The organism is Rhodospirillales bacterium, assembly GCA_014323865.1.
GTDB lineage: Bacteria > Pseudomonadota > Alphaproteobacteria > SP197 > SP197 > SP197.
On the sequence record JACONG010000004.1, the window covers coordinates 1 to 56,611 of the forward strand.

Genomic DNA, 56,611 nt, shown 5'->3' on the forward strand with positions numbered 1-56,611 from the left:
CGTGGTGCCCGGGATCGCCGCCCTGATCGCTGCCGCCAACAGCCGTGCCGTCCCGGTCGTGATCGTGACAAACCAGTCGGGCGTGGGGCGCGGTCTCTACGGCTGGTCCGACTTCAACGCCGTCCAGTCTGAGATCGCAAGGCATCTCGCCAACATGCATGCGCGGTGGGATGCGGTCTTCGCATCGCCGTTCCCGCCCGGAAACTGGCCCATGCGCAAGCCACATCCCGGCATGCTGCTCGCCGGCGCCGAAGCCTTCGATCTCGACCTCGAGCGTTCGTGGATCCTGGGCGATCGCGCCACCGACATGGAAGCCGGACAGCGCGCCGGGATCGAGGGCGGTCTCTTCGTGGGCAACGGCTACGACGACGACGAAATCATGAACGCCCTGGCGCATGCAAGCGACAGCTATGCGGTGCGCCGCATCGCCAAACCCCATCAAGCCCTCATGCACCTGCCATTCCTGAAAAACGCTTGAACCAACTGCAACGCAGCGCTAAGCGGGCGCAACGTTCGGAGTGTTCATGGACCTTGCTCATTTTTACAAAGCCGAGTTCGACCAGCACGAGACAGCCGTCTCCGCAACGCGCGCCACGCTAAAGGAACCGTTCGCCCGGCTGGTCGACACCTGCGTCGCCAGCCTTCGTGCCGGCGGCAAAATCCTCTTCTTCGGCAATGGCGGCAGCGCCGGCGACGCGCAGCATCTCGCGACCGAACTGGCCGTGCGCTACGTCGGCGACCGTGCGGCGATCGCCGCGATCGCGCTGACCACCGATACCTCGCTGCTGACCGCGGCAGGCAACGATCTCGGTTTTGATCGCATCTTCGCGCGCCAGATCGAGGCTCTCGGGCGCGAAGGCGACGTTGCGATCGGTATCTCGACCTCCGGGAAGAGCCCCAATGTCCTGCTTGCCCTGGAGCAGGCGCGTTCGCAGGGCCTCGTCGCGGCGGCGCTTTCGGGTCGCGAGGGCGGAAGCCTCCCGGGTCTCGCCGATCCTCTGCTGATCGTCCCCAGTGCGATCACGGCGCGCATCCAGGAGATGCATATCACGCTCGGCCAGATGCTGTGCGGCGCGGTCGAGATCGAGCTCGGTCTGGTGCCGGAGCCTCAAGCTTGATCCTGGTCACCGGCGGGACGGGCTTCATCGGCTCGATCATCGTGCAGGCGCTGGTTGACCGCGGCGACGCGGTTGCCGTGTGCGACCGGCACTTCGACGACGAGCGCGCGGACAATCTTGCCGGCTATGACCTCGCGGCGCACGTTCATGCCGATGATCTGATGACGTGGATCGAAGCGCGCGATGACATTGAGGCCGTTGTCCACATGGGTGCGATTTCGGCGACGACCGAGACCGAGACCGATCTGATCATGCGGACCAACGTCTGGCTCTCGCTTGAACTCTGGGACTGGTGCGCGCGCCATCGCGTGCCGCTAATCTATGCCTCCTCGGCACAGGTCTACGGCGACGGCAGTAAGGGGTTCGACGATGATCCCACGCAGGACGCCATGGCCCGGCTGCGTGCGATCACGGCCTATGGCGCCAGCAAGCTCCTGTTCGATCGCCTGGTCGCGCGCGAGCGGGATGCGGGGCGTCCGATGCCGCCGCAGTGGGTCGGGCTTCGTTTCTTCAACGTCTATGGCCCGCACGAGGGGCACAAGGGCGACATGCGCAGTGTGATTGCCAAGACCTTTCCCGCGCTGCAGGCCGGCGAAGCCATGCGCCTGTTCCGCTCGGACCGGCCCGACTACGGCGACGGCGGGCAGATGCGCGACTTCATCTACGTCAAGGACTGTGCCGATGTGGTCTGCTGGCTGCTCGACAACCGAGACGTCAGCGGCATCTTCAATCTCGGAACCGGTGAGGCACGCACCTGGCTCGACCTGGCGCACGCCATGTTCGCGGCTCTCGAGCGCGCGCCCGAGGTCGAGTTCTTCGAGATGCCGGATGCCCTCAAGGGGCGCTACCAATACTTCACCGAAGCCCGCATGATGCGGCTGCGCGAGGCTGGCTACGATCAGCCCTTCACCACGCTGGAGGACGGCGTGGCCGACTACATCGGGAAGCATCTGCTGCGCTGAGGTGCGCGAGGGGAGCGAAGGTCATGGCACGACCGGCACCCGATCAGGTTGAACGCATCGCCTGTGTGGGCGGCGGCTACATCGGTGCCGGCTGGGCCGCGGTTTTCCTCGCAGCCGGCAAGGATGTGGTGATGTCCGATCCCGGACCCGATGCCGAAGCCAAGGCGCGTGTCATCATCGATCAGGCCTGGCCGCTGCTCGAGGAGCTCGGCCTCGCCGCCGGTGCCAGCACCGAGCGGTTCTCGTGCGCCGGATCGGTCGAGGAGGCGGTTTCCGAGGCTGACTTCGTGCAGGAGAGCTCACCCGACCGCGAGGACCTGAAGATCAATCTCTTCGCCCAGATGGATGCGGCAGCACCGGCCGCCACCGTGCTCGCCAGTTCGTCCTCGGCCTTCATTCCGAGCAACCTGCAGAGCGAGTGCAGCCATCCCGAGCGGGTGATCATCGGCCACCCCTTTGCGCCGAGCTACCTGATCCCGCTGGTCGAGGTCGTCGGCGGCAAGAAGACCGATCCCGAGGTGCTGACCTGGTCGCACGCGTTTTATGAAGCCGTCGGCAAGACGTCGATGACGCTCAAGAACGAGATTGAGGCCCATATCGCCAACCGCATCCAGAACGTGATGTTCGAGGAGGCCGCGAGTCTCGTGGCGCAGGGCATCTGCGACTACAAGGATATCGACACCGCCGTCACCTGCGGCCCGGGTTTGCGCTGGGCCTTTGCCGGCCCGGTGACCTGCTATCACCTGGGTGGCGGCAAGGGTGGTATCCGCCACATGATCGATCACTTCGGCTGGAAGCGGGACGAGGAAGCCAGAGACAAGATCATCGGCGAGGTCGACGAAATGTACGGCCACCTCGCCATGGAAGATCTTGAGCGCTGGCGCGACGAGAACCTTCTGGTCATGCTGAAGGGTCTCAAGAACGCACCGCTGAAGGAGTAGCACCATGGCACGGCTCGCACCCGAAGACGTGAAACGGATCGCCTGCGTTGGCGGTGGCCCGCTCGGCTCGGGATGGGCCGCTCGTTACCTCGCCGCCGGGGAAGGATGTTGTTCTCTACGACCCCGCGCCGGACGGTGAAGCGCACGCCCGACCGCTCGTGCTTCTCGTGCATCGCGTCACTCGCTGACGCCGTGGCCGATGTCGATCCGGTCCGGGAGAGCGTGCCCGACAATCATCGTCCACGGCGACAGCGCGCCGTTGCTCCACGTTACCCATGCCCTGATGCGCTTCGTTCCCGGCGTCCGGATCGAGGAACGGTTTGGCGCGCTGAACCCCGACGAGAGAGCCACCCTGGGCTGTGAGCTCTGCCGGACGCTCGCCGGAATACACGGTGTGACCTTCGAGCAGGCCGGTTTCCTGAACGAAGACCTCGCGGTCGTCACGCCTCTTCCGTCCTCCGCTCGGCGCCGCCGCCGATCTCCCGACGGCGTTGGCCGAGGGGTATCGATCGGTCGATCCTCGGCTGCCCGAGGATTGGGTCAACCTGTCCCGCGCCGTCGACCTTCTGGCCTGGGCCGACTTCCCCGGCCGGTCGCCCTTGACGATCACCTCGGTCGTGCCCGGTCGATGGCCGATTGGATTGTCCGGTTCTCAAACGAAAACGGGGCGCCCATGAGCGCCCCATCTCCACGACTATGTCTCTGATCGCTCAGAGCACGCTGTTGGGATCGACGAAGTCGTAGCCTAGCGCGTCGGCGACGGCCTTGTAGGTGACCTTGCCGTCGTGGACGTTGAGGCCCTCGAGCAGGTGGCGGTCGTCCTTGCAGGCTTGCTGCCAGCCCTTGTTGGCGAGATGAACGGTGAACGGCAGGGTCGTGTTGTTGAGCGCGAAGGTCGAGGTGCGCGCCACGCCGCCGGGCATGTTGGCGACGCAGTAGTGCACCACGCCATGTTCCCGGTAGGTCGGCTTGGCGTGCGTCGTGGCATGGCTGGTCTCGAAGCAGCCGCCCTGGTCGATCGCAACGTCGACCAGCACGGAACCGCGGTGCATCTTCTTGATCTGCGCTTCGGTCACGAGCTTCGGTGCCGCGGCGCCGGGGATCAGCACCGCGCCGATCACCGCATCGGCATCGAGCACATATTCTTCCAGCACGTCCACAGTGGAGTAAAGCACGCGGGCGCGCCCCTCGAAGAGCTCGTCGAGCTGGCGCAGGCGGGCGATCGAACGATCGAATATCGTGACCTCCGCGCCCAGGCCCACGGCCATCCGTGCGGCATGTGTGCCGACAACGCCGCCGCCGATCACGACGACCTTGCCCGGCGTTACGCCCGGTACGCCGCCGAGCAGCACACCCGAACCGCGCTGAGCCTTCTCGAGGCAGTGCGCGGCAGCCTGGATCGACATACGGCCGGCGACCTCGCTCATCGGGGCGAGCAGCGGCAGGCCGCCGTGGTTGTCGGTGACGGTCTCGTAGGCGATCGCCGTGCAGCCCGACTCCAACAGCAGGCGGGTCTGCTCGGGATCGGGCGCCAGATGGAGGTAGGTGAAGAGAAGCTGGCCCGTGCGCAGCATCTTGCATTCGTTCGGCTGCGGCTCCTTGACCTTCACGATCATGTCGGCCCTGGCAAAGATCTCTTCGGGTGTTTCGATGATCTCCGCACCGGCCTTGATGTACATCTTGTCGTCGAGACCGATGTCGTGGCCAGCACCCTTCTGCACGATGACCTTGTGGCCATGGTGGCAGACCTCGCGGACGGAAGCGGGCGTCATGCCCACGCGGTATTCGTGATTCTTGATCTCTTTCGGCACGCCCAGAAGCATCACCAACTCCACATCTGTTGAATCCGAATTTCGGGGCGGCACAAATGAAGCAGGAGATGCTCCCAGCGCCCGGAAGCGGGCTAGAAACCATGTTCAAAGATGGAAATCAACCGAACGGACTGGCGGAATTTGGACGGCTGCGATGCACTCGCAAGGAGGCTTGCGCTACTTTAACAGCTCCGGGCGCAGCATGCGGAAGGTGCCGCCAACGACCGCGTAGTTGGCATAGCCCAGACGCGCGATCACCTTCTGCGCTTCGGGATCGAAACGTTCGTCGACCAACGCGTCATCGCGGATATGGATGCCGATGACGGTGCCGAAGATCATCAGGTTGTCGAACTTGTCGCCGTCCTGCGGGATGGTCACGGTCTTGAGTGTCTTGCACTCGAATGACACCGGGCTTTCGGCCAGTCGGGGCGCATCGATTAGGTTGCACGGTGCCAGCTCCAGTCCGGCGAGTGCGGCCTCGTCGACGCCGGCGGGAACCTCTTCGGCGGTTGCGTTCATCTTCTCGCGCAGATCCCAAGTCACGAGATTGTGGCAGAACTCGCCGCGGTCGACGGCGTTGCGTGCCGAGTCCTTTTCGCGCACCGAGCTGGCCGACGAAAAGAAGATGGTCGGCGGGTTGTCGGCCACCGCGTTGAAGTAGCTGTAGGGCCCGACATTGACCGTGCCGTCGTCGTTCAGCGTAGTAAACCAGCCGATCGGGCGGGGCGCGACAAGCGCCTTGAACGGGTCACGCGGCAGGCCGTGGCCGTCTTTCGGCTCATAGAACATATCAGGGGCCTCCGGTCAGGCGGCGGAGCGGGCGTAACGTTCGATGTCGTACGCCTCGTCGTTCATCGTGCTCTTGGTCGACGGGCGCTCGGTCATCAGGGCGAACCAGACATGGGTGCGCTCGCAGCCCTCGGGAATGACGACGCCACGATAGTGCTTCAGCGCCACCATGCGTTCGAAGAAGAGGTAACAGGTCAGATCAACCAGCGAGGTGTCCGCCCCGAGCCAGTAGGGGCCATCCGACAGTTTCACCATGCCCTCGTTTTCCATGTAACGCAGGTTGGCGATCACTTTGTAGCACAGCGGCACCTGCTCGTCTTCGGTCTTGGCCGACAGAAGCGCGTAGTTGTCCTCGACGAAGCGGGGGTTGCAGGAAAGCCTAACCCAGGCTTTCGGCAACAAGAGTCCGCAGGTTGGCGCGTGGGCGGGCGCCGAGGTGGCTGATCACCTCCGCGGCGCAGATGCCGCCGATACGCGCAGCCCGGTCCAGGCTGGTGCCCTGGGTGTAGCCGTACAGAAACCCGGCAGCGTAGAGGTCGCCGGCGCCCGTGGTGTCGACCACCTTGGTGGTGACGGCATCCACTGCCTTGCGCTCACTGCCCGAGACGACGACCGAGCCCTTCTCGCTGCGCGTCAGGGCGGCGAGCTTGACGTCATCGGCCATGGCTTTGGCGGCGGTATCGAAGTCGTCGGCTTCATAGAGCGAAATCACCTCGGCCTCGTTGGCGAAGACGATATCGACATGGGACCGAATGAAACTGAGGAACTCGGCACGGTGGCGGTCGACGCAGAACGGGTCGCTGAGCGTCATGGTCACCTCGCGCCCTGCGGCGGCCGCGGCCTTGGCAGCAGCCTCGAAGAGCGCCGGTCCCTGCGGTGCGTCCCACAGATAACCTTCGAGATAGGTCACCTTGGCGTCGCCGACGTCGGTGGGGTCGAGATCGTCGATACCGAGGTCCACGGCAGCACCGAGAAAGGTGTTCATGGTGCGCTGGGCGTCAGGTGTGACCAGAACCATCGAGCGCGCGGTCAACGGTCCGTCGCTCGCGACCGGGGTTGTGAAGCTCACGCCCTGGGCGCGGATGTCGTGGGCGAAGACGTCGCCCAGCGGGTCGTCGTGCACCTTGCCGACGAAGCAGCTGTTGCCGCCGAGCGCCGCGATGCCGACAATCGTGTTCGCGGCCGAACCGCCGGAGATCTCGATGCCCGGCCCCATGCCGCTGTAGATACGGGTGGCCTCGTCCTCGTCGATCAGGCGCATCAATCCCTTGACCAGCTCATTGGCCTCCAGGAAGTCGTCGCCGGTCTCGGCAATGATGTCGACGATGGCGTTGCCGATGCCCAGTACATCGAAACGGGTTTCGGTCATGGTGGCGTCGCGCTCTCGGATGGGTCGGGGCCGTTCGCTGTTTCGTCCGGCGTTCGAAGGCGGCGCGAGTATAGGGGTTGGCGGACGACGGGCAAGCCTTGCTGGCGTGTCTGCGGTCACGCCATACTTGGCGCTCTCGCGCACCCGAAAGGACATGCCATGTCGGACCTCTGGAAGCTCAACGCGCTGGAGGCGGTCGAGCTGCTCGGAAAGGGGGAGATCTCGCCACTTGATATGATCGAGTCCTGTGCCGAACGCATCGAGGCGACCGACGACGGCCTCAACGTCATGCCCACCCGCTGCTTCGATCGCGCGCGTGACCATGCCCGACGGCTGATGGACGGCTCGGCGCCTGTGGCCGACGGCCCCGGAGCGCTGCACGGCCTTCCGTTTGCCGTGAAGGAGCTGGAGGATGTCGCGGGCGTCCGGACCACCTATGGCTCGCACCTCTTCGCTGACCATGTGCCGAAGCGCTCCGACATCATGGTCGAGACGCTCGAAGCGCGCGGCGGTATCGTCATGGGAAAGTCGAATGTGCCAGAGTATGGCGCAGGCGGGCAGAGCTTCAACGAGGTCCTCGGCGTCGCCCGCAACCCTTGGGACCGTGAGCGCTCGACCGGCGGCTCCTCAGGCGGTTCGGCCGGGGCGCTTGCCGCCGGTCAGGTGCCGATCGCGACGGGGTCGGACCTCGGCGGCAGCCTGCGTATCCCGGCGAGCTTCTGCGGCATCGTCGGCTTCCGGCCGACTCCGGGTGTTGTCGCGAAGGGACCGGATCCCGGGTGTTTCGCCGACATGCCGGTGGCAGGGCCCATGGCGCGCAACGTGCCCGACACGGCTCTCATGCTCGACGCGATGGCCGGCGTCGATGTCCGCGATCCCCTGTCGCGCGCCGAACCGGCCGTGCCCTATCTCGATCAGGTCAGGCAGGCACTCGATACCGGCACCTTTGCCGGTTGTATCGGCTATTCGCCCGACCTCAAGGTCACGCCGGTCGATGCCGAGATCGATGCCATCTGCCGTCAGGGTCTCGAACGCCTGACGCCGCTCGGTTGTGAGATCGTCGACACCGATCTCGATCTCTCCGACGGTGCGGAAGCCTTCCAGACGTTCCGCGCGCTTGGTTTTGCCGTGGGCCACGAACATGAACTCAAGGCCGATCCGGGGAAGCTGAAGCCCGAAAACCAGTGGAACATCCGCAAAGGCCTGGAGCTCTCGGTCGAGGACATCATCCGCGCCCACCGCATCCGCGGTGCGCTTTATCACCGGGTCGTCAACTTCTTCGGCAGCCACGACCTCCTGGCGTTGCCCTCGACGATCGTGACTGCGATCCCAACGACCGAGCGCTATCTGCGCGAACTCAACGGCCACTGGTTCGGCAACTATGTCGACTGGATCATCCTGACCTCGGTCGTGACGCTGACGGTCTGCCCCGCAATCTCGATTCCCTGCGGTTTCACAAAGGCGGGCATGCCGGTCGGCCTGCAACTCGTCGCGCGCAGCCATGCCGACGGCCAGCTCCTGGCCTGGTCGGCGGTGGCGGAGCGTGTTCTGGGGATCGCAGAGACCCTGCCGATCGATCCGCGTGGCGAGATCGGGGCTTATCCCGATCCGGAGCCTGAACCGCACGGCGATTGATTAGAGGGCCCGGCATCGCCATCTCTACCGCCAAAGCTTCGGAGTGTTCATGATCGGTGCCCTGAGCAAGGCGTTCGGCGACCTGCACGATCCCAAGCTGCGCAGGACTCTGTTTGCCATCGCACTATGGAGTATCGGCTTCTACGTCGCCCTCTTGATGCTGATGTTCGGCGGGCTGGGCGCGGCGAACCTCGACGATTGGGCCAACAGACAGGCCGAGTGGATGCCGGGCGGCCTGATCGAGGTCGGTTCCTTCGTGCTCGCCTTCTTCGTCTATCTCGGTTTGATCTGGTTCACCTTCATCGTCGTCACCCAGACGGTGGCGGCTTTCTATCTCGATGGCGTGGTCCGTCGGGTCGAGGAGCTCAACTACCCGCACCTGCCGCCCGCCAAGGGCACGACGGTGACCGAGGACGTGATCTCCACGATCAAGTTCACCGCCATGCTGCTGCTGGTGAACCTTGTCGCGCTGCCGTTCTACATTCTCGGGCTCTTTATCCCGTTCGTCAGCATCGGCATCTTCTATCTGGTGAACGGCTATCTGTTCGGCCGCGAGTATGCCGAGGTCGTGATCCTGCGCCGTCTGCCTGCCGACGAGGCAACGGCATGGCGCAAGGCCAACCGCAACCGGCTGTGGCTGACCGGTGCGGTTATTGCCTTCGGAATGACGATTCCGCTGCTGAACTTCTTGGGCCCCGTGGTTGCCGCGGCCTTCATGACGCATGTCTATCGTGGCGGTTCGCAGGGGCGTGGCGTACGTGGGAGCTGAGTCCGCCGGATTCCTCTTGCATCGATCCCTCCACCGTCGGAAGTAGCGAGGCCATTGCCGGAAGCGTTCCGTGACCGATAGTGTGCTTGGGGGGAGAGGGATGGCGATTGTGGGCCGTGTTGGTGCCCTGACATTGTCCTTGGTGCTGGTGGTCTGATCGGTAGGCACCGTGCCGACCGGCACCGGGAGCAGCGGTTCCGGTGGGGGTCTGGCGTTGGCCGAGGCGCCTGACGCTGTGCTGATCAGCACGTCTGAAAGCCTGTTCAATCTTGGCGAGTGCGACTTGCGCAAGGCAATGGGCCAACTCACCTTTGTCTGGTTCGAATCCGGCGCTACGACGCCCAGTCCTGCGAACTCTTCGTCTATCTCCATCCCGAAGGTGTGCACCACGTGGACCTCCAAGGCGAGGGCCTCGACGATGTGGCGCGCTCGGCCTGTTTCGAAGACATGGTTCCGGAGGTGGTCTGAGCCATGAAGCCAGTCGACATCAAACAACCCTTGGCAGGCCTCCCGGTTCTACACGGCCGGTCACCCGACACGTCGGACGAAGAGGCTGCTGTCGCCTTCGCCGGCACTATCTTCGACTTTCTCGGACTCGACCACCTGCCCGAACTCGACTACGACCCGGTTGTGCTCCCCAGCCACGCGCGACCGCTTGCGCGAGCACTTCACCCCATTCGTCGATCGGCTGCACCAGATGACAAGCATGTCATTCGAACAGTTGTACTTCTGGAGCGGAATCAATTTACTCGTGATCATATCCTGCGGCGTGAAGCTATCGATGATCGTTGCGATGGCGTCCCAGAGGTCATCGACGGTTCTGGCGGCGGCCTTTCGGAGCAGGGCCTTGAGCCCGGAGAACGACATCCCGAACGCCATCTCGATCGGGTTGAAGTCCGGGCTGTAGGGCGGCAAGTAAAGCAGCTCCGCATCGGCAGCTTCGATGGCGTGGCGGACACCCGCGACCTTATGGGCCGGAAGATTGTCCATCACCACGATATCGCCGGGGCTCAACTCCGGCATCAGGACCTGCTCCACGTAGGCGCACAACGCGGGGCCGCTCATCGGTCCGTCGAGCAGCATCGGCGCGGCCATGCCGCCCAACCTCGAAGCCTTGCCATTCTGGTATTGGTCCCGGTCTCATCAATGAAGATCAACCGCTCGGGATCGAGGCCTGACAGCTTCTTGGGCCAGGCGCTGCGTCGGGCGAGGACGTCCGGGCGCTCTTGCTCCGACGCATGGGCTGTCTTCTTCTTATGCGTCAGCCAGTGCTTGGAGAGGAAATTCCAGACTGTCGACGGGCAGGTCCGCTCGCCCCGCTCCGACAACAGCTTGTCGGCAATCTCATGGAGCGTGATGTCCTTGTTGGCCTCGACAAGACCGAGAATATAGGGCGCGTGCCTATTCAGCTTCGAACCCGCAGGCTTGATCGTCATCCTGACCCTGCCGTTCGGGTGCCAGCGAACCCGTCTCGCGCCACCGACGATACCAGTTGATCGCCGTCGATGGCGCGACGGAAAATCGCTCCGCCGCAGGCGCCGACATGCCGCCCTCAATCGCATCAACGACCCGGCGGCGAAGGTCCAATCCGTAACAACACGCCATATCTGCCTCCCGAAGCACTCGCGGGTACAGAATCATGAGGTGGAACGAATGGGAATCTCCTTTTTCGACTTAGATTAAGAGGAAGACCCTCCAGCCCGCACAACGAGCGAGGCCGGGTTCAGCGGGTGGTGACCCAGCTGGCATAGCGCTTGCCACGATAAGACGCGATGACGCCCAGTGACGTACCGGCAAGCATGATCGCGGCCGAGATGACAAGACGGCGCAATCGCCGCACCGAAGCGATCAGAAGGCAGCTCGCGGCAACCGCCGAGAGCACGATCCAGAAGGCGGCGGACCCCACCGTCGCGGCGAACGCGGCAACCAGAGCCAACAGCGAGGCCAAGGCAAAAAACCCCGACCACCACCGCAGAAGCTTGTGGACGAGGTACTTGGCAAGATTGTCGGCCGCCATCGTGCGCAATCTCGGCCAGAGCAGGCGATGACAGTTTACCGCACGGCATGCGATCCGGATCTTGCGCCGAAATTCGTTGCTGACCGCGATCTCGGACTCCTCGTAGGCCCGAAACCGGGGTTCTGCCGCAACCCGCCAGCCAGCGGCCAAAATCGAGACCGAGGTGAACATGTCGTCGATGATGTCGTGGGGCACTTCGTCGAAGAGCGCCCGCCGGATCGCAAACAAGGACCCGTCCGCACCGATGGTGGAACCCGAACCGGTGTTGCTCTCCAGGTCCTTGATCCGCTCCTCAAGACGCCAGTAGGCGCTGCTGACCGAGGCTGCGGTCGAGGCGTCCCGGTTGGTGTAGATCAGGTGTCCGCAAAGACATCCAAGCTGGTCTTCAGCCGCAAACCGGGAGTGGGCGACGGCCGGGGCCGCATCGTCGAGCAGAACGTTGGCGTCCGTGAAGACGACGACCTCGGCATCGACACCGGAAAGAAGGGTGTTCATGCCCATGCTCTTGCCGCCCCGCTCGTTCGAGATAACGACCCGGGCAAGATCCGCATGCGCCTCCATTATCTGCGCGCTGCGATCCGAACTGCCGTCCGAATAACAATGGATCGCAAGCTTCGGGTAACGCGCCTTCAGATCCGCAAGGTTGGCGAACTTCCGCTCCAGAACGGAGGCCTCGTTGTAAGCGCAGAAGACAATGGCCATTCCCTCGCCATCCCAATGCGGTTCGATCTCGACAGGGTCTTCAGGTCGCCGCGGAAGCAGACCCAAAACCAGCGGATAAAACACGAACGGTGTCGCTGCGATGGCTAGGAGCATCACCGATGGGATGAACGCGACCAGTTCAAGCAGTGGCATACTATTGAGATCCTATCCTATGCACATGCCACCAGCCTTCAAGATCCACCTCCGCTCAGCGTCTCTGCAAAATAAGGTTTTCTGTCACAACTGCAAGCCGAGCTTGGTGTCCGGCTGAACGGCGGCATTGCGTGACGATGTGAAACATACGAGATCGCCAGTTGGCCGTCGATCGATCAAGCGCTTCATGCGCTCGGCCACCTTGGTCTTCAGCATGCGCCTGCTCGCCGATGGCATCGGATTTCTGAAGATTGAGGGCGATCCGAGCGTGACCTCGTCAGGTGCGGTGCGGTAAGCGATGTTGCCGCGGAGGAAGCAACGCCATGTGAGGATCTTGTCCCTGTTGCGCTTCTTGCGGTTCTTCGAGGCTGGCGTCGTAGCGTGCCATCAAGACGTGCGGTTCCACGGAGACGGCGGCGATGCGCTGGTTGACGAGATCGAGCAACACGGTGTGTGCCGCACGCGCGAAGACCGCCCTCGGTCGCCCACGCCACAGCACGAACTTCTTCGCCGCCGCAGGATATCGTCCCGATGAAATTGATTCTGCTCTAGGGTGCGCAACCGGAATGAAGGCGGAGCCCGACTTGTCGGGCATCAGGATGGGCTGCTCGCCCGTACGCGCGCAGAACTCGTTGATGGCTTCCTTATTGCCGAGCCATGAGCTGCTGAAGTAATCGTGCAGCATGCACATGCCGCCGGAAGGTGCCATCGTCAAGGACTGCGTCCGCAAGCAGTGGGTCTGGATGTGCCTCAATGTCGACACCATCATCTAGAGTGCCTGGGCCAGCGGCGGCACGCGGGCTCACGGCATCATCCCGCCGGGCCTGATCGGCTATCGCGAAGAGGGCAAGTACATGACGCCCGTCCCCGAATGCGTCCGTACGCTGATCGAGGAAGCCAGTGCCGAGGGCATGACACTCACGCTCAAGACCATCAACCTGGACGACCGGATTGCCGCAGCCACGATCATCCAGGCCAATCTGGCCGAGATCGGTCTCAACATCGAGGTCATTTCGATGGATGCCGGTCCGTTCTGGAACCTCGGCCTCGAGCCCGAGGGCGATGACTGGAAGGACCTGGAATTCTGGATCATTTTCTACTTGGACTCGCCGGATCCCGGCCAGATGACCCAGTGGTTTATCTCCGACCAGATCGGCGTGTGGAACTGGGAGCGCTGGTCGGATCCCGAGTTCGACGAGCTTTTCGCCGCCGGTCTCGCCGAGACCGACACGGCCAAGTGCCACGATATCTACGTCAGGATGCAGGAAATCATGGAGGACACCGGCGGATACGTCTTCCTGACCTTCCCGCCCAACGGCGTGATGTACCGCGAGGGCCTCGAACCGGTGATCGCGCCGTGCGGCTACATCTGGCAGATCCCCCGGCTTCCACTGGAACGACGGATCGGCCTGATCGGCTGAATCGATCGCTAAGGAAGCTCTCGGTGTTTCTGCAACGGGGGTTTCTCCTTTGCTCTGGTGATGTTGTCGTTCGGGCGCCCGCGCCCGATTACCACTTCGCGATTAGCTCGGTCCCGGCCTCCGGCACCTCGGGGAAACCGCGCGCCAGCCGTTCGGTCAGGGGATCGCGGATCGTGCGGTGGTCCGGGTCGTTGAAGAGATTGGTGTGCTCACCGGGGTCGTTCTTCAGGTCGTAGAGCTCGCCCCACGCACCGTCGGCCTGCGGATAGAGTGTCAGGCGCCAGGCTTCGGTCACGACCGAGTGGTTGTAGGTCCGGGGATCGATGCGGGGGTGGAACTCCAGGAACCGCTCGCGACGTTCCAGGCCTCGGCCTTCCAGCACCGGAAGGAGACTTTCGCCGTCCTGCCGGCAGCCGCCGTCGGAGACACCGCACAGCTCAAGCAGCGTCGGCATGATGTCGAGATGGCTCGACGGTGCCACGGTGCTCTTGCCTTCGGGCACGTAGGGTCCGGCCATCACGAAACTCACGCGGTTAAGGTCGAGGTAAGGCGGTGGGCCCTTGTGCAGCAGACCGTGGTTGCCGAGGAACTCACCGTGATCGCTCGTGAAGAGCACGATGGTGTCGTCCCGGTGGCCCAGGATTTCCAGTACGGCGAGCACATGACCGAAGGCATGGTCTATCTGGGCTTCCATACCGCGTGTCAGTGCGATCGCGTGCGCCAGGCTCTCGGGCGAGATCTCGTCGGTCCGGGCCATGCCGCCCTGCTCCACGGCTGGCGCATCGTTGTCGATCCAGTCGAGCGTCATCGCCGACAACAGGTAGTCCGGCATGGCGTTCAGCTCTCCGGGTCGCACGGTCGGCGCGGGCATGTCCGGGCCCGCGAACATGTCGGCCCAGGGCTGCGGCGGGCTGAATGGGTGGTGCGGATCGGGCGTCGAGACGAACAGCATGAAGGGCGGTTTGGCACGCTCCAGGAAGGCGCTGGCACGTTCGGCGATCCAGGTGTTGTAGTGCAGCGCATCGGGCACTGCCGCTGTCCATGCTTCGTCGAGGTCTGACAGCGGGCCATCGAGTGCTTCGCCGGGCTGGTAGAGCGGCGCGATGTCGGGATGCTCGTGTCCAAGCCATTCGGCATAATGGCCGCCCTCTGTGGCGAGCAGGCTTTCGCCGATCATGAAGTCGACGGTGTCGTAGCCGAAATAGGGGCCGTTCCAGCCCGCGCCGTGACCGGCCTGCCAGAACGGCACGGACTCCGGATAGCGCAACGCCTCATCGGCCATGATCGGCTGCAGGTGCAGCTTGCCCACGGCATGGGTGTCGTAGCCCGCGTCCGACAACAGGCCCGGGAGGGTGGGCATACCATCGTGGATCGTGCGTCCGTTGGTCGTCATGCCGTGATGCCGCGGGTAGAGCCCGGTGATCATCGCGCCGCGGCTGGGGCAGCAGATCTGATTCGGCGTGAGATGATTGTCGAAGCGCATGCCGCGCGCCGCCAGCGCATCGATCGCGGGGGTTCGTGCCTGGTGATTGCCGTAACAGCCCAGGCTGTCGGCACGTTGCTGGTCGGTGCAGAGGATCAGGATGTTGGGGCGGTCGGCCATCGAGGTCTCGCACGGCTGGCAAGGCTCGGCCACCGGTGCCAAGCTTCCGGGTAACACTAACGGGACAGGCCTGACGGGCGCCAGACGGGCGGGCAATCTGGGTTACTTCAGTATGCGGCCGCGCAACGCTGACCCGGCCGTGTCGCCATGATCGACCTCTGCGGTAGTGCGCCGCGCGAGGTCACCTGTGGCGAGCTGGAGGAGCGGCTGAACCGCGTCGCCAACCTTATGGGCACCATGGGACTGAAGCCCGGCGACCGGCTCGCGATGTGTATCAACAACCGCTTTGAGTTCATTGAGGTCATGTACGGCGCCATGCACGCGGGCGTGGTTCCCGTTCCCTTGGACGCCAGGCTCGATACCGAGATCCTGGAATTCACCGTGTGCGATTACGAATGCGTGGCGGCGCTTGTGGAGCCCGCATCGGCCTCGACGTCGACGACAATGATGAGCTTCGGGGCGTCGTCAGGTCGTGAGGTCCGCAGCAACCTCCGACCTCAACCCGCCGGGGCTTAGGTTCCGCGGCCGATGGCGCAGAGGCGTCCCCGGCAGTCGAAGACTTCGACGTCGGCAACGGAGACGGTGCGGCCTTCTTGATGGCGCGTGCCTTCGCCGTCATACCGCCGTCGGCGGCCATGTGCAGGTAGTCGAGGTGCAGAGGTCCATGGTCGGGAAGCTCGCGCGGTCCATGGCGATAGCAAGCGTGAAGTCGACGGCGATGTCGATGATGCTCGCCAGCACGCCGCCAGTCGCGCCAGAGCTGTTCGGGGCCGAGGCTGGCCATTATGTCTCCATCAGTACGGACCCGGCTCGATCGGGGTGCCGTCGAAGAAGCGGGCCGGGCGGAATCGGGTGAGGTCGTGGCCCGCGGGGCGGCCGGTAACGAGGTCGGCCATGATACGGCCTGCGGCGGGGCCGATGCCGAAGCCGTGGCCGGAGAAGCCGGTGGCGACGAAGAGCCCGGACACGTCGAGCTCGCCCAGCGTCGGCACCGCATCGGGCGTGACGTCGATCATGCCCGCCCAAGCTTCGGCGAGGCCGACGCCTGCGAGTGCGGGAAGACGCTGCGGGATGCGTTCGTTGAGACGGCGGACTACGAGCGGAGACGGATCGGGATGCAGCACACGTTTCTTTTCGAACGGGCTTTCCTCGGTGGCCGACCAGCGGCGCTTTGCGCCCCAGCTTCCGGGATAACCCGCCGGTGCGGCGATCTTCAGCTTGATGTCGCGCGCCGACTTCTTCAGGAGCTTCGCGAACTTTGTGGCGTAACGGAACGACTTCGGAGCGATGTAGTGTTCGGCGACATCGCCGGTCGAGACCGAGTAGCAGCCGTCGGCCCGGCGTCGGATGGCGAGCCCGGGCACGGAGACGTTGAGCGGCAGCACCTCGGGCGCGGGATTGGTGCGCGCGGCGGTCGATCGCACCGCGAGCTGGGGCAGGTCGACGCCTTCGTTGGCGCAGAAGTAGGTCGACCAGGCGCCGCCCGCCAGCACGACCTGGTCGCAACGCACAGTGCCTTTCTCGGTGACAACACCTGAGACCCGACCCCCGGTTCGCTCCAGCGTGCGCACGGCGCAGTCCTCAATCACCGCGACACCGGCCCGCTGAGCCGCGCGCGCGAGTGCGGGGATCGCAAGCCAGGGTTCGGCCCGACCGTCGGATGCGGTCATCGAGCCGCCGACGAAGTCGCCCTTGAGGTCCGGGAAACGTTCGGCGATATCGGCTTTGCTGAGCATCACCGTGTCGAGCTGATGTTCGACGGCGAGTTCGCGCCAGGCTTCCATGCCCGCGATGGCCGAGGGGTCCTCGGCGAGTTTCACGCAGGCCGATCGCGTGAAGGCGAGATCGCACTCCCCGGTCTCTTCGGCCAGCCCGCGCCAGATGCGGTTGGCTTCCATCATGATCGGCAGTTCGGCCCAGTCCCGGCCGTGCTGGCGTACCCAGCCCCAGTTGCGGCTCGACTGCTCGGCCGCCACACGGCCTTTTTCGGCGAGCAGGACAGACTTGCCGTGCTTCGCCAGGAACCACGCTGTCGCTGTGCCTGTGATCCCCGCGCCGATCACCACGACATCGACCGCCTCAGGCAGGGCATCGGAGAAGCGGACGGGCGTCTCCGGTGTGAGCATCCGGCCGGCGCTCATGGTGTCAGCACCACCTTGCCGAAAATCCACCGCTCCTCGAGCTTGTACCGGGCATCTTGGCTCTCGGACAGCGGAAAGACCGAATCGATCACAGGCTTCATGCGTCCCGCCGCGATCTTTTCGAGCAGCCAGGTGATGCCGTCATCGGTTCGGTCGTTGGTGCCGATGATGCGGAGTTTGCGGGTCCAGATGGAGCGGATGTCGGTCTGCGGATCGAAACCGGCCGACGCACTGCAGGTCACGACCCGCCCATTCTTGGTCATCGCGCGCAGGGCGGGCACCCGGGTCGGCCCGCCGATGTCGTTGACGCAGATGTCGACACCCTTCTTTTCGGAGAGCGTCCAGGCGGCGCGACTGAAGTCCTCCCCGGATGTGTTGACCACGTGGTCGCCCGGCCTTGCGCGGGTGACCTCCTCACCGGTCGCTTCGACCACGCCAGCGCCGCCGCCACTCGAAATCCAAGGCGTTTCGATCAGGAAACCCGTCATGCCACGCCGGACTTCGAGGTCGAGATAGTTGAACGCGCAGGCCTTCACCTGCACCAGAACTTCATGGGGTCCGATCTCCGGGTCCGGCCAGTCGCGGTAGACGATATTCCCGACCGCACCCCGCTGTTCGATGACCGCTGCCTTCATGGAAACTCTTTCCTAGCCAGCGCGCCCCGCGCACTTGATGCAGGTCTGGATGGCAGGATCGAACTCCAGCCTCTTCAGGCCGATCTCTTCGCCGCATTCGACGCAGTAGCCGTAGTCGCCGGTGGCCAGGCGTTCGAGCGCCAGTTCGATCCGGTTGCGCTCGCCGCGACGGCGGCGCTCCTGGGCTTCGGCCATGGCCTGGACCTGCATGGCGTCCATGCGCGAGAGCCGCCCGACGCTCTGCTGGTCGAGCGCGACGGGTTTGCGATCGTCGGCGGTGGCGTGCTGGTCGGCGTCGATCTCGGCGAGCTTGGCTTTCAGCAACGCAGCCACGTCGAATTTCTCGTGTCCGGTCATCCGATTCGAAGCGTAGCGCGGATCGGGGGCGGTGGGTATCGTTGGCTTCACATTGGACGAGAGAGAAACACGAGAGGATGGACGGACTTAGGAACCTGCATTCGCCCGGACTAGGTCGGATATAGTCGGACGGAGATTGTGGCCACTGGGCGCCGGCTGCGTCGCTTGAGTTCGTCGATCGACAGGACTGTTCCGACGAGCTTCTCACGTTGGTTACAGCGCGTTCAAACAGGCCCTAAACCAATCCCGAATACACGCGGTGCCGGGCTGCCGCGTACCTCACTCTGCTTCCTACGCATCAGGTGCCGGCCGTCGGAGCAGGACGGAGAACTTCAGCCGCCGCCACCTTACTCCTTTCGATGTGAGTTCCAGGGTCCGTCAACCATCGCAGACAATCGCTGTTGCGGTGCGGCTGCTACCCCGTCGCGGCGTCGGGTCAGGGACGTCTTGCGTGACCTGCAGCCACATCACGGCAATGGACCCGCCAGGCCGGATCGCCGCAGCAGGCCTTACTGAAAACCAAACCATTAGCTTCCTCTTGCGTTAGTTACTTAACGCCGTTAACTTCCTCTTGCCATCAGCGCTTGCTTGAGCAAGGTAAGGGATGCGCGCCCAACTTTTGTAACTAACTCCGGTAACTAACTCTGGGAAAGGTAACTAGTATGTTTAGGAAAATGCTTGGTGGTGCAGCTACAGCTGCCCTGATTACGCTTGGTTCCCAGACTATGGCGGCGGATGCGTTCTATTGCGAGCCATCGAATAACCTGCTTTCAAAAGCAAAGGGCTACCTGACGCTGACAGCTAACTCTGTAACTTGGGATCAGGAAACTTGGCCCGCAATTTATGGGCGGCTCGGTCCTAATCACTATTGGATTATAGAGGAAGAGCCCAAACGGTATGTCGTAATGACTCCAAGAGGGAGTGCTATCTTATCCTACGATGGCGCTGAAAAGGCTTCCCGGTTGCTTTGGCAGTGTTATCCCTAACCCCACCATGCTTGCCGATGTATGTACCAAAACCACGTCAAACTAACAGTTAGCACCCCTGTTTCTCTTGTGCCCCTCATGAGTGGTTGCAATGGCGACAATCGTGTGGCAGAGTGTTTGTGTCGGTGAAACAACTACTCCTCCTCGTGGCACCGGCTCTTGCTGCGGAACTTCTTTTTGTGCTCCCTTGGGTTGTTTCGCAGCAAATTCTGCGGCTGGCTTGGACATACCAGCGGCAGGGTGGCGGTGAGGTTACCGATTTTGGCCTCCTTGTTCGGGAACCTCACTGACCATTTGAAAAATCTTCGGTTATGCACCAAAGTGTAGAGGTTGAAGCTGCCGACGTCCCCAACGAGCGTACCGGTTTTCGGGAAGGCACTGACTTTGGTCGCTAGCCCGATTGCTGGCAGTGGGACAGCCGCTCGATCTGCCTGATACGTCTTCGACCAGGCACTCTTTCATCCCGTCAATCTGATCGAACAGGGCGGGCGCGTTACCATCCAGTTCGACGATTGGCGAATCCTGGGGGATCGATCGGGGAATCCCAGTTGCCCCGCGAACCGCAGGTTTCTGCGGCTTTCCAGCCAATTGGCAAACCACTTGATTGCATCCTTGGGAAGTCCTTGGTTTTTGCCCGTACAACATCTTTGTGGTTGTGCCCGAAGTTCTTTTTATTGTACAGTCATTCAATAACCCAAGTCGTGCAGGAGAGACCCATGGCCACCGTTACCGCGATGCCCGTCGTCGGATTCCAGGACGATCCGATGCGTTCACAGACCATGGACGCGTCGTACTACTTCGATCCCACTGTGTTCGAGAAGGAGAAGGCCAGGGTCTTCTACAGCACCTGGCAGTATGTCGGTCATGTCTCGATGCTGCCCGAACCCGGCAACTTCATCGTGCGCGACATCCACGAACAGAGCGTGATCGTGCTGCGCCGCAAGGACGGCAGCCTGACGAGCTACTTCAATGTCTGCCAGCACCGCGCCCACCGTCTGCTTGAGGGCGAAGGCAAGATCGGCCCGGTCATGACCTGCCCTTACCACGGCTGGGCCTACGGTCAGGACGGCAAGCTGCGCACCGCGCGGGGGCGCGAGAACGAGGCCGATTTCGACACCGACGCCTATTGCATGGACGAAATCCGCCTGGGCGAGATGCTCGGCTTCATCTTCGTCAACCTCGATGGCACCGCACCGGACTTCGAGACAGTGACGGCCGGCATCTGTGCCGAGATCGAGGAGTTCTCGCCCAACGCGACCGACCTCAGATGCGCTGCCCGCGATGACTACCTGCTGAAGGCCAACTGGAAGAATTCGGTCGAGAACTACGACGAGTGTTTCCACTGCCCGAACCAGCACCGCTCGCTGGTCGAGGAGGCGCTCGACTACGACACTTATCGGATCACGACGCACGAGTTCCACCACAGCCACCGCACGCGAGGCAAGAACGTGAGCTACGAGAACGTGACCGAGGGCGCTGCAAAGCCTGACGAGTTTGTCAGCCTCTTCCTCTTCCCCAACTGGGTGCTCGAGGCCTATCCCGGCGGCAACCTCACGGTCTTCCATCACGTCGCAGACGGGCCTGAGACGACCGTGCAGAAATGTGAGTACTACTTCCCCAACGACACGCCAAGCGAAGATGAGCAGGCCGTGATCGACTTCGTGCACTCGGTGCGGCTGGAGGACATCCCGCTCTGCGAGAGCGTGCAGAAGGGTCTCCACAGCCTGGGCTACAAGCAAGGTCGCTTCCACGTCGATGCCGACCGCACGGAGGTCAGCGAACACGCTGTGCACGACTTTCAAGCCAAGTGGCTCACCGCGATGGGTGAGCGGTAGGGCGCACACCAAAAACACGAAGAGCGCGGAACCCTCGGTTTCGCGCCCTTCTCTGTTTTGTCCTCCAGGGTCTAAAGACCCGCTTGGATGTCTTCCCAGAGCTGAAGCTGCTTGGCGTCCGATTCCGGGCTGGCCGGTACGAAGAAGGTCGTGCCGTCCATCAGGGCGATCGGATCCTCGTAGCCCAGTGTCTTGAGAGTCTCGGGGTCGACGAGATCGAACGACTTCCGGTTGCCGTGACCGTAGCCATAGGTCTCGATCAGAAATTTGCCGGACTCAGGCGAGAGCCAGGCGTCGATGAAGTCGTAGACGAGACCTTCGTCAGCTTCCGAACCGGTCATGTAGGTCAGGCCGCAGGCCCAGCCGAACGGACCTTCCTTCGGCGCGGCAAAAGCCACGGGCACGCCCTGCTCGATCAGGTTCACCAGCGCTTCGTTCCAGGCGTAGCCCGCAAAGCACTCTCCGGTGGCGATGGCCTGCTCCATGTCGGTTTGGCTTTCCCAGTAGAAGCGCACGAGCGGACGTTGGGCGCGCGCGAGATCGCCGGCTTCGGCGAGTTGCGCATCGGTTGGCTCGAACACGTCGTAGCCCAGGATCTTCAGCGCGATCGACAGGTTCACGAACGTGCCGCGGGCGCAGATGCGTCCGGCGAACTGCTCGTCGAACAGCATCATCCAGGTCTCTTCACCGTCGTACATATCGGTGCGGTAGATGATCGAGCTCAGGCCGAAGTCGGTCAGGATCATGTAGACGTCGTTGTCGATCACCGCGCCCGTCATGTCGTGGAGCGACGGGAACATGTCGTCCCAGTAGCTGACGCGGCTGGTGTCGATTGGCTGGATGACGCCGGCGGCCTGCCATTTCGGCGCATCGTCGACGCACGGATGCGACAGATCGGTCTGGAAGCCGGCGCGGATCTTCTGCAGGCCATCCTCGGCCGAGGCGAAGACCGACCAGCCCGGCGAACTGCCGTGCTCGTCGATATAGGGCTGGTGCAGCTCCGGCACCTCATAGCCCGACCAGGTGAAGTAGTTGAGATCGGAGCCGGCGGCCCGGGCCGAACCCGGCACCATTGATGTGGCGACGGGTGCCAGACCCGCGACCATGGACGCCTGCATGAACTGCCGGCGGTTGATCCGCCCATGGATCAGCTGGTTCTGCAGCTTCTCCACATTCGGCTTCTTGAGGAAATACACTGTCTTCTTGCTCCCGGTTGTTGGCACCTTGCGGCGGCACGCACCGCCGTGGTCACAGCCTCCGCCTTATCCGCGGCGGAGATGACAAAAAGTAAACCGATGTTGTTGTGGTTCACAAATCACCTTTGTGCCCGGCCTTGCCTCGCCCGGCCCGCTTCGTCATGGTGGTGCGCGGTTCGCAGCTTGGGGATAAGTCGATATGAACGACTCAAAGGACGTCACCGTTACCGAACGAGCCGACGCGAAGTTTCTCACGATCATCTACGGCCTCTACCTTGCCGGCCTGATCTTCTGGATCACCGCGCTGATCGGGCTGGTGATGGCTTATGTGACCAGCGGAAACGCGCCGGCATGGCAACAAAGCCATTATCGCTTTCAGATTCGTACCTTCTGGATCGCGCTCTTGTTCGGTCTGATCTCGGCGCTTCTGAGCTTCATCTTCATCTTCATCGGTTTCATCACCGGCGCGCTGACCACGATCTGGTTCATCGTTCGCTGTGTGAAGGGGCTGATGTGGCTCGGTCAAGACAGGGAGGTGCCCGATCCCGCTGTTGTCGAGCAGATCGCTGCCCAGCTCCAGGGCCAGGCGATCGGCGCTGTCAACATCGGGATCTTCGACATTGATGCCAGGTTTCGTCTCAAGCGGGTCTCGACCGAGACGTTCTTGAAGCTGCTGAGCCAAGGCCACGAGTTCTGCAAGGTGCTCTATAACTGGGATGTCGCCGAGGTGCCCTACGGGCAGGGCGACTGGGCCGACGTGCCCTGTCCGATTGATCCCAGCACCGGCCGCGTGTTTCCGTTCGCCGAGGGCGAGGCCATGGGCTTCGCGGTGACCGCGGGCTTCGAATACGAGTACTTCATTCTGGATGAGACACCCGCCCAGCGTGCGCGAGAAAGGCTACAACGGCCTTCGATCCTGGCAGCCCGGCAATCATACCTACTCGCTGGTTCCGGCGATCGCCCACGACTTCTTCGCCGGGATCGAGGACACCATGCGACCACTCGGAATCGGCCTTGATTCGGTCCATACCGAGCAAGGGCCGGGCTGTGTCGAGACCCCGCTCAAGCCCGCCGAGGGGATGGTCGCCGCCGACAACGCTGGTCTCTTCAAGGCCTTCACCAAGGCCTATTGCGAACGCCAGGGCCTGATGGCGACCTTCATGGCCAAGTGGTCGAACGAGACGAATGGCCAGTCGGGCCATACACATGTCTCACTCCAGACGGCTGACGGCGGGCACGCCTTCTTCGACTCTGACCAGCCCTACGGCATGTCGCAGCTGCTGCGTCACTTCGTCGGCGGTCTGGTCTCGATCCTGCCCGAGACCGTTGCCATGTGCAGCCATACGGCAAACGCCTATCGGCGCATGGTGCCGGGCATCTGGGCGCCGCTCTCGGCCACTTGGGGTGTGCAGAACCGAACCTGCGCCGTGCGTGTCATTCCCGGATCGCCAGGTGCCACGCGCGTCGAGTTCCGTGTGCCCGCGGCCGATGCCAATCCACATCTCGTGCTCGCCCAGTGCCTCGGTGCCGGCCTGTGGGGCATCGAGAATGCCATCGAGCTGCCCGCGCCGGTCGACGGCGAATCACGCCCCGACGAGGCACCCGCGGAGGCACGCTTTCCCCGCGATCTCGCCGAGGCAGCCGATCGGTTCGATACATCGGAGCGGGCCAGGGCGCTGTTCGGCGATTCCTTTGTCGACTGGTTCGTCTTCACCCGGCGGTACGAGGCAGACGTCTTCGCCCGCCACGTCGGTGACCTCGACCGCAAACGCTACTTCGACGTCTACTAGTGCGTGAATCTGCTCCAGGTTTCTGCCACGGCGAAGAGTTCGCTGGTTCCTTCAACACCGCGAAAGCTGTGCGGCCCGAGTGAGACGAGACCAGCTGACGTGCCGCCGACCTCGTCGGCGAACGAACGCGATGTCAGGATCCGTCGGTCGAGGGTCGAGCAGAGCGCTTCCATCCGGGGGTACCTCGTTGACGGCAGGCCCCAGGACCGTGAAGTGGTGCCGACCGGCTGTACGACGTGCTCGGTTCTGCTGTTCTGATAGAACCCCTCGAAGATAGGCCAGCACGTGCAATTCTGCGGATCGGTCAGGTCGCGTCGAACCATGTCCAATGTCTTGGCGTCGACGATGGGCTTCAGCGGGCTGTTGAGCCAGTTGTCGAGCTGGTTGTTGCTTTAGGGGTTTGGTTCGACACTGATACTCTCGTCGCGCGTCCATATGTGGCCGACGGATTCGATGACCGGATGAAGGGTGCGCGTCACGATGTTGACGCGCATGATCGGCAGACCGGCCGCTTCGGCCTGTTCGCAGAAGCCGCTGAGCATGGTCTCGATCGGCGTTTGCAGAAGGCCCTGTTCGACGGGCCAAGCGGAGATTGCGTGAATGCCGTGGTCAGCGGCCACGTGGTTCCGGTCAGTCTTTGCGCAGAAGTCGGATCAGGCGAGCTCGACCCAGGTCGCGAGCGGGCCCTTGTCGCCTTCACGCCAGCGCACCCGAACGCGCTGATTCGGCTCCAGACGGACAACACCCGTCTTGGGCAGCACACGACCCGGCACGAAGATGTCGCGACCGCCGTCATCGGGCGTGACAAAGCCGAAGCCCTTGTTGGTGTCGAAGAACTTCACTATGCCTTCGGTTTCGTGTTCCTCGCCGCCACGGTCATAACTGCCGCGATCGCGGTCGAAGCCGCCGCGATGGCCACCGCCGAACGGCGGCTGCTCGGCCGTCGAGATGTCGACGCGATGAATGCGCGTCACCTGCAGTCCACGTTCGGCCCGCCCGATGTCGCATTCTACGGTCGCACCATTGGGCAGATCGGAAACGCCGGCCTGCGAAACGACGGAGGCATGGACAAAGACATCGGGCTCGTTCGGCGTCACCTGAACGAAACCGAAGCCCTTCGTCGTGTTGAACCACTTGACGGTCGCTGTCACGTGGGTGCGTTCGTCTGGCGAACCCAATCCGTAATAGTCAGACATCCAACTCCGGACTCCATACGCTCGACAGCGGCACTGGTCGAGTCGAACAACGCAAGGTACCAACCTAGGGAACGCCACCGTCCGCCAAAGACCAAGTACGGACACCTGCCGCGTGGCGCTGCTCCCCATTGTCAAATCATCGTGACCCAATCTGCGACACAGACAAGCGAAATCTTCTTGAATGCCGTGATCCTGAAGGTCACTGCGGTCTTGCGCATGACGTGCTTTGGAATGGCGACCGCGGCCAATTGTAACAGCGGCGCTTACACTGTCGTCCCTAATCCCCTTGATTCATGTGCCCATTCGCTCCCGGCGCTACATACCGAAGGTGTGTAAGACTGTGGTTGTCAGAGTCCCGATGCCTTGATCTCGCGTGTTCGTCTTGCAACGAATTCATCGATTGCCTGCGCGACGGAAAGGCCGATTGCAGGTTCTTCATGGTCGGCCAGAAGCTGTTTCCAGACCCGATTCGCATTCTCGGCCGTTGTCGTGCTGCAGGCCTCGCGCCAGGTTTCGAAGTTCCGGCCGTCGGCCACGAGCGGCTGGCAGAAGGCCGTTTCGTAACATTCCAGTGCGCGCGCGGCACCGAAGTAATGGCCACCCGGCGCGACCTCGGCCATCGCGCTGAGACCCATCGCGTCGTCGTCGTCGACCGCCGGTGGCGTGACGAAGGCCTGCATCATCTCGGCGTCCGGGATGAATTTCTCATGGCTTGCCGTGAGGCCGCCTTCGATCCAGCCCGCACCCTTCCAGATCGTGACGTCTGGTTTCTGTCATGATCGCTCTCCTCAGGCCGTGATCCATTCCCGGAGGAACGGCATGTCGGGATCGGTGTTGGTGTCGAGTTCGCGTGTATAGCGATGACCGGCGTGGACCGCGTGCACCATGCCACCCGGGACTTCGCAGTCGCCGATGCGCGAAAGGTCCGGCGCGGCGTGCTCGGCAAGCGCCCGGTAGAGTCCGTCGTCGGCGAGGCGCGGTGACGAGCACCAGCGTGTCGCAGGCATGCGCGGCCTGTCGATCGGTAAAGACGCAGCTCAGCGTCAGGCCGCCCGCGTCGGCCTGTGTGATCGTCCGGTCGGCAGGGATGGTAACGCCTGCCTCGATCAGGTGAACCTGGATGAAGTGCTACTCGTTGGTCATCACCGTCCGGATCGAGGCCCGGCCCTCGGGCGTGATGTAGGTGACGTCATGGCCGGCGGTCGCGCCGCGCCTGTCAGGTCCAGCACGCCCCGCCGCACGAGGCCCGCCATGCGGTCGGGGCCGGTGTAGCGCCCGACGCTGACCACCGGCTTCGAGATCAGCGTCTCGACGAAGGCGGTGAAGGGCTCCTGGAAACCCTCGTCGCTGAAGCGCGTGCTTTTGGAATCTTGGTCGACATCGCTGACATTGACGTCCCAGAGGTCTGGCAGCTCTGCAAGCATGGCGATGATTTCGGGCGCCTCGCCGTTGTGGGTGAGGCTGGCACTGCCCATGAGTTCGTCGACCGAGAGGCGGACGGCAACAGCCACGGTGTCGCCCACCGTCCCTTGGTTCCCTTGATCATCTCGTGTAGCAGGCGGACCCGGTTCTCGGGGCTGCCGCCGTATTCGTCGGTCCGGGTGTTGGCGTGCCGGGCGGTGTCCACCTGTCAGCGCCGCAGGTTGCGGATGTCGTCCTTCAGGTGCTCATCAACGATCCCGGGCCCGATGCGGTCGCTGCGATCACCGCAGTCTCGACCGCCTGAATCGCACCGCCTTCGACGAACCGGTCGAAAGCCTGCTGCGTTTTCTGCAATGGCGCGGCCAGATCGGTAATGATGCCGATATCGACGGTGCTGTCGCCGTGCTCTCGGACCTCGTCGTCATGGCCGTGTTCCACCAGCAGCTCGCCCACGAAAACCCGCTCAGCTGGGCGAATCGCGGCTGAAGCGGCATGTTGCCACTATTGGCCGGCTTGCAGATTGTCAGGGCGCGTTCTGATAGGCTCGCTGAACAGCCGGGAGCAGGACGTGTTTTTCGAGGGGAATCAACGGCTTAAGGCACAGGTGTGGATCGACGCCCAAGTCCGGCGCTGCAATCTGCAGGCGCTGCCGTTCTATGTCGTCCGACGTGGCGATCCGGACGCCGGCATGATCCTCATCAAGCTGATTCGAGGACCAGACAGGGTTCTCATCTTGTCACCGGCACGCGATGAGCAGGGCCGCCCGGCCTGGCAGAGACCGCTGGGTGAGGGGGAAGTGCCTGATTCTGATGGCGAATCCTGGCTGAGCCGGCAGATCGACTACGATCCCGACCTCTGGATCGTCGAAATCGAGGATGTGGCGGCCGCCTGGTGGCCCGACGAGCCGATTCTCTGAATATCAGTCCCGGTCGCATGGCCGAATCGTATCGATCCAGCCTGCGAGGTCGTGACCGCCATGGCCGAGCTCTTCGGCGCGGGCCATCAGCGCATCAAGGCTCTCAGGCGTCGACACGTCCGGCCCAGCTCTGGGCCATGACCTGCCTCGGGCCGCCGCGCCGGGCTTCGAGTGTTGCGCCGACCTCGTCGTTGAAGGCTCGGCTTTCGATCGCGACATTCGCGCTACGGGTTGCCAGCGCGTCAGCCTTTCCGGGCTGCGATCCCAGACGGTGACGGCGAAACCGGTGTCGAGCAGGCGGGCGGCGAGCGCACGGCCCATGTTGCCCAGGCTGATGACAGCGACGCGGGCGTCTGGCATCGGCCGGGCCCTTCAGCCCGGTGTCAGGTTGAAACCCGTCAACACCATCCCGTCGGGCGTGAACACCATGGTGGCACCAGGCTCGGCCGCCTCCAGGGTGAAGTCGTCGCGTTCGAAGCGCAGGCCGCCCTGGCTGAACACCCAGGTCATGCCGCTGGTATCCGCCAGCGAGGCCCGGGCCGCACTTGTCTGGTCATGTGCCAGAAAGAGCGGTACGAAGAGCGTGCCCGGCACGTCGATCACCTTGCCGTCGAGCGGCACCGGCAGAATGTCGCCCGAGCGGACCTTGAAGAGCAGCGAGGTCGCCTCGTCGATCGTGATGGTGCGCGGTTCGACGAAGACTTGGGCGCGCCAGGGAATGCCGTCGGTCACCAGCAGGCTGCCGTCGCCGTTGTCGCTGAAGCCGAGCGGGCCATTGCCCGCGATCTCGGCGGGATCGCCCAGCAGCGCGGAGACCGGCGAGTCGGGATCGCTGTTCGTATCGGGCACCGCGATCGTGGCGTTGGTGTCGATATCGAGATCGTCCACTGCGGCTGCCTTGGGCTCGGCGACGTCGGGCTCCGGCGCGGCTTCCTCCGCCGTCCCGGTCGCGAGACCGATGATCCAGGGCGAGACCGTGCCGGTCGGGGTGCGGCCCCGGTCGGTCTCGAAGGCTTCGATGGCGGCGCGCGAGCGGCTTCCCATAAGACCGTCGTCGGGCCCGGGTTCGTACCCCCGGGCCGCGAGATGACTCTGCACGGCGGCGATCTCGTCGGCGGTCTGGGCCAGCGCGGGCGCGCCGAGCACGAGGCCTGTGGCAAGGAGCAGGGCGGAGAGGAACGAACGTGTCACGGCGGTCACCGAGCGTAGGCTGTGGCGCACCGTCATGCCGGAGGTCAGGCGGAGGGTCCAGCCTCGGCCTGCCGTTGCCTCGCTTCCCAGAGGTCGTCGCGGGTCACCGGTATGGCGTCCCGCTCGCGTCCCACCTGCAGGTGAAGCACCGCGTTCGAGCCGTGGCGGAACACTCCGGCGGCGGCGGCGAGATAGGGCTCCCACATGCGGCAGAAGCGTTCGTTCATCATCGCGGCGGCCTCGTCGCGATGTTCGGCGAAGCGCTCAGCCCAGTGCTGCAGGGTCAGCGCGTCGTGCAGGCGCAACACCTCGGCATCGAACATGGCGTCACTTGTCATGAACAATGGGCGCTTGTCTTCCTTGCAGAGTGGAGCTATAACGCTTCTGAGCTACATCAATCGAGGCTAAAAATGGCGACTGAAGTGCGCGACGCTGTTCCTGAAAAGGAGAATGATGATCTTGACTTCAAAAAAGAAGAAGATGATGAGCTTCACGTCGAATATGACATAGCCAATTATCCATCCGACTACACACTCAGTGTCATTCATGAGATGTGGAAGAATGACGATATTGAAATACCTGAGTTTCAACGCAACTTTGTTTGGACAATTAAGCAGTCATCTCTACTAATCGAATCGTTCCTGAAGGGATTACCAGTCCCTCAGCTATTCTTTTACATTGATGATCAGCATAAGAATCTCGTGATTGATGGTCAGCAGAGAGTAATGAGTATTGTCTATTTTCTGGAAGGGTATTTTGGTCCAGAGAACCAGACGGGGAGAAGGCAGGTCTTCAGGCTAACAGGATTGGATGAAACAAGCCCTTATCATAGGAAAACGTTCGCTGATCTATCTGAATCTCTGCAGCGCAAGTTCAAATCTCGGGTTCTACGTGTCGTAAATATTCGTCAAATGAAACCGGAAGGTAAGAACACGAGTATGTTTCATATCTTCGAAAGACTAAACACTGGTGGCACTCCTCTTCGACCTCAGGAAATTCGTAACTGTGTTTTTTCTGGAGATATTGTTGATCGACTCAAGGAGCTCAATGAGGACAAGAATTGGAGAAATGTTATCGGAAAGGCCAACATAGATAAACATCAACGAGATGTTGAGATGGTGTTGCGTGTTTTGGCGCTTGCTGATGGTCACATGAACTATCAAAAGCCAATGAAAGAGTTTTTGAACAAGTATATGGATTCTAACAGAAATGGCACGAGTAAAGAGTTTCGGAAACTCCACAAAGATTTCTTGTGTGTTACAGAAATTCTTGATGAGCATGGCGGTAAACGTGTTTTCCATGTTCACGGCCCAATTAACCGAGCTGCCATGGACTGCATATTTGCTTCGATGTTAATTCATTTGGACAGAAGAGAGGATTGGAGTAAGCTGTCAAGTCAGATTGAACAGCTATACAAAAATGAAGAATTTCGATCTTGTATTTTCTCTAATACAAGTGACCCAAATATAGTAAAAAAACGAATGGAAATTGCCTTGGAGTGCATCGGGGCTGAATAATGTCATATGAGGAAAAAATTTAGGCTTGCTGATGACTCTCTCCTTCATCTTTATGGTCTAATAGATTTGATCGATGATGAGCTTATCAAGCGAAACTACTTGGGGTTCATCTCTGTCTCGGCAGTGACTGCTTGCGAGTTGGCAATAAAGGAGATCTTTTACGAGTTCGGGGACGATGAGAGCGAATTACTAGGAACGGTCACTCGAAACATATTCCATAAGATAAATGGTCGAATTGCGCCCAATCATTTATATAATCATATTTCATGCTTCGGTAAAAAATATGTGGACATATTCAAAGAGAGGCTTCGCTCAACAAATGAGAAGACGCTTCAAGAGTCAGGTGTTAATATAATAGAAAGCTATAAATCATTGGTTGACTGCCGAAATCGTTTCGTACATGAAGGTGAAATACTTGACACTATTACCTACGATGAACTAAAGAGATCTTATGATTCAGGAAAATCGGTTGTTCACTGCCTTTCGGATTCAATGGTGCGATAGCATTCTGATCAATGGCTCGCCGCCGTCGCCGCCTTGTCGTCGAGCAGGCGGAAGGAGTTGAAGCGTTCCAGGGAGAAAGCCTTGATCAGGTCGGGCGTCTCGTCCCTGGCGATCAGTTCGGCGTTGGTTTTGCCGCAGACCGGGGTGGCCTTGAAGCCCCAGGTGCCCCAGCCGGCGTCGAGGTAGTAGTTGCGGACCTCGGACTTGCCCATGATCGGTGAGTAGTCGGGCGTCATGTCGGTCATGCCGGCCCATTGACGCAGGATCTTGGTTTCGGCGAGGAACGGGAAGAGTTCCAGGGTGCCGACCATCCAGGCTTCCTTCATCTCCAGCGTCGAGCGGGTGTTGTAGAGCGTGTAGGGATCGCTGCCCCCGCCGATCACCACCTCGCCGCGCGCAGTCTGACTCAAATAGACGTGGTGCTGGGTGCTCGAGATCAGCGGATCAAGGAAGGGTTTCACGGGCAGGCTGACGCCGGCCTGCAGCGGGAAGGTCTTGATCGGCAGCTTGATGCCGGCCAAACGCGCGATCTCGCCCGACATGCCGGCGACGCACTGGATCACCTGGCCCGCCTTGATCGTGCCGCGGTTGGTGTGGACCTCGCTGACCTTGCGGCTGCCGTTGTTGCCTGCGAAGCCGAAGCCGGTGACCTCGGTCTTCTGGTGGATCTCGACGCCGCGCTGCCAGGCGCCTGAGCCGTAACCCCAGGCGACCGCGTCATGGCGCGCGATCGAGCCCGGGTGATGGACCAGCGCGCCCTGGATCGGGAAGCGGGTGTTCTCAGAAAGACCGAGGAAGGGCACCAGCTTGCGCAGTGCCTCCCGGTCGACCAGGTCCGAGGCGATGCCGAAGTGGCGGCTGACCTCGTTGCGCCAGCGCATCGACCGCACCTGGGCGTCGGTGTGGGCGAGCGTGATCTGGGCGCGTTCGGAGAGCATCAGGTTGAGATCGAAGTCGTGCGCCAGGTCGCGGTAGAGCTGGACCGAGGTATCGTAGAAGCGCACGCCGTCGGGCGTCAGGTAGTTCGAGCGGATCACCATGGTGTTCCGCCCGGTGTTGCCCGAGCCGATGTAGTTCTTCTCCAGCACCGCGACATTCGTGATGTCCCAGTCCTTGGCGAGGTAGTAGGCGGTGGCGAGCCCGTGGCCGCCACCGCCGACAATGACGACATCGTAAGAGGGCTTGAGCTCGGCCGGTGTCGGCAGGGCGCGGGGCGGGGTGCCGTCCTTGCGGAGGCCCAGCCGAAGCAGAGAGAACACCATGCGGTCAAACGTCCGTCACAGGAGAAGATTGAGATAACGCCATCGTGGGCGGTTGGCAATCGGCCCTGATCCCACATCACGTCGGTGCGGGAACGGTTGCGGTGATTGCCACCGCTGTTACGCTCATTGTGATGACGTCTGGGGAGGCGGTCTTGGCACGACACGATCAGCAACAGGTAGACGAACGCATCGACGAGGTGCTGGTCCTGATCGGCGAACGCTTCGCCGGTGACGCCAGCAAGGTGCAGTGTTTTGCCCGCAGCTACTTTGCCGATGTCATCGCCGAGGACATCGAGGGCGAATCGACCGAGAACCTCTACGGTGCCGTCGCCTCGCTCTGGCAGTTCATGCGCCAGCGCAAGGAAGGAGGACCGAAGGTCCGCGTCTACAACCCCAATCTCGAGCAGGACGGCTGGCAATCGACCCATACGGCGATCGAGATCGTCAACGACGACATGCCGTTCCTCGTCGATTCCGTGGTCGCCGCGCTCAACCGCATGGACATCTCCGTCCTGCTCCTGATCCACCCCATCATCAACCTCAACCGCGACGACGCGGGCACCATCGCCACGATCTACAAGCGCGGTGCGGGCGGCGAGGGCATGACTGCCGAATCGGTGTTGCATGTCGAGATCACGCAACAGCCCGAGGACCCGCGCCACGACGAGATCAAAGCGCGGCTCCACGAGGTACTGGGCAATGTGCGGGCCTCGGTCGAGGACTGGCCCGGGATGATTGCCAAGCTCGACGAGCAGATCGCCGCGCTGAAAGACAACCCGCCGCCGATTGATGCCGAGGACCTGGCCGAGTGTCTCGATTTCCTGCAGTGGCTCCGGGACAACCACTTCACCTTCCTGGGCCACCGCGAGTACCGCTTCGAACGGCGTGACGAGAAGGTCTTCGCCCAGATCGTCGACGATGGGAACATGGGCATCCTGCGCGCTGTGACCGATGAGAGCCGGGCGCGCCACGCTGATGCCCTGCCCGATCACTTCGCTGAGTACATCGACCGCAAGGAGCTCTTCATCATCTCCAAGGCATGGACCCGGTCCGACGTCCACCGCCCGGTCTACATGGACTACATCGGCGTCCGCCTGTTCGACGACGACGGTACGGTGATCGGCGAGCGCCGCTTCCTGGGACTCCTGACCTCGACCGCCTACAGCGCGGTGCCGTCCCACATCCCGCTGCTGCGCCGCAAGTTCAAGACGGTGGTCGAGCGCGCCGGCTTCTCGCCCGGCAGCCACAACGACAAGGCGCTCGAGCACATCCTCGACACTTTACCGCGCGACGAGCTGTTCCAGATGGATACCGACACGCTGGAGCGTATTGCGCACGGCATTCTTCACATGGAGCATCGCCAGCGCATCCGGCTGTTCATGCGTTCGGACAACTACGGCGAGTTCGTCTCCTGCCTCGTCTTCGTGCCGCGCGATCGCTACACGACCGACCTGCGCGACCGCATCAAGCAGATCCTGATGGAGGAGCTCGGCGGCGACTCGGTCGACGTCAACACGCAGCTCTCCGACGCGCCCATGGCGCGGGCCCACTACATCGTCCACACGCCGGGTGGTCAGCGCCGGGACCGCCGCGTGCGCGACCTGGAGCAGCGCCTGGTCGTGGCCTCGCGCAGCTGGAACGATGACTTCCACGATGCGTTGATGGAAGAATTCGGCGAGGGCCAGGGCAGCACGCTGTTCCACCGCTTCGCCCATGCGATCCCGGCGAACTACAGGGACCACTTGAGCCCACGGCTGGCGGTCGCCGATGTCGAGCGCATGGAGCGCACGGTCACCGACGGCATCGCCATGAACCTCTACCGTCGGGTTGATGCCGACGACCACTCGCTGAACTTCAAGGTCTACCATGCCGGAAACCCCGTGCCGCTGTCGATCATCATGCCGATGCTGGAACACATGGGCCTCGTGGTGATTGAGGAGACGCCCTACGAGGTTGCGCTCAAGGACGAGACGGCGGTCTGGATTCACGACTTCCACTGCCACCAGGAGTATGACTGGGAGGTCGATGTCCCGGCGGTACGCAAGCGGTTCCACGACACCTTCCGCCAAGTCTGGGCGGGCGAGATCGAGAACGACGATTTCAATGATCTCGTGCTCGCCGGCCTCGACTGGCGCCAGGTCGTGGTGCTGCGCGCCTATGCCAAGTACATGAACCAGGCCAATGTGCCGTTCAGCCAGAGCTACATCAAGCGCACCTTGGCCGCGAACCCGACCATCGCCAAGCTGCTGATCGATCTCTTCATCGTGCGTTTCGATCCGGACAACCAGGACGGCATGGCCGAGCGCTCGGATGCGATCCGTGCCGAGATCACCGAGGCGCTCAACCAGGTCGTCTCGCTCGATGAGGATCGCATCCTGCGCCGCTATCTCAACCTGATCGAGGCGACGCTCCGCACCAACTTCTTCCAGCTCCGCGAGGACGGCAGGCCCAAGGCCTATGTCTCCTTCAAGTTCGACAGCCAGGCGATCGAGGAGCTGCCCGATCCCCGGCCGTGGCGCGAGATCTTCGTCTATTCGTCGCGGGTCGAGGCCGTGCACTTGCGCGGCGGTCCGGTCGCGCGCGGCGGCATCCGCTGGTCTGACCGGCTGGAGGACTTCCGCACCGAGGTGCTCGGTCTCGTGAAGGCTCAGATGGTCAAGAATGCGGTGATCGTGCCGGTCGGCTCCAAGGGCGGATTCGTGGTCAAGAAGCCGCCCTTGGAAGGCGGGCGCGAAGCGTTCCAGGCCGAAGGCATCGACTGTTACAAGACCTTCATGTCGGGCATGCTCGACATCACCGACAACATCGTCGGCGGTGAGATCGTCCAGCGCGAGCGGGTCGTGCGCCACGACGGCGATGATCCCTATCTCGTCGTCGCTGCCGACAAGGGCACGGCGACCTTCTCGGATATCGCCAACGGCATCGCACGCGACTACGGCCACTGGCTCGATGATGCCTTCGCCTCCGGCGGTTCGGCCGGCTACGACCACAAGGCCATGGGCATTACCGCCAAGGGCGCATGGGAAGCGGTCAAGCGTCACTTCCGCGAGATGGGCAAGGACATCCAGAACGAGGACTTCACCGTCGTCGGTGTCGGTGACATGGGCGGCGACGTCTTCGGCAACGGCATGCTGCTCTCCGAGCACATCCGGCTGCTCGGAGCCTTCAACCATCTTCACATCTTCTGTGATCCCGATCCCGATGCTGCGGCGAGTTATGTCGAACGAGCGCGCCTGTTCGAACTGCCGCGCTCGACCTGGATCGACTACAATGCCGATCTCATCAGCGAGGGTGGCGCGATCTACGAACGCAGCGCCAAGTCGCTAGAGCTCACGCCCCAGATCAAGAAATGCTTCGGCATCAAGGCCGATCACGTCACGCCCAATGAGCTGATCAACGCCATGCTCAAGACCGACGTCGAGCTCCTGTGGAACGGCGGCATTGGCACCTACATCAAGGCGTCCGACGAGACCCATGCCGAGGTCGGCGACCGGGCCAACGACAGCCTGCGCGTCGACGGCAGGCAAGTCGGCGCCAAGGTCTTTGGCGAGGGCGGCAATCTGGGCGCGACCCAGGCCGGCCGGATCGAGTTCGCGCTGGCCGGCGGGCGCATCAACACCGACGCGATCGACAATTCCGCGGGCGTCGACTGCTCGGACCACGAGGTCAACATCAAGATCCTGCTGGGCGATGTGGTCGAGGCCGGCGACATGACGGTCAAGCAGCGCGACCGCCTGCTCGAGGAGATGACCGACGAGGTCAGCGATCTCGTGCTGCGCGACAATTATCTGCAGACCCAGGCGCTGACGATCCTGGAGAACAACGCCGACATTCGCGGTGACGAGCAGATCCGCTTCATGCGTGCGGTCGAACAGTCGGGCCTGCTCGACCGTCGTATCGAGGGCCTGCCCGACGACGAGGAGCTGGCCGACTGGCGCACCCGGGGCCGCCGCTTCACCCGGCCCGAACTTTCGGTGCTGCTGGCCTACGCCAAGATGGATCTCTATCCGGCGCTGCTCGAGTCCGACCTGCCGGACGATCCTGATCTGCAGGCCGATCTCGTGCGCTACTTCCCGGTCCCGCTGCAGGAGGGTTTCCGCGACCGGATCATGAACCACCGCCTGCGGCGCGAGATCGCGGCGACTCTCACGACGAACTCCATCGTCAACCGGGCGGGCATCAGCTTCATCCGCCGCCTGGCCGAGGAGTCCGGTTACGACTTCGCCGATATTGCCCGCTCCTACACGGTGGCTCGCGACGCCTTCGCCCTGCGCGACGTCTGGCTCGCGATCGAGGCGCTCGACAACCAGGTGCCGACCACCGTGCAGACCGCGATGCTCGAAGAGACCATACTGCTGATCGAGCGCGTGACCGGCTGGATGCTGCGCCACCGCAGTCAGCCCATGGCGATCGGCGATACCGTCAGCGCCTTCCGGCCTGCCGTCATGGTGTTGCAGGACAGGCTGCCCGAGCTGGTCAGCACGTCGCGTCGACAATCCATGCAGCGCGCCGCCAAGCGCTACGAGAAGGAAGGCGTGCCCGCCGACATTGCGGCCCAGGTTGCCAGCCTGCGTACGCTGGCCGCGGTCTGCGACGTGATCGCTACCGCCGAGACGCTCTCGATCGGCGTCATCGACGTCGCCACTGTCTTCTTCGACGTCGGCGAGGAGCTCGGCACCGACTGGCTGCGCGACATGCTGGTCCGACTCGCCATCGAGGACCGCTGGGACCGCCTGGCCCAGCAGGCCCTGATCGAAGAGAGTTTCCAGCAGCAGCGTTCCATCGCCGCGGCCGTCCTCCAGGCCAACCGCGAAGGACCGGCCGACAAGGCCACCGCCGCCTGGATCTCAACCAACAAGGCGCGTGTCACGCGCGCTCGCAATGTCATCACCGACCTGCAGAGCACCAATACCCCGGTCGACCTCGCCATGGCCTCGGTCGCCAGCCGCGCGCTGCGCGGCCTGGCGGGGTAACGCTTTCGGCTCGTCAGAGGGGCTTCAGGTCGATCGGGCCGTCGTGCTCGGCGCAGGTGTGGGTCGCGGACGTGCCGCCCAGGTGCATGAGCAGCACCTTCGCGCCCGTCGCCGAGGCCTGGGCCTTGACCGTCTCGCAGAGCGTTTCGCCCAACTTGGCGACGTCACCTTCGAGAGGCTTGACAGCGATGCTGACCGCCAGGGCTTTGAGATCCATGGTGTCGGAATCCTCGCCGGTTGTTTTGGCAATGGCCTTCATGAAGAGGGCCGGATTGTTCATCAGTGCGGCGCCGACGATGCGTTTGACTTGGCGCGTGGCCTTGTCGAGTCGATGACGGGATCGGCACTGAGCTCACGCGACGCGGCGATCACCGCCTCAGGGTTCGCGTTGGTCCAGGCCTCCCGACCATCGTGTGGTCTGGTCTGCACGGTGCCGGCCGGCATGAGCAGGATCTCGCTCGGGACGTTGCCGGCCTCGAGCTCGGTCGCGGCGACGGCCAGGCCCATGTGGTCGGGCACGGTCCTTGCAAACGCGAGCTGCAGGTCGATCGTTCGTTCGGTCATCGCGGTCCGGTTCTGTCGCCGGCATTGCGCCGGCCGTCGAGATGGCTGACCCTATGACCCGATTACAACCGATGTGACCCGGACAGGTGTCCGGGGGATGAGAGCGAAGATGGCCTACGTCAGGCCGGCGCACAGAGCCGACGCCTTCAACTGTCCCTACTGCGGTACTTATGCCGTGATGCACTGGCGCTACCACATTGGGACGGCCCGGGAGGATGGTTGTGAACAAGCTAAGGTGTTTTGGCTCCCGATCGAGGAGCCTGACTTCGACAATCTCCAGGATCTAGAGACCTCGACCTGCAATCGGTGCAAAGGAATCGCTGTCTGGCACAACGGCGAGATGGTCGAGCCGCTCGGCGTCTCTGCACCGCCCGCCCATAGGTCGTTGCCGGCTGATTGCCGGGATGACTATGCCGAGGCCCGAGCGATCCTTGAGCGATCGCCGAAGGGTGCCGCCGCGATGCTTCGTCTGGTGGTGCAGAAGCTCTGTGTGCATCTCGGCGAAGAAGGCAAGAACATCAATCACGACATCGGCGAGCTGGTGAAGAAGGGTCTGCCCGAAGAGATCCAGATGGCGCTCGATACGGTGCGGGTGGTCGGGAACGATTCCGTCCATCCCGGCCAGATCGATGTACGCGACACGCCGGAGGTGTGCGCCCGGCTTTTCGAGCTCGTGAACTTCATCGTGCAGCGCATGATACACGAGCCGGCCGAGATCGCGCGGATCTACGGCGCGCTGCCGCCCGACAAGCGCGCCGGCATCAAGGGCCGAGACGGCAAATCCTGACCCCCGTCAAAATTGCCCCTAGAGGGCGATGAATACCTCCCCCGGCACCCATACAGCCCGCCCCTCCGAATCGTTTAAACCCCGTTTAACGCGCAATCCTGGGCGTGTTTGGGTACGCTCCGGTTGCTCCGCGGGCGGTCCGATGCCCTCATCTCACGCCGAGGGGCCGGTGTCCCCCTGTCAAGGACGTGAGGAGCAGGCCCGGCGGTCCGGCGTCGGGCCTTTCTTGCGAACGGCGCCAGGCCAGCGTGCCACGCCGGCGCTTCTCCAGCTCCCGGGACTTGTCCACCTCGAAGGCCGTCACGCCGCGCCAGCCGTCCGGCGCGACATCCATGACAACCGTGAGGCGGGCGTCCTGGCCGGGAACGGTCCAGTGCGCGACGTGGTGACGCCGAAGCGTCATCTCGCCGCTGCGTTCCTCCCAGACCCACCATATCTCGTCGGGCTGGCGGATCGTGTCGGCGATGACACGGATGAACTTCTGGCGTCCGCGCTTGTCGACCTTGTAGGGCCCGCCCGGGAAGAGGCGGAAGAAGGCGTCGGTGATCACGACCGGCTCGCCGATGACGTCCGTGAAGACGACGGGCTTTCCGGGCGCGGCACCGAACTCTTCCAGGAAGGCACCGACGTACTCGGCGTCGGACAGTCCCGAGGCGGGCATGATCCGCGAGGCCGGCACCGGCGGCGGGCCCGATATCGGCGGCGGAGTCAGACCGTCCATGTGACGAAGACCGACGTTGTAGGCGAAGCCGGGATCGATGCCCTTCGGGATGCGCCGGACCTGGCCGGTGCGCCGGTTCTTCCATGCCCATCAACTCGCGGACCTGGCCTTGGCTCACCTTGAAGCCGATCGGAACCAGCTTCGCCAGAGAGTCGGAGACGCGGACGATGTCGATCGACTCCGCCCGGCTTATACGGATCTTCGGGTAGGCCTTCTGCGGACCACGGTTGAGGTCGATGATCGGCCGGACCAGGTCGCGGTTGAGCGTGGCGCAGAGCTGCTTGCAGTCACTGCGCTCGATGTTGGCGCGGACGTCGTTGTGTACGTCGCCCAGAGCACGGGAGCCGGAGTCACCGACGTCGGTCGTCAGCGTTTGCCCCAGGACAGCCTTCGAGATCAGGCTGTCGATGTAGCCGATGAGCTTCTCGTAGATATCGGCATTGGCGCCCGCGCGCCGAACCGTTCGGCATGGACTTCGCCATTGCTGAAGGCGGTCTCAGCCTCACGTTGGGTGGCGGTCAGCTCCCGCTCGAGATCGGCGGTGTTCTCGACCGGGCGCATGCCGCGCCGTCCACCGCCCCAGCTTGTCTTGAGCATGACCGGATAGCCGACGCCAGCGACCAACGTTGCGGTCTTCGCCATGTCTTCGGGCAGGGCGCCGGTCGCCGGCACCGTGGCGACATCCGCTTCGGCAGCCTCCTCGCGCGCGGCGACCTTGCTGCCGGAGCAGGCCCATGGTCTCCGGCTTCGGTCCGACCCGGATCATGCCCGCGGCGATGACCTCCTCGGCGAAATCGGGGTTCTCAGACAGGAAGCCGTAGACCGGGTGCACCGCATCGGTTTCGGCGGCGACCCGCAGCATCTCCTCAATGGCAAGGCAGGCCCGCACCGGTCCAAGGCCTTGCCCGACCAGATAGCTCTCGTCGGTCTTGAACCGGTGCAGGGCCAGCTTGTCCTCGGCCGAATGGACCGCGATTGTCCGGATGCCGAGTTCGTTGGCAGCCCGCATCACGCGGATGGCGATCTCGCCGCGGTTGGCGGCGATGAAGGCGTTTTATGGTCACGGTCATAGGCCGGAATCCCCACATATCCGCTGCATTTGCGCGAACTCCAACAGTTTGCCGACTACACCGCGTTGCCCCCGTGATAGCGTTCTTGCGATATCGGGCCGGCGGTTCCGGTCCGATTCTCGCCCAGCGCCTTCAAACCGTCGTTCTTGTCCCGCAACGAGCGCCCATGAATCTTGGCCGTGCCTTTGTGACCGTGAGCGGGCTGACCATCATCAGCCGCATTCTCGGGTTCCTGCGCGACATGCTCTTTGCAGCCGCGCTTGGCGCGGGCATTGCGGCCGATGCCTTCCTGGTCGCCTTCAAGCTGCCGAACTTCTTCCGCCGCCTGTTTGCCGAAGGCGCCTTCAATGCGGCCTTTATCCCGATGTTCGCGGGCAAGCTGGAAGGCGAGGGCAAGGCGGAAGCCAAGCGACTGGCCGACGAAACCATGGCCGTGCTGCTGCTCGTGCTCGTGGTGCTGACGATCCTGTTCGAGATCGCCATGCCCTGGGTCATGATCGCGCTGGCGCCGGGTTTCGTCGACGAACCCGCCAAGTTCGAACTTGCCATCGAACTCACGCGCATCACCTTCCCCTACCTGCTGCTGATCTCGCTGGTCTCGCTCTTCGGCTGCATGTTGAACTCGACCGGGCGGTTCGCGGCCTATGCCGCCGCGCCGATCCTGCTGAACCTCAGCCTGATCGCAGCGGCTCTGATCGCCTACTTCTCCGACACGATCGGTGCCGGACATGCGCTGGCCTGGGGCGTCACGCTGGGCGGTGTCGCCCAGCTCCTGCTTCTGCTCGCGAACCTCAGCCGCGCAGGTCTGATGCCGCGATTGCTGCTGCCTCGCCTGACCGAGGGCGTGAAGAGCGTGCTCAAGCTGTTCGGCCCGGCGGCACTGGGTGCTGGCGTCGTCCAGATCAACCTCGTGATCGACCTCTGGGTGGCATCGTTCCTGCCGACCGGCGCGATCTCCTATCTCTACTACGCCGACCGCGTGAACCAGCTCCCCTTGGGCGTCATCGGCATTGCCGTGGGAACGGTGCTGTTGCCGCTGCTGTCGCGCCAGATCGAGGCGGGCGACGGGGCCGGTGCCAACGAGAGCCAGAGCCGGGCGGTCGAGCTCGTCATGGTGTTCTGCCTGCCGGCTGCGGTCGCGCTCACGGTGATCGCCGAACCCGTCATCGCTGTCCTGTTCGAACGCGGTGCCTTCGATGCCGTCGACACTGCCAACAGCGCCGCTGCACTCGTCGCCTTCGCCATCGGACTTCCGGCCTATGTGTTGATCAAGGTCTTCGCGCCGGTCTTTTTCGCACGCAAGGACACCAAGACGCCGGTCAAGACGGCGATCGTCGGGCTGCTCAGCAACCTCGCGATCATGCTGGCGCTGATCTGGTCGCTCGGTCATGTCGGCATCGCGCTCGCTACGGCGAGTGCGGCCTGGATCAACGCTGGCCTGCTTTTTGTCATCCTCGTGCGGCGCGGTCACTTCATGCCCGACGCGCGCCTCAGGAGGCGCCTGCCGCGCATTTTCTTTGCATCGGCGGCGATGGCGGTCGTCCTGTGTCTGGTCCTGATCGCCGAAGCACGCTGGTGGCCGGCGGGTGCCCTGGCCGAGGTTGCCGCGCTCGCGTTGATGATCGCGCTCGGTCTCGGCGCCTACACTCTGGCAGGCCAGGCGATCGGCGCGTTCCGGCTGGCCGAGGTGCGAGCGATAATGCGGCGCACGCCAAGGGCTTCGAACGACGCGGCCTGATCGCGATGCTGCGGGAACTCCGGGTCCAGTTTCTGCCGATCCTGCTGGTGCATGTCCTGCTCGCGATGGTGGTCGTTGTCTCAGGCCTTGTCATTGTCGTCGGAACCGGGGCCGCCGAGGCGGTGCTGACCGCTCTCTTCACCGTCCTTCTTTCGGTGGTGGGGGTGTTCTTCGTCTGCGCCGCGGTGAGCGCGCATCCCGTGCTGTTCATTCTGTCGAGCTATCGGTCTTCACGGCAGCAATGGTCACGGCCTGCCTGTTTGTCGCCGCCGGTCCCGGTCCGGTCCCTGCGTTCAGCATCGCATCAATGTCACCGATGGACAGGGCTTCGCCGGCGAAGCTCAGCCGGGGTCTGTCGCGTGGCGAGCAGTTCGCGCAGGCGATTGTCCGCCGCGGCCATGCTCAGTCGTCGTCGGGTGCGGTGAAGGTCGCCGTGGGCGCCACGGTCGTATCCTGCTGCGGCAGCTTGTCGGGGTGATGCCAGCCGGGCAGCAGCGAGAGCCGGCCCATCCATGACAGCATCTTGCGCCAGTGGGTCAGGTCGAGCCCGGCCTCGTCGGCGATGAAGATGTATCCGACGGCCGAGATGTCGGCGATGGTCGGTCCGTCGGCCGCCAGCCAGTCGCGTTCGGCGAGGTGGCGGTCGACAAGATCGAAGGCGCTGCGGGCGCGATTCTGCAGGTAGTCCGTGACATCGGGTTCATGCCCGGCAAAGCGCAGGCCGAAACGCGCCTGGGAGATGCCGGCGGTGAGCTTGTTGCTGGTCCAGGCCATCCACTCCTGAATGCGTCGTGACTCATCGGCGTCGCGGCCGCCGAAGCGTCCCCTGGTGTCGGCCAGATAGCGCAGGATCACGTCGGACTGGGTGACGACCTTGCCGTCATGCTCCAGCACCGGCACCTCCTGAAAGGTGTTGAGGGCGGTAAAGGCGTCGGTCCTGGTCCCGCCCGAGAAAATGTCGATCTGTTTCCAGCGGTAGGCCGTGCCGCTCAGCGCCAGGAACAGCGCAACCTTGTAGCAGTTGCCGGACTCATGGTGGCCGTGAAGTGTGAAGGCGGGTTCAGGCATGTGTTGCTCCTATGCGTCGTCGGCTGTTGCACGGGCGCGCGCCCGCAGTCCCAGCCCGATCAGCGCGAGACCGAAGATGGTAATGCCTGTGGGAAGCCAGGCGGCCTCTGCCCGCGCCGCCTTCAGCCCACCGACCGTCTGGTCGATCGAGACCATGGTGCCCTGTTCGCTTTCGAACTGCCAGACCAGCATACGGTTCATCTCGTCGTCGGCATCGTCCCAGAGATAGTAAGTTGCCGGCAGTTGCTCGGTGACGCTCGCCCGGACCACATCGTAGCCCGGCATGGAGTTGAGATAGAGCACCACCCGTTCGCCGGGATCGAGAGCAATATGAAGCTCCATGGTGTCGTGCTGCAGGAAGCGCAGCACCGCGCCGCGCCGTTTGTGCACCTCGCGCGCGTCGATCGGTTCGCCCGCGAACGGAACGAGTTCTCCCAGTTCGGGATAGTCGTGACGCCACGGCTCCCAGGCGAACCAGGCACCGATCCCGGTCAGAATCACGCCGGCCACCAGCGTCGCGGGAAGATGGCGTTGCAGGCTGCTGGCGAACCGTCCGATCACGCGGGCGCCACCCGCGCCCCTCCCCAGCGTCGGGGGGAGGGAACGTCGATTGCAGGAAGGCGCAACATTGTCACCCGCGCAGCTTCGGTTCGGCGGCGTCGAGTGCCGCGGTCAGGGCGTCGATCATCTCGTCGACGTCGCCCCGCGTCATGATGAGCGGCGGAGACATCACCATGGAGTCACCCGTGGCGCGGACAAGCAGGCCGCGCTGCCAGGCCTCTTCACGCACGACGTAGCCGGCTCTCTTGTCGGTGTCGAAGCCCTGACGCGTGGCCTTGTCTCCGACCACCTCGACCGCAGCCATCATGCCGCGGCCGCGCACTTCGCCAACCAGCGGGTGGTCGGCCAGCGCATGCAGGCGCTCCTGGAAGTAGGGACCGATGTCGGACCCCGCATGCTCCACGATCCTCTCGCGCTGCAGGATGTTGATGTTCTCGAGCGCCACGGCTGCCGCGACCGGATGGCCGGAATAGGTGAAGCCGGTCTGGCTGTCGCCGCCCATCTCCTCGAGCACATCGGCCACGCGGTCATGAACCATCAGGCCCGAGATCGGCTGGTAGCCCGAGCTCAGTCCCTTGGCGATGGTCATGAAGTCGGGGTCGATCTTGAACTGCTCAGAGGCAAACCAGGTGCCGGTGCGTCCGAAGCCGCAGATCACCTCGTCGGCGATCAGCAGCACGTTGTGCTCGCGGCAGATGCGCTGCACCTCGGGCCAGTAGCTCTCCGGCGGCACCAGCACGCCGCCTGCGCCCATGATCGGCTCGCCGATGAAGGCACCGACATTCTCCGCGCCCAGCGCCAGGATCATGTTCTCGACCGAACGCGCCGCCTGGATGCCGAACTCCTCGGGGTCCATGTCGCCGCCGAAGCGATACCAGTGCGGACAGTCGGCGTGCACGAAACCCTGCAGCGGCAGGTCGTAATGCGGGTGCATGGAGCTCAGACCGCACAGGCTCGCGGCCACCATGGTCGCACCATGATAGGCGTTCTTGCGGCTGATGATCGTCTTCTTGGTTTTCTCGCCCCGGGTGTTCCAGTACCAGCGCACGAGCTTGCAGATCGTGTCGTTGGCGTCCGACCCGGTGTTGCCGAAAAAGACCTGGTTGAGCCCGTCGGGCGTCACGTCGGCCAGCTTGGCGGCGAGCTCCGTGGTGGGCTGCGTCGTCGTGTGGAAGAAGGTGTTGTAGTAGGGAAGCTCAAGCATCTGCTTGTAGGCCACCTCGGCCAGTTCCTTGCGGCCGTAGCCGATGTTGACGCACCACAGGCCTGCCATGCCGTCAAGCACGCGGTGGCCCTCGGTGGTCCACATGTGGACGCCCTCGGCACGTTCGATGACGCGGACGCCCTTGCCGTTGAGCTCCTTGGCGTCGGTGAAGGGATGCAGATGATGCTGGCGGTCCATGTCCTGCAGGACCGCGGTCAGGTTCGAGACCATGATGGGGCTCTCCGAAGATAGAGTGTGTCGTGATATGTGAGTGCCGCTCGAACGGCTGGCGGCCCGCCTCCGGAAACGGGTCGCGGCCTAAGGGTCGAAGTCGATCCGGGCGCATTGCACAAGGAGTTCCTTGTGGCGCGACAGATCGGTGACGTCATGCAGGCGCGGTGTCATGCGCCGGAGTTTACAGCAGACGGGCAGGACGAATCGAGAGGGTGCTGACAGCCGCGGTGAACCGGTCAGACGTGTTCCTTCGGGCCCACCAGATGCCGAACTTCGAGCGGGTTCTCACCGCGATGGAAGGCCCGGGCCGCTTCCTGGAGCGTGCGGTCGGCTTCGGTGACACGTTCTTGCTGGCGCAGGTGTCCGGCGCCTCGGTGTCCTCGAAGACGCGCCAATCGAAGGCACCGTCACGGTGGCGTTCCTGGAAGAGGCGTTGAGCGCATCGAGGAGACCTCGGTGTCGGCTTCGTCCACCCGGCAGATCGACATCGGCCCCAAGCGCACCATATGTGCCCGCGAAGAAGTGGAGCACCTGTGGCTTTTGGACCCGGATGCTGGGGTCGTTCCGGCTGTATGAGGAACAATGGCTCCCGATCGCCTCGTTGGTCGGTGACGCCATTCCATACTGAGGCGACCACTGATCTGCTCCGGACTCCAGCCTTCACTCAACTTCGCACCGACCACATGACACAACTCCGGCGCCATCTTTCTCGGAACCGGGGAGGCGTCCCTGCGGCGCTTATCTGCCGGGGCCTGCGCCGACAATGACGACACGACAACATGTTTCAGCGGCGGATATGACATGCGGCAGGCCTTTGGGCGTGGCTTGAAAATGCGAAGAGGTCTGCATAATCTCAGCAGCAGATGAACCGATGACGTTGACGGACGAAAGTGCAAGTGGAGTGGTGACCATATGACCGCGGACATACCTCAAGCCTCTTCCGCGGACAAAACGTCCGCCGAAACAAACAAGACCGACCTCCCTTCTGTCAGCCTCCAAATTGAAATGTCTAAGAGGGTGAACTTCGCCTCGGCACAAAATGATGTTCCTGTTCTCAAGAAGCTGTTGGTGACCAATAACACCGAAAGCGCGTTGGACAACATAAAAATTACCCTGACCGTGCAGCCAGAGATAATAAAGTCGAAAACCTGGATCATAGATGGATTGCTCTCGACGGGCAGTATTGAACTCGGTGATCTTTCAACGTCTCTGGACGTTCAAAAATTGAAGGGTCTCAATGAAACCGAAATCGGGCTTTTGACCCTGACGGTCTCAACTGACGACGGGCCGCTGGCGTCTGAGACCCTGCGCCTGGAACTGCTGGCCCGCGATCAATGGGGCGGTCTGGATGACATGGACCGGTTACTGGCGGCCTTTGTGTCTCCGAACGATCCGGTGGTAGCGGTAATCCTCAAGGAGGCTTCGCTGTTGCTGGAATGCAGCGGGTATGATGGCTCGCTTGAGGGGTATCAAAACGGTGACCCGCAACGCGCCTGGATGATCGCCGGCGCAATTTGGTCGGCCGTGACCGGTATGGGGCTGACCTATGCCAACCCGCCTGCATCCTTCGAGGTCGAGGGTCAGAAAATCCGCTCGCCCGAGCGTATTCGCCGCGAAGGGCTTGCCACTTGCCTGGACAGCTCTCTTCTGTTGGCGGCGGCATGGGAACAGGCCGGGTTGCATCCGGTTATCCTGTTCAGTCACCGCCACGCTTGGGCGGGAGTCTGGATCACCAAGCGGGATTTCGGGCATGTGACCGAGCCCGACGTGGTCACCGTGCGCAAGGCAGCGCAGGCCAAAGAGTTCATTCCGGTCGAAACCACACTGTTGACCCAACGCCCAACCGCCGGCTTCGAACAGGCGGTTGAGGCCGGACGGGCCCGTCTGTCGGAGGACCGAGAACAAGAATTCCTGATGGCTATCGATATCACCCGTGCGCGCTCTGCCCGTATACGCCCGCTGGCCAGCCATGTGGAGGCTGAGGGCGTTGCGGTCGGGCATGTCGAGGCGACTCCGGCAAAACTACCGGACCCAATCGACTTTGGCCTGCTACCCTCGGAAGTGATCGAGCAAGTGCCGGACACTCCCAAAGGGCGGATCGACCGCTGGCAAGCAAAGCTGCTGGACCTGTCGTTGCGCAACCGGCTGTTGAACTTCAAGCCAGGCAAACAGACAGTGCCCTGCCTGGTGCCCGATGTCGGTACATTGGAAGACGCTTTAGCGGCGGAAAAAGCGTTTCGCGCCTATCCGTTGACGGAGGACGATCCCTTTCGTGAGCGTCAGCTGTCGCTGGAGGAACGGAACGCGATCATAAGTCGTGTGACCCAGGATGCGTTCAACCGGGGCCAGATCACGGTGCCTCTGGATCGCAAGGATACCAACAACCGCTTGCTGGCCCTTTTTCGCAAAGCAAAGAGCGATCTTCAGGAAGGCGGTACCAACACACTTTTTCTGGCGGCAGGGTTCCTGCGATGGCAACGAGAAGGCGACAAGCGCAGCTACCGCGCCCCGCTTTTACTGATCCCGATCCGGCTGGAACGCAAATCGGCGCGGTCGGATTTTCAAATCCTGCATCACGAGGACGAAATTCGGTTCAACTTGACCCTGCTGGAACTTCTCAAGCGTGATTTTGATCTGAACCTGCCGGAGCTTGAGGGCGAATTGCCCCGCGACGACAGCGGCATCGACCTGCCACGCATCTTTGAACGGATGCGCGCGCAGGTGCGGGATGTGCCGGGGTTTGAAGTTGTGGAAGAGATCGCGATTTCGACCTTTTCCTTTTCGAAATACCTGATGTGGAAGGATTTGGTCGACCGGACCGATCAGCTGCGAAACAACCGGCTGGTGGCCCATCTGGTCGACAATCCGGACAAGACCTTCCCCGGCGCGGAAGTGGAGTGGATTCCGGTCGAAGAGATGGACCGCCGTCTTGCGCCCAGGGATTTGGTCACGCCTCTGCCCGCTGACAGCTCGCAATTGTCAGCAGTCGTCGCCTCGGCAGAGGGGCGGGATTTCGTATTGATTGGCCCACCCGGCACCGGCAAAAGCCAGACGATTGCCAATATCATCTGCCAGTGTCTTGCCCATGGCAAAACGGTGCTGTTCGTGGCCGAGAAAGCCGCGGCTCTGGACGTGGTCCAGCGCAGGCTTGAGGCGCATGGGTTGGGGGATGCGGTGCTGGAGTTGCATTCCAACAAGGCCGACCGCAAGCGGGTTCTGACCCAGCTTGGCAGGGGATGGGACAGGGCCTCGGCCACCAGCCAACAGAGCGAACGGGACTGGCTGGATATCACCGGGAAGCTGCGGATCAGGCGCGACCGGCTCAACGCCTATGTGGAGGCGCTTCATGCCAGGGGCGCGCAGGGGTTTTCGGTCTTTGACGCTATTTCATGGACGGCAGAAGAACCAAAGGGGCTGAGACTGTCCTTTGCGGACAAGGATGCCCATGACCGGCAGAGCTTTGATCGGTTGCTTGAAATTACGGAAGAGCTTGGCCGTACCCATGCTGCCGTTGGCGGTGATGCGCCACTGGCGTTGGTGGGAGAAGCCAAATGGTCTTATGCTTGGGAAGAGCAGTTCGTCGAACGGGCCGAGACGCTCAGGGCGTGTCTCGACCGCGCCATGCAGTCTGGCTCGGATCTTGCCGATCGGTTGGCGTTGACCTAGGACCCGAGGCTGATGCCCGAACGGCGCAGTATGTTGACCGAACTGTCCCGTCGCATCGCACAGGACGCGGAAGATTTGCGCATGGTGCCGCACTTGCCGGATCGTGACATGAACGCCGAAGTGGACCGGTTCGAGACCGCGCTTGTGGCCTTTCAGGGTGCACAGGACCGGTGCCGCGCAACCTATGCCGAGGACGATCTGAAACGCCTGCCGCTGGATCAGTTGGATGCGGAATGGCGCGCGAGCGAGGCCGCGTTCTGGCCATTTTCGGCTTTGAAAAGGCGGAAAACTCGCAAGCTCCTTCAGACCTACGCCGAATCGGGGCAAGTCGAGCCGAGCACGGACCTGCCTGCGATAGAAGAGGCACGCAAACAGTTGACGGTACTGGAGAACAGTCCGGTTGCCGACGCAGCCGGCGTGGACCGGTCGCTGGACAAACTGAAGTTACGGGTCGCACAGGCGATATCCTTGCGCACCACGCTGGCCGGTTTGCAGTCTGAAACAGACGATACCGTGGCTTTTGGTGCCACCACTGTCGCTGCGTTGGAGGAAGGGCCAGATGGGGCGTTGCATCAGGCGCTGGAGGACTGGCAGGCGGCGGACAGCGAATTGAATGCGGCAATCACGGAGTTCATAGGGTCAGGCGGCTGCGTGGATACGGACATGTCCCTGGGCGATCTGCTGGCATCCGTGTCCCAGGCGCTGGCGCAGCGCGCGCGGCTTGCCGGCTGGACCCGCTGGGTTGCCATTCGGAACAAGGCCAAAGCCGCCGGGTTGACGCCTCTGGTCGCCGCGATCGAGGCGGATCAGTTGAAAGGCGATCCGGTCCTCGAATGCCGTCGTGCCTACGCCCGCTGGTGGTTGCCATTGGCAATGGATGCCTCCGAGCCGCTGCGCCGGTTCGCCCATTGGGAGCACGATCATATCGTAGCCGCCTTTCGCAGTCTGGATGACAAGGTTGCCGAACACGCCCCGCGCGAAGTGATGCGGCGTATTCATCATCCCCTTCCAGCGCGGGATGCTGTGCCCAGAAAATCGGAATTGGGCGTCTTGCGTCATCAGCTGGGTTTGAAACGTCCGTCAATGGCCATACGACCGTTGCTGGAGAATTTGGGCGAAGCCCTGCCGAAACTGGCGTCTTGTTTTTTGATGTCGCCGTTGTCGATTGCGCAGTATCTTCCGGCCGGGCAGGCCACGTTCGACGTTGCGATCTTTGACGAGGCCTCGCAGATCACGACCTGGGACGCCATCGGTTCCATCGCGCGGGCGAAACAATCGATCATTGTCGGTGACCCCAAGCAGTTGCCACCGACCAATTTCTTCGGTCGCAGCGACGAGAGCGAGGATGAAGCCGAGGGCATGATCGCTGACATGCCTTCGATCCTGGATGAGGTGATGACCGCCGGTATCCCCACGCGTAGGCTGAATTGGCACTACCGCAGCCGGGATGAGGCGCTGATCGCGTTCTCGAACCATTTCTATTATGGTGGCAAGCTTGTTACCTTTCCCGCCCCTGGCACCGGCAGCAAGGCGGTACAGTTCCACAAGATCGATGGCACTTATGCACGCGGGCAAGGGCGCACCAACGCGGAGGAGGCCAAGGCGATTGTGGCGCAGATCCGCCAGCGTTTGACCGCATGGCTGGACCGGTCCGAGGAGGACCGACCGACGCTGGGCGTGATCACCTTCAACGTGCAGCAGAAAGACCTTATCCTTGACCTTCTGGACAAGGTGCGGCGCGACTCGCCCGAGCTTGAGTGGTTCTTTGCAGAAGAGCGTGAAGAACCCGTAATCGTGAAAAACCTGGAGAATATTCAGGGCGATGAGCGTGACGTGATGCTGTTTTCAATTACTTTCGCGCCAGACCTTGCAGGCAAATTGTCGATGAATTTCGGAGCGCTGAATGCGGATGGCGGCGAAAAGCGTCTGAATGTTGCGGTCACGAGGGCGCGCCGCGAGTTGCACGTGTTCGCCTCGCTGACTCACGATCAGATTGACCTGAAGCGCACCCGCGCGACCGGGGTGCGTGATCTGAAGACATTTCTGGACTATGCCGAGCGCGGCCCGGACGCTTTGGCTGCGCGCGATGAAGGATCGCTTGGACCGGCCGAAAGCCCGTTTGAGGAGGCTGTCGCCGAAGCTTTCCGCGCCAAAGGGTGGGAGGTGCGCACTCAGATCGGCGTCTCGGACTTCCGAATTGACCTTGGGATTGTCAATCCCGATCGGGCAGGCGCCTATCTGGCCGGGATCGAATGTGACGGGGCCACTTATCACCGCTCTGCCACGGCGCGGGATCGTGACAAGGTGCGGCAGGCAGTGCTGGAAGGTCTGGGTTGGACAATCCTGCGCATCTGGTCGACCGACTGGTTCCGCGCCCCGACTGCGGCGGCCGACCGGTTGCATCAAAGGTTGGTGGCGTTGCTGGAAAAAGACCGCGCGGTGCGTCAGGAAGCCCGGATCGAGGCCTCGGGAAAAGACCCTGGGGAGGAGGCACAGGCCCTGCCTGTGCCCGAACCGCCACAGCAGGCAGGACAGTGACGTAGCAACCAAATGGCATGGAGCGTTCCGGTTGGAAGCTCCATGGCCTGGTCGTTCAGGGCGTCAAACGCCAGCCTCCTGCCGGTGCGTCATGCCGTTCGGGACGGGCACGGTCTTCTCTCTCGCGAGCGCGCGATGGGCCTGGTCGTAGTGTCGCGGAAGGATGTGCTTGCGTACGATGGCACAGGCATAGGCCAGCACCGAGGCGTCATCAAGAAACCCGGCACCCATCAGAACGTCGGGGACGACATCGGCCGGCATGATGAAATAGACCAGGGCGGCGATCAGGATGGCCTTGGCGCTCAGCGGGGTCCTGGGATCGAAGGCGGCGTAGTAGGCCGCCACCAGATCGTCGACAAACGGCAGCCGTCCAGTGTTGCGGCGCAGCTTGCGCCAAAATCCGTTCTGCACGCGGACCTCATCGGCCTCCCGGTCCTTGCGGCTTTCGGTCCGTTTTCGCAACCAGGTGCGGGGGGCGATCATGCTCGTGCCCTTCATTTCCTGGCCGCCCGATCCATGAAGCGCGCCATGGCGATGTCGCGTTGCGACAGGCCGTCGACGTCATGGCTTGTCAGAGTCACCTCGACCCGGCCATAGACGTTGAACCATTCGGGGTGATGGTCGACAACGTCGGCATAGACCGCAACGCGGCCCATGAAAGCGAACGCGCCCATGAAATCGTCGAACCTGAACGTCTTGCAGATCGCCTCGCGCCCGTCGACCAGCGACCAGCCGTCCAGCGTGGCGAGCGCAGCATCGCGCGCGTCCTCATCGAGCTTCTGCCCCAACAGACTCTCCCGCGGTTCCGTCGAGGGAGGATGTGGTGCTGGAATATGGCGGGAAAAAGGCACGGGAGCCCCGCTGCGATGACACGCATGTTCGGAGCACCGCCAAGCGCCGCCGAGTTCGCCGTCATCGCCGAGCAGGCCATCGCGCAGATTCCCGACGGTCTGCGTCGGCACGTCAAGGGAATCGCCATCCTGATCGAGGATTTCCCCGAGGCCGAGGTGATGGAGGAGATGGAGATCGACGACTGGTTCGGCCTGCTCGGCCTCTACCAGGGTATCTCGCTCGATCAGGCCTCGGTTTCCAATGCACCCGAGGACCTCAACCGTATCTACCTCTACAGACGTCCCCTGCTCGATGCCTGGGCGGCCGGAGACGACAGCCTCGAAGACCTGATCGCGAACACCATCATCCACGAGATCGGCCACCACTTCGGCCTCTCCGACGACGATATGGATCGCCTCGAGTCCGAGTGAGTGTGTTGACCGCGCCGGCCTCGGCCGGACCGGATCCCGCTTCGCTCAAGCAGGCGCTCGAACACCTGCTCGGTGGCACCTGCCACCATATGTTCGAGGTCAAGACGACCGACCGCATGACCGTCTGGGGCATGGCGCGCAATCTCTGTCCGGATGCCAACTCTGTCCGGATGCCAAACGGGCGACGCTGGCGGTCCTGGCAGCCTGCGCGGTGCTCGCCGCGCCGACGCCCCTGATGCAGCCTGATGCAGCCTGAGGTCGTGCCGCCTGGCTGGTCGTCCTGCTGGCTGGGTTCGGCGGCTGGGCCATCACCCTGGTGCCAACCCTGCTGTAGCGGATCGGCCTTATCCGGCCCGCTCGCGCAGCCCGTAGCGCTCGATCTCGCGATAGACCGCACCGTCGCTGCCGCGGATGCTCTCATAGAGGCTGAAACTCTCGACGCCGAACGGTTGCGACGTCATCAGACCGTTGGCTTCGAGAAAGCGCCCGACGCGATCGGGCTGCGCGCGGTGCAGACGGGCGAGCGTCACGTGTGGATGATACTTGCGCTCGTCGGCCTTCACGCCCAGGCGCTGCAGGCCAATCTCGATCTTGTCGCGCAGGCGCTTCAGCGGCTCTCTCGGTGCAAGACCGGTGAACAGAACATGGCTGTCCTTGCGGTTGCCGAAACGGTTGACACCCGCGATGGCGAGCTCGAACCGCTCGGCCTCGATCTCGGTCAGCACGGCGCAGACATCGTCGGCCAGCGTGCCGTCGAGTTCGCCGAGGTAGCGCAGGGTGACATGCATGTTCTCGGCCGGCACCCAGCGGGCTCCGGGCACACCACCGCACGTCGCCTCCAGCCTGGTGGCGATCTCAAGCGGCATCGCGATGGCGACGAAAAGCGGTGGCGTCATGGCTGGCCCTGGACCCGTTCGAGCAGCGCCACGACGTCCGGGAGGATGCCCTCGACGATCAGGGCCACACCCTCCGCATTGGGGTGAATGCCGTCGGGTTGGTTGAGCGCGGGCTGAGCAGCGACCCCTTCGAGGAAGAAGGGATAGAGGATGGCATGGTGCGTCTCGGCGAGATCGGGATACATCCCGTCGAAAGCCTCGACATAGTCCGGCCCCAGGTTGCGAGGCGCATACATGCCGGCCAGAAGAACAGGGATGCCGCGCTCGCCGAGCGTCACGAGGATGCCGTCGAGATTGGCGCGGCTCGAGGCCGGATCGATCCCGCGCAGGGCGTCGTTCGCACCCAGCTCCACGATCGCGGCGTCCGCGCCCTCGGCCAGGGCCCAATCGATACGGGCAAGCCCGCCGGCCGTCGTATCGCCGGACACACCGGCATCGAGCACGACCACGTCGTGGCCGGCCTCACGCAGAGCCTGCTCAAGTTGCGCCGTGAAACCGTCCTCGGCCTGCAGGCCATAACCCGCGGTCAGGCTGTCTCCCAGAGCGAGGATCCTGATCGGTTCGGCCTGCGCGGTCGTAGCAGGCAGCATCGTCAGGGCCAGCGTACACACAACCGCCGTAAAGCCTTGCACACTGGCAATCCGCCGTTTCCGCTCCCATGTCCGCTGCGCCATGTCCGCTCCCATCGTCCGCCTCACCGACATTCATCTGAGTCTCACGAGCGCCGCCGGTCCGGTCAACATCCTCCGCGGCGTGAGCCTCGCGGTGGATCGTGGATGCCATATGGCCGTGATCGGCCCGTCCGGCTCGGGCAAGTCGTCGCTCCTCGCCATTACGGCCGGGCTCGAACGTCCGACCATCGGTTCGGTCGAGATTGCAGGCCAGGACCTCGCCGCACTCGACGAGGACCAACTGGCCCGCTTCCGGGGAAGCAATATCGGGATCGTCTTCCAGTCGTTCCACCTTGTGCCGACCATGACCGCTATGGAAAACGTGGCGCTGCCGCTGGAGCTGGCGGGTGGCACCGACGCCCTGAAGCGCGCCGGCATCGCCTTGGGCGAGGTCGGGCTCGGTGATCGTACCGGTCATCTGCCGACCGAGCTTTCGGGTGGCGAGCAGCAGCGCGTGGCGCTGGCCCGTGCCCTGATCGCGCGACCGCCCCTGCTTCTGGCCGATGAACCGACCGGCAACCTCGACGGCGGCACTGGCAACACGATCGTGGCGTTGATGTTCGAGGCGGCGCGGGAAGCGGACGCAACCCTGGTGCTGGTGACCCACAACAGCGACCTGGCCCGGCGCTGCGACCGCACCGTCATCATCGAAGACGGCGAACTTCGGGACGCAGCGTGACCGGCCTCGTCCCGCGGCTCGCGCGGCGCGATCTTCGGGGAGGCTGGAAGAGCTTCCGCTTGGCCTTGGTCGGCCTGGCGCTCGGCGTGGCGACCATCGCCAGCGTCGGCAGCTTCGGTGCCGGCCTGGTCGACGGTCTGCGCGAGAACGGCCGGGTCATTTTGGGTGGCGACATCGCGCTCCAGACCACCATGGTCGAGTTGACCGGGGAGCAGCGGCGCTGGCTCGCCGGCAAGGGTGACCTCTCGGCCACAGTCGACCTCAACGCCATGGCAACCGCTGCCGACCGCCAGCCCCTGCTGGTCAGCCTGCGCGCGGTCGACGATCTCTGGCCGCTCTACGGCGAACCGGGCCTGGAGCCCGCCATCACCAGGGACGCGGCGCTGGCGCGCCACGGCGATGCCTTTGGTGCCATCGCCGATCTCGGCTTCCTGGAACGCATGGACCTCGGGATCGGCGACCGTTTCTCGCTCGGCGCAATCGACTTCGTGGTCGCGGCCGAACTGATCGCCGAGCCGGACCGGGCGAGCGCACCCTTCCAGCTGGGTCCGCGCGTCATCGTCTCGGCCGAGGCCCTGGCCGAGACCGGGCTTGCCGGGCCCGGCAGCATGGTGCGCCATCTGACCCGCCTGCGTCTGCCTGAGACCACGACACTGTTGGCTTTCTCCGGCGATCTCGCGGCGATCTTCCCGGATGCCGGCTGGCGCGTGCGCAGCCATGAGGATGCCAACCCCCAGCTTCGACGCTTCCTTGAGGGTCTGCGGATGTTCATCACGCTGGTCGGGCTGGCCGCGCTGCTGGTTGGCGGCATAGGCATCGCCAGCGCGGTCTCGACTTATCTGGAACGCAAGACCGGCACGGTCGCGATCCTGAAGTCGCTCGGTGCTTCGGCCGGGCTGATCTTTGCGGTCTATCTGTTCGAGGTCGCCGTCATGGCGTCGATCGGTGTTGTTCTGGGATTGGTCGCCGGCGCAGGCCTGCCGCTTCTGGTGGGAGAACTGGTGCGCGCGGCACTGCCGGTGCCGGTCGAGATCGGGATCTATCCTGTCCCGCTCCTTCTGGCCTCGGCTTACGGCATGTTGACGGCGATCGTCTTTGCGTTGCTGCCCCTGGCGCGCACCCGCGGCATTACGCCCGCCGCGCTGTTCCGCGACCGGATCGCACCATTGGGCACCGCCCGGACGCGCGACATCGTTGTCGTCGCCCTGCTCGTCGCGGTGCTTGCGGGCCTTGCGGTGGGCGCCTCGGACGACCGTCTGCTCGCCACACTCTTCATCGGTGGAGCCGCGCTCGCGTTCGTGCTCTTCCGTCTCGCTGGCCTTGCCATCATGGCCGCCGCGCGCCTGGCCGGACGGCCCCGGCGGCTCTCCTGGCGAATGGCGCTGGCCAATCTCTGCCGCACTGGCGCGGCGACGCCGCGGGTGACCGTCGCGTTCGGCATCGGCCTGACCGTGCTGACCGCCGTGGCCGGCGTGCAGGGCAACCTGCGCCACGAGATCGGCGAGACCCTGCCCCGGGATGCCCCCGCGTTCTTCTTCATCGACATCCAGCCCGACCAGATCGAACCGTTCCGCGCGATCGCCGCATCGACCCCCGGCGTCGTCGACGTGCAGTCGGTCCCGAGCCTGCGGGGCCGGATCACGGCCATCGACAGCGTGCCCGTCGCCGAAGCGGCGATCGCCCCGGACGCACGCTGGTCGGTCGAGGGCGACCGGGGTGTGACCTACACGGCAACGCCGGT

Annotated in this window: 54 protein-coding genes and 5 pseudogenes (1 of these 59 cut by a window edge); 24 read left to right on the forward strand and 35 right to left on the reverse strand. The window is 63.3% G+C overall.

From position 1 onward, the window contains the following. The 4 genes from GDA49_00630 to GDA49_00645 all read left to right on the forward strand — a co-directional run. On the forward strand, positions 1 to 478 hold a 478-nt coding region (locus GDA49_00630; protein MBC6438929.1), incomplete at its 5' end, for an HAD-IIIA family hydrolase. 46 nt (positions 479 to 524) lie between these two features. Next, a complete protein-coding gene (locus GDA49_00635; GenBank protein ID MBC6438930.1) occupies positions 525 to 1,118 on the forward strand; it encodes an SIS domain-containing protein in 594 nt (197 codons plus the stop codon). Then, positions 1,115 to 2,080 carry an ADP-glyceromanno-heptose 6-epimerase gene (gene rfaD, locus GDA49_00640; GenBank protein ID MBC6438931.1) on the forward strand — a complete coding sequence of 322 codons (966 nt, stop codon included), beginning with the start codon at positions 1,115 to 1,117 and terminating at the stop codon, positions 2,078 to 2,080. Before GDA49_00635 ends, rfaD begins: the two co-directional genes overlap by 4 nt. 23 nt (positions 2,081 to 2,103) lie before the next feature. Next, positions 2,104 to 3,021, forward strand: coding sequence for a hypothetical protein (locus GDA49_00645; protein ID MBC6438932.1), 918 nt, complete (start codon positions 2,104 to 2,106; stop codon positions 3,019 to 3,021). 710 nt (positions 3,022 to 3,731) lie between these two features. Here GDA49_00645 and ald read toward each other — a convergent pair. From ald to GDA49_00665, 4 genes are all read right to left on the reverse strand, one after another. Further along, complete coding sequence (ald, locus tag GDA49_00650) at positions 3,732 to 4,844, reverse strand: alanine dehydrogenase (protein ID MBC6438933.1); 1,113 nt, start codon at positions 4,842 to 4,844, stop codon at positions 3,732 to 3,734. A 165-nt stretch (positions 4,845 to 5,009) separates the two neighbouring features. Beyond that, entirely contained in the window at positions 5,010 to 5,621 is a 612-nt protein-coding gene (locus GDA49_00655) for a flavin reductase family protein (protein ID MBC6438934.1), read from the reverse strand. 15 nt (positions 5,622 to 5,636) lie between these two features. Continuing rightward, on the reverse strand, positions 5,637 to 6,020 hold the full coding sequence (locus GDA49_00660; GenBank protein ID MBC6438935.1) for a hypothetical protein: 384 nt from the start codon (positions 6,018 to 6,020) through the stop codon (positions 5,637 to 5,639). Further along, the gene (locus GDA49_00665; protein MBC6438936.1) at positions 6,001 to 6,990 is read right to left on the reverse strand and encodes an adenosine kinase; all 990 of its coding nucleotides are present in this window, start codon (positions 6,988 to 6,990) and stop codon (positions 6,001 to 6,003) included. The genes GDA49_00660 and GDA49_00665 overlap by 20 nt, the downstream gene beginning before the upstream one ends. A 159-nt stretch (positions 6,991 to 7,149) precedes the next feature. Here GDA49_00665 and GDA49_00670 point away from each other — a divergent pair, with 159 nt between their 5' ends. The 3 genes from GDA49_00670 (at position 7,150) to GDA49_00680 (ending at position 9,862) form a co-directional block, all read left to right on the forward strand. Then, positions 7,150 to 8,625 (forward strand): amidase, encoded by a 1,476-nt coding sequence (locus GDA49_00670; protein ID MBC6438937.1) that lies wholly within the window; start codon positions 7,150 to 7,152, stop codon positions 8,623 to 8,625. A gap of 49 nt (positions 8,626 to 8,674) precedes the next feature. Next, on the forward strand, positions 8,675 to 9,394 hold the full coding sequence (locus GDA49_00675) for an EI24 domain-containing protein (protein MBC6438938.1): 720 nt from the start codon (positions 8,675 to 8,677) through the stop codon (positions 9,392 to 9,394). Positions 9,395 to 9,670: 276 nt separating this feature from the next. Then, positions 9,671 to 9,862: a hypothetical protein gene (locus tag GDA49_00680; GenBank protein MBC6438939.1), complete on the forward strand. Its 192-nt coding sequence runs from the start codon at positions 9,671 to 9,673 to the stop codon at positions 9,860 to 9,862. Positions 9,863 to 10,153: 291 nt separating this feature from the next. Here the strand turns inward: GDA49_00680 and GDA49_00685 are convergent. The 3 genes and pseudogenes from GDA49_00685 to GDA49_00695 all read right to left on the reverse strand — a co-directional run bounded on the left by GDA49_00685 (position 10,154) and on the right by GDA49_00695 (position 12,981). Further along, a pseudogene (locus tag GDA49_00685) lies at positions 10,154 to 10,999 on the reverse strand (IS630 family transposase). 118 nt (positions 11,000 to 11,117) lie between these two features. Then, positions 11,118 to 12,266 carry a glycosyltransferase gene (locus GDA49_00690; protein ID MBC6438940.1) on the reverse strand — a complete coding sequence of 383 codons (1,149 nt, stop codon included), beginning with the start codon at positions 12,264 to 12,266 and terminating at the stop codon, positions 11,118 to 11,120. A gap of 277 nt (positions 12,267 to 12,543) precedes the next feature. Next, complete coding sequence (locus tag GDA49_00695; GenBank protein MBC6438941.1) at positions 12,544 to 12,981, reverse strand: hypothetical protein; 438 nt, start codon at positions 12,979 to 12,981, stop codon at positions 12,544 to 12,546. Between the two features lie 139 nt (positions 12,982 to 13,120). Between GDA49_00695 and GDA49_00700 the strand changes: the two genes are divergently transcribed. Beyond that, positions 13,121 to 13,687, forward strand: coding sequence for a hypothetical protein (locus GDA49_00700; protein MBC6438942.1), 567 nt, complete (start codon positions 13,121 to 13,123; stop codon positions 13,685 to 13,687). A gap of 88 nt (positions 13,688 to 13,775) precedes the next feature. Here GDA49_00700 and GDA49_00705 read toward each other — a convergent pair whose 3' ends face one another. After that, on the reverse strand, positions 13,776 to 15,290 hold the full coding sequence (locus GDA49_00705; GenBank protein ID MBC6438943.1) for a sulfatase-like hydrolase/transferase: 1,515 nt from the start codon (positions 15,288 to 15,290) through the stop codon (positions 13,776 to 13,778). 147 nt (positions 15,291 to 15,437) lie between these two features. Between GDA49_00705 and GDA49_00710 the strand changes: the two genes are divergently transcribed. Continuing rightward, positions 15,438 to 15,806 (forward strand): AMP-binding protein, encoded by a 369-nt coding sequence (locus GDA49_00710; GenBank protein MBC6438944.1) that lies wholly within the window; start codon positions 15,438 to 15,440, stop codon positions 15,804 to 15,806. Positions 15,807 to 16,084: 278 nt separating this feature from the next. Here the strand turns inward: GDA49_00710 and GDA49_00715 are convergent, their stop codons facing one another. Genes GDA49_00715 through GDA49_00725 form a run of 3 tightly spaced genes read right to left on the reverse strand, consistent with a single transcriptional unit; the run spans position 16,085 to position 18,423 of the window. Further along, entirely contained in the window at positions 16,085 to 17,416 is a 1,332-nt protein-coding gene (locus GDA49_00715) for an FAD-binding oxidoreductase (GenBank protein MBC6438945.1), read from the reverse strand. Between the two features lie 11 nt (positions 17,417 to 17,427). Continuing rightward, positions 17,428 to 18,066 (reverse strand): zinc-binding dehydrogenase, encoded by a 639-nt coding sequence (locus tag GDA49_00720; GenBank protein MBC6438946.1) that lies wholly within the window; start codon positions 18,064 to 18,066, stop codon positions 17,428 to 17,430. Positions 18,067 to 18,078: 12 nt separating this feature from the next. Further along, a complete protein-coding gene (locus tag GDA49_00725) occupies positions 18,079 to 18,423 on the reverse strand; it encodes a TraR/DksA C4-type zinc finger protein (protein ID MBC6438947.1) in 345 nt (114 codons plus the stop codon). A gap of 1,702 nt (positions 18,424 to 20,125) precedes the next feature. Here GDA49_00725 and GDA49_00730 point away from each other — a divergent pair. Then, on the forward strand, positions 20,126 to 21,244 hold the full coding sequence (locus GDA49_00730) for an aromatic ring-hydroxylating dioxygenase subunit alpha (GenBank protein MBC6438948.1): 1,119 nt from the start codon (positions 20,126 to 20,128) through the stop codon (positions 21,242 to 21,244). Between the two features lie 71 nt (positions 21,245 to 21,315). Here the strand turns inward: GDA49_00730 and GDA49_00735 are convergent, their stop codons facing one another. Further along, positions 21,316 to 22,440 (reverse strand): extracellular solute-binding protein, encoded by a 1,125-nt coding sequence (locus tag GDA49_00735; protein MBC6438949.1) that lies wholly within the window; start codon positions 22,438 to 22,440, stop codon positions 21,316 to 21,318. Positions 22,441 to 23,324: 884 nt separating this feature from the next. Between GDA49_00735 and GDA49_00740 the strand changes: the two genes are divergently transcribed. Continuing rightward, the gene (locus GDA49_00740) at positions 23,325 to 24,230 is read left to right on the forward strand and encodes a hypothetical protein (protein MBC6438950.1); all 906 of its coding nucleotides are present in this window, start codon (positions 23,325 to 23,327) and stop codon (positions 24,228 to 24,230) included. Positions 24,231 to 24,622: 392 nt separating this feature from the next. On the opposite strand, the gene GDA49_00745 is transcribed toward GDA49_00740, so the two are convergent. The 6 genes and pseudogenes from GDA49_00745 to GDA49_00770 form a co-directional block, all read right to left on the reverse strand. Next, entirely contained in the window at positions 24,623 to 24,850 is a 228-nt protein-coding gene (locus tag GDA49_00745) for a hypothetical protein (protein ID MBC6438951.1), read from the reverse strand. Positions 24,851 to 24,883: 33 nt separating this feature from the next. Then, a complete protein-coding gene (locus tag GDA49_00750) occupies positions 24,884 to 25,426 on the reverse strand; it encodes a cold shock domain-containing protein (protein ID MBC6438952.1) in 543 nt (180 codons plus the stop codon). Positions 25,427 to 25,773: 347 nt separating this feature from the next. Then, entirely contained in the window at positions 25,774 to 26,181 is a 408-nt protein-coding gene (locus GDA49_00755) for a trimethylamine methyltransferase family protein (protein ID MBC6438953.1), read from the reverse strand. A 33-nt stretch (positions 26,182 to 26,214) separates the two neighbouring features. After that, the gene (locus GDA49_00760) at positions 26,215 to 26,433 is read right to left on the reverse strand and encodes a hypothetical protein (protein ID MBC6438954.1); all 219 of its coding nucleotides are present in this window, start codon (positions 26,431 to 26,433) and stop codon (positions 26,215 to 26,217) included. Between the two features lie 135 nt (positions 26,434 to 26,568). After that, positions 26,569 to 26,972 (reverse strand): annotated as a pseudogene (locus GDA49_00765) (hypothetical protein). A 113-nt stretch (positions 26,973 to 27,085) separates the two neighbouring features. Further along, the gene (locus GDA49_00770; protein ID MBC6438955.1) at positions 27,086 to 27,301 is read right to left on the reverse strand and encodes a hypothetical protein; all 216 of its coding nucleotides are present in this window, start codon (positions 27,299 to 27,301) and stop codon (positions 27,086 to 27,088) included. 115 nt (positions 27,302 to 27,416) lie between these two features. Between GDA49_00770 and GDA49_00775 the strand changes: the two genes are divergently transcribed. Then, positions 27,417 to 27,764, forward strand: coding sequence for a DUF1491 family protein (locus GDA49_00775; protein MBC6438956.1), 348 nt, complete (start codon positions 27,417 to 27,419; stop codon positions 27,762 to 27,764). A gap of 3 nt (positions 27,765 to 27,767) precedes the next feature. On the opposite strand, the gene GDA49_00780 is transcribed toward GDA49_00775, so the two are convergent. The 3 genes from GDA49_00780 to GDA49_00790 are packed head-to-tail and all read right to left on the reverse strand — an operon-like array spanning position 27,768 to position 29,293. Further along, positions 27,768 to 28,124, reverse strand: a complete 357-nt coding sequence (locus GDA49_00780; protein MBC6438957.1) for an NAD(P)-binding domain-containing protein — start codon at positions 28,122 to 28,124, stop codon at positions 27,768 to 27,770. A 12-nt stretch (positions 28,125 to 28,136) separates the two neighbouring features. Beyond that, entirely contained in the window at positions 28,137 to 28,955 is an 819-nt protein-coding gene (locus tag GDA49_00785; GenBank protein MBC6438958.1) for a peptidoglycan-binding protein, read from the reverse strand. A gap of 44 nt (positions 28,956 to 28,999) precedes the next feature. Continuing rightward, positions 29,000 to 29,293 (reverse strand): class I SAM-dependent methyltransferase, encoded by a 294-nt coding sequence (locus GDA49_00790; GenBank protein MBC6438959.1) that lies wholly within the window; start codon positions 29,291 to 29,293, stop codon positions 29,000 to 29,002. 72 nt (positions 29,294 to 29,365) lie between these two features. Here GDA49_00790 and GDA49_00795 point away from each other — a divergent pair, with 72 nt between their 5' ends. Both GDA49_00795 and GDA49_00800 read left to right on the forward strand, forming a co-directional pair. Next, the gene (locus GDA49_00795; GenBank protein MBC6438960.1) at positions 29,366 to 30,472 is read left to right on the forward strand and encodes a DUF262 domain-containing protein; all 1,107 of its coding nucleotides are present in this window, start codon (positions 29,366 to 29,368) and stop codon (positions 30,470 to 30,472) included. Positions 30,473 to 30,478: 6 nt separating this feature from the next. Continuing rightward, the gene (locus GDA49_00800) at positions 30,479 to 30,976 is read left to right on the forward strand and encodes a hypothetical protein (protein ID MBC6438961.1); all 498 of its coding nucleotides are present in this window, start codon (positions 30,479 to 30,481) and stop codon (positions 30,974 to 30,976) included. A gap of 8 nt (positions 30,977 to 30,984) precedes the next feature. On the opposite strand, the gene GDA49_00805 is transcribed toward GDA49_00800, so the two are convergent. Then, a complete protein-coding gene (locus GDA49_00805) occupies positions 30,985 to 32,238 on the reverse strand; it encodes an FAD-dependent oxidoreductase (GenBank protein MBC6438962.1) in 1,254 nt (417 codons plus the stop codon). 131 nt (positions 32,239 to 32,369) lie between these two features. On the opposite strand from GDA49_00805, the gene GDA49_00810 reads away from it, so the two are divergent. Further along, complete coding sequence (locus GDA49_00810; protein MBC6438963.1) at positions 32,370 to 37,211, forward strand: NAD-glutamate dehydrogenase; 4,842 nt, start codon at positions 32,370 to 32,372, stop codon at positions 37,209 to 37,211. Positions 37,212 to 37,224: 13 nt separating this feature from the next. Here GDA49_00810 and GDA49_00815 read toward each other — a convergent pair whose 3' ends face one another. Together GDA49_00815 and GDA49_00820 are read right to left on the reverse strand one after the other, a co-directional pair. Next, positions 37,225 to 37,491, reverse strand: a complete 267-nt coding sequence (locus GDA49_00815; protein ID MBC6438964.1) for a hypothetical protein — start codon at positions 37,489 to 37,491, stop codon at positions 37,225 to 37,227. Further along, on the reverse strand, positions 37,491 to 37,775 hold the full coding sequence (locus tag GDA49_00820; protein ID MBC6438965.1) for a hypothetical protein: 285 nt from the start codon (positions 37,773 to 37,775) through the stop codon (positions 37,491 to 37,493). The genes GDA49_00815 and GDA49_00820 overlap by 1 nt, the downstream gene beginning before the upstream one ends. A 109-nt stretch (positions 37,776 to 37,884) precedes the next feature. On the opposite strand from GDA49_00820, the gene GDA49_00825 reads away from it, so the two are divergent. Next, complete coding sequence (locus GDA49_00825; GenBank protein ID MBC6438966.1) at positions 37,885 to 38,562, forward strand: DUF4145 domain-containing protein; 678 nt, start codon at positions 37,885 to 37,887, stop codon at positions 38,560 to 38,562. 148 nt (positions 38,563 to 38,710) lie between these two features. Here GDA49_00825 and GDA49_00830 read toward each other — a convergent pair whose 3' ends face one another. From GDA49_00830 to GDA49_00840, 3 genes and pseudogenes are all read right to left on the reverse strand, one after another. Further along, a complete protein-coding gene (locus GDA49_00830) occupies positions 38,711 to 39,283 on the reverse strand; it encodes a hypothetical protein (GenBank protein MBC6438967.1) in 573 nt (190 codons plus the stop codon). A 34-nt stretch (positions 39,284 to 39,317) separates the two neighbouring features. Next, positions 39,318 to 39,716: pseudogene (locus tag GDA49_00835) on the reverse strand (DUF935 family protein). Beyond that, positions 39,680 to 40,292, reverse strand: a pseudogene (locus GDA49_00840) (hypothetical protein). The pseudogenes GDA49_00835 and GDA49_00840 overlap by 37 nt, the downstream one beginning before the upstream one ends. A 227-nt stretch (positions 40,293 to 40,519) precedes the next feature. Here GDA49_00840 and murJ point away from each other — a divergent pair. Then, positions 40,520 to 42,091: a murein biosynthesis integral membrane protein MurJ gene (murJ, locus tag GDA49_00845; protein MBC6438968.1), complete on the forward strand. Its 1,572-nt coding sequence runs from the start codon at positions 40,520 to 40,522 to the stop codon at positions 42,089 to 42,091. Positions 42,092 to 42,096: 5 nt separating this feature from the next. Continuing rightward, on the forward strand, positions 42,097 to 42,516 hold the full coding sequence (locus GDA49_00850; protein ID MBC6438969.1) for a hypothetical protein: 420 nt from the start codon (positions 42,097 to 42,099) through the stop codon (positions 42,514 to 42,516). On the opposite strand, the gene GDA49_00855 is transcribed toward GDA49_00850, so the two are convergent. From GDA49_00855 to GDA49_00870, 4 genes and pseudogenes are all read right to left on the reverse strand, one after another. Further along, on the reverse strand, positions 42,494 to 43,159 hold the full coding sequence (locus GDA49_00855) for a glutathione S-transferase family protein (GenBank protein MBC6438970.1): 666 nt from the start codon (positions 43,157 to 43,159) through the stop codon (positions 42,494 to 42,496). The two genes, GDA49_00850 and GDA49_00855, sit on opposite strands and share 23 nt — an antisense overlap. A gap of 9 nt (positions 43,160 to 43,168) precedes the next feature. Continuing rightward, positions 43,169 to 43,720, reverse strand: a complete 552-nt coding sequence (locus GDA49_00860) for a hypothetical protein (protein MBC6438971.1) — start codon at positions 43,718 to 43,720, stop codon at positions 43,169 to 43,171. Positions 43,721 to 43,790: 70 nt separating this feature from the next. Next, positions 43,791 to 45,155 carry an aminotransferase class III-fold pyridoxal phosphate-dependent enzyme gene (locus tag GDA49_00865; protein MBC6438972.1) on the reverse strand — a complete coding sequence of 455 codons (1,365 nt, stop codon included), beginning with the start codon at positions 45,153 to 45,155 and terminating at the stop codon, positions 43,791 to 43,793. Positions 45,156 to 45,394: 239 nt separating this feature from the next. Continuing rightward, positions 45,395 to 45,822 (reverse strand): annotated as a pseudogene (locus GDA49_00870) (MFS transporter). A gap of 248 nt (positions 45,823 to 46,070) precedes the next feature. Between GDA49_00870 and GDA49_00875 the strand changes: the two are divergent. Together GDA49_00875 and GDA49_00880 are read left to right on the forward strand one after the other, a co-directional pair. Further along, the gene (locus GDA49_00875; protein MBC6438973.1) at positions 46,071 to 48,824 is read left to right on the forward strand and encodes a DUF4011 domain-containing protein; all 2,754 of its coding nucleotides are present in this window, start codon (positions 46,071 to 46,073) and stop codon (positions 48,822 to 48,824) included. Positions 48,825 to 48,836: 12 nt separating this feature from the next. Further along, positions 48,837 to 51,362, forward strand: a complete 2,526-nt coding sequence (locus GDA49_00880; protein ID MBC6438974.1) for a hypothetical protein — start codon at positions 48,837 to 48,839, stop codon at positions 51,360 to 51,362. A gap of 63 nt (positions 51,363 to 51,425) precedes the next feature. On the opposite strand, the gene GDA49_00885 is transcribed toward GDA49_00880, so the two are convergent. Beyond that, positions 51,426 to 51,845, reverse strand: coding sequence for a DUF1232 domain-containing protein (locus GDA49_00885; GenBank protein ID MBC6438975.1), 420 nt, complete (start codon positions 51,843 to 51,845; stop codon positions 51,426 to 51,428). 11 nt (positions 51,846 to 51,856) lie between these two features. Next, the gene (locus tag GDA49_00890) at positions 51,857 to 52,150 is read right to left on the reverse strand and encodes a 4a-hydroxytetrahydrobiopterin dehydratase (protein ID MBC6438976.1); all 294 of its coding nucleotides are present in this window, start codon (positions 52,148 to 52,150) and stop codon (positions 51,857 to 51,859) included. Between the two features lie 78 nt (positions 52,151 to 52,228). On the opposite strand from GDA49_00890, the gene GDA49_00895 reads away from it, so the two are divergent. Beyond that, on the forward strand, positions 52,229 to 52,624 hold the full coding sequence (locus GDA49_00895; GenBank protein MBC6438977.1) for a metallopeptidase family protein: 396 nt from the start codon (positions 52,229 to 52,231) through the stop codon (positions 52,622 to 52,624). Next, positions 52,621 to 52,860, forward strand: coding sequence for a hypothetical protein (locus GDA49_00900; GenBank protein ID MBC6438978.1), 240 nt, complete (start codon positions 52,621 to 52,623; stop codon positions 52,858 to 52,860). The genes GDA49_00895 and GDA49_00900 overlap by 4 nt, the downstream gene beginning before the upstream one ends. Positions 52,861 to 52,968: 108 nt before the next feature. Here GDA49_00900 and thpR read toward each other — a convergent pair whose 3' ends face one another. Together thpR and GDA49_00910 are read right to left on the reverse strand one after the other, a co-directional pair. Further along, the gene (thpR, locus tag GDA49_00905) at positions 52,969 to 53,520 is read right to left on the reverse strand and encodes an RNA 2',3'-cyclic phosphodiesterase (protein ID MBC6438979.1); all 552 of its coding nucleotides are present in this window, start codon (positions 53,518 to 53,520) and stop codon (positions 52,969 to 52,971) included. Beyond that, positions 53,517 to 54,206, reverse strand: a complete 690-nt coding sequence (locus GDA49_00910; protein ID MBC6438980.1) for an arylesterase — start codon at positions 54,204 to 54,206, stop codon at positions 53,517 to 53,519. Before GDA49_00910 ends, thpR begins: the two co-directional genes overlap by 4 nt. On the opposite strand from GDA49_00910, the gene GDA49_00915 reads away from it, so the two are divergent. Next, positions 54,193 to 54,870: an ATP-binding cassette domain-containing protein gene (locus GDA49_00915; protein MBC6438981.1), complete on the forward strand. Its 678-nt coding sequence runs from the start codon at positions 54,193 to 54,195 to the stop codon at positions 54,868 to 54,870. The genes GDA49_00910 and GDA49_00915 overlap by 14 nt on opposite strands. Further along, a protein-coding gene (locus tag GDA49_00920) for an FtsX-like permease family protein (GenBank protein ID MBC6438982.1) crosses the window boundary here: on the forward strand, positions 54,867 to 56,611 show its 5' portion. 766 nt of this gene lie beyond the right edge of the window; 1,745 of the gene's 2,511 nt are visible here — the first part of the coding sequence; it begins with the start codon at positions 54,867 to 54,869; its stop codon lies beyond the right edge, outside the window. Before GDA49_00915 ends, GDA49_00920 begins: the two co-directional genes overlap by 4 nt.

Coding starts and splice junctions, on each gene's coding strand:
- thpR (MBC6438979.1), bottom strand. CDS start 53,520: ATGACGCCACCGCTTTTCGTCGCCATCGCGATGCCGCTTGAGATCGCC.
- GDA49_00725 (MBC6438947.1), bottom strand. CDS start 18,423: ATGACCGGACACGAGAAATTCGACGTGGCTGCGTTGCTGAAAGCCAAG.
- GDA49_00670 (MBC6438937.1), top strand. CDS start 7,150: ATGTCGGACCTCTGGAAGCTCAACGCGCTGGAGGCGGTCGAGCTGCTC.
- GDA49_00820 (MBC6438965.1), bottom strand. CDS start 37,775: ATGACCGAACGAACGATCGACCTGCAGCTCGCGTTTGCAAGGACCGTG.
- GDA49_00790 (MBC6438959.1), bottom strand. CDS start 29,293: ATGACAAGTGACGCCATGTTCGATGCCGAGGTGTTGCGCCTGCACGAC.
- GDA49_00795 (MBC6438960.1), top strand. CDS start 29,366: ATGGCGACTGAAGTGCGCGACGCTGTTCCTGAAAAGGAGAATGATGAT.
- GDA49_00830 (MBC6438967.1), bottom strand. CDS start 39,283: ATGGACGGTCTGACTCCGCCGCCGATATCGGGCCCGCCGCCGGTGCCG.
- GDA49_00800 (MBC6438961.1), top strand. CDS start 30,479: ATGAGGAAAAAATTTAGGCTTGCTGATGACTCTCTCCTTCATCTTTAT.
- GDA49_00665 (MBC6438936.1), bottom strand. CDS start 6,990: ATGACCGAAACCCGTTTCGATGTACTGGGCATCGGCAACGCCATCGTC.
- GDA49_00880 (MBC6438974.1), top strand. CDS start 48,837: ATGCCCGAACGGCGCAGTATGTTGACCGAACTGTCCCGTCGCATCGCA.
- GDA49_00715 (MBC6438945.1), bottom strand. CDS start 17,416: ATGCTCACACCGGAGACGCCCGTCCGCTTCTCCGATGCCCTGCCTGAG.
- GDA49_00810 (MBC6438963.1), top strand. CDS start 32,370: ATGACGTCTGGGGAGGCGGTCTTGGCACGACACGATCAGCAACAGGTA.
- GDA49_00750 (MBC6438952.1), bottom strand. CDS start 25,426: ATGTCTGACTATTACGGATTGGGTTCGCCAGACGAACGCACCCACGTG.
- GDA49_00675 (MBC6438938.1), top strand. CDS start 8,675: ATGATCGGTGCCCTGAGCAAGGCGTTCGGCGACCTGCACGATCCCAAG.
- GDA49_00700 (MBC6438942.1), top strand. CDS start 13,121: ATGACGCCCGTCCCCGAATGCGTCCGTACGCTGATCGAGGAAGCCAGT.
- GDA49_00850 (MBC6438969.1), top strand. CDS start 42,097: ATGCTGCGGGAACTCCGGGTCCAGTTTCTGCCGATCCTGCTGGTGCAT.
- GDA49_00915 (MBC6438981.1), top strand. CDS start 54,193: ATGTCCGCTCCCATCGTCCGCCTCACCGACATTCATCTGAGTCTCACG.
- GDA49_00705 (MBC6438943.1), bottom strand. CDS start 15,290: ATGGCCGACCGCCCCAACATCCTGATCCTCTGCACCGACCAGCAACGT.
- murJ (MBC6438968.1), top strand. CDS start 40,520: ATGAATCTTGGCCGTGCCTTTGTGACCGTGAGCGGGCTGACCATCATC.
- GDA49_00815 (MBC6438964.1), bottom strand. CDS start 37,491: ATGAACAATCCGGCCCTCTTCATGAAGGCCATTGCCAAAACAACCGGC.
- GDA49_00635 (MBC6438930.1), top strand. CDS start 525: ATGGACCTTGCTCATTTTTACAAAGCCGAGTTCGACCAGCACGAGACA.
- ald (MBC6438933.1), bottom strand. CDS start 4,844: ATGCTTCTGGGCGTGCCGAAAGAGATCAAGAATCACGAATACCGCGTG.
- GDA49_00780 (MBC6438957.1), bottom strand. CDS start 28,124: ATGCCAGACGCCCGCGTCGCTGTCATCAGCCTGGGCAACATGGGCCGT.
- GDA49_00690 (MBC6438940.1), bottom strand. CDS start 12,266: ATGCCACTGCTTGAACTGGTCGCGTTCATCCCATCGGTGATGCTCCTA.
- GDA49_00645 (MBC6438932.1), top strand. CDS start 2,104: ATGGCACGACCGGCACCCGATCAGGTTGAACGCATCGCCTGTGTGGGC.
- GDA49_00825 (MBC6438966.1), top strand. CDS start 37,885: ATGGCCTACGTCAGGCCGGCGCACAGAGCCGACGCCTTCAACTGTCCC.
- GDA49_00895 (MBC6438977.1), top strand. CDS start 52,229: ATGACACGCATGTTCGGAGCACCGCCAAGCGCCGCCGAGTTCGCCGTC.
- GDA49_00710 (MBC6438944.1), top strand. CDS start 15,438: ATGATCGACCTCTGCGGTAGTGCGCCGCGCGAGGTCACCTGTGGCGAG.
- GDA49_00865 (MBC6438972.1), bottom strand. CDS start 45,155: ATGGTCTCGAACCTGACCGCGGTCCTGCAGGACATGGACCGCCAGCAT.
- GDA49_00805 (MBC6438962.1), bottom strand. CDS start 32,238: ATGGTGTTCTCTCTGCTTCGGCTGGGCCTCCGCAAGGACGGCACCCCG.
- GDA49_00910 (MBC6438980.1), bottom strand. CDS start 54,206: ATGGGAGCGGACATGGCGCAGCGGACATGGGAGCGGAAACGGCGGATT.
- GDA49_00855 (MBC6438970.1), bottom strand. CDS start 43,159: ATGCCTGAACCCGCCTTCACACTTCACGGCCACCATGAGTCCGGCAAC.
- GDA49_00720 (MBC6438946.1), bottom strand. CDS start 18,066: ATGAAGGCAGCGGTCATCGAACAGCGGGGTGCGGTCGGGAATATCGTC.
- GDA49_00885 (MBC6438975.1), bottom strand. CDS start 51,845: ATGATCGCCCCCCGCACCTGGTTGCGAAAACGGACCGAAAGCCGCAAG.
- GDA49_00730 (MBC6438948.1), top strand. CDS start 20,126: ATGGCCACCGTTACCGCGATGCCCGTCGTCGGATTCCAGGACGATCCG.
- GDA49_00760 (MBC6438954.1), bottom strand. CDS start 26,433: ATGCCTGCGACACGCTGGTGCTCGTCACCGCGCCTCGCCGACGACGGA.
- GDA49_00655 (MBC6438934.1), bottom strand. CDS start 5,621: ATGTTCTATGAGCCGAAAGACGGCCACGGCCTGCCGCGTGACCCGTTC.
- GDA49_00875 (MBC6438973.1), top strand. CDS start 46,071: ATGACCGCGGACATACCTCAAGCCTCTTCCGCGGACAAAACGTCCGCC.